This window comes from Streptomyces sp. NPDC001852, from assembly GCF_042891825.1.
In the GTDB taxonomy this organism is placed as follows: domain Bacteria; phylum Actinomycetota; class Actinomycetes; order Streptomycetales; family Streptomycetaceae; genus Streptomyces.
Genome location: NZ_JBIATN010000021.1, coordinates 1 through 57,156, shown reverse-complemented (window position 1 = coordinate 57,156; position 57,156 = coordinate 1). Strand labels below are relative to the sequence as shown.

Annotated in this window: 48 protein-coding genes and 3 tRNA genes (1 of these 51 only partly in view); 22 read left to right on the top strand and 29 right to left on the bottom strand. The window is 71.2% G+C overall.

Annotation, left to right across the window (positions count from 1 at the left end):
• A protein-coding gene (cydD, locus tag ACFYZB_RS30935; RefSeq protein ID WP_388764217.1) for a thiol reductant ABC exporter subunit CydD crosses the window boundary here: on the top strand, positions 1-1,022 show its final stretch. Its footprint begins 2,671 nt before the window's first position; the window shows 1,022 of its 3,693 coding nt (coding positions 2,672-3,693); the start codon falls outside the window, past its left edge; its stop codon occupies positions 1,020-1,022.
• A 94-nt stretch (positions 1,023-1,116) separates the two neighbouring features.
• Here the strand turns inward: cydD and ACFYZB_RS30930 are convergent, their stop codons facing one another.
• The 6 genes from ACFYZB_RS30930 to ACFYZB_RS30905 all read right to left on the bottom strand — a co-directional run bounded on the left by ACFYZB_RS30930 (position 1,117) and on the right by ACFYZB_RS30905 (position 7,427).
• Positions 1,117-2,004: an HAD-IIB family hydrolase gene (locus ACFYZB_RS30930; protein ID WP_388764215.1), complete on the bottom strand. Its 888-nt coding sequence runs from the start codon at positions 2,002-2,004 to the stop codon at positions 1,117-1,119.
• A 72-nt stretch (positions 2,005-2,076) separates the two neighbouring features.
• Positions 2,077-2,979 carry an LLM class flavin-dependent oxidoreductase gene (locus ACFYZB_RS30925; protein ID WP_388764213.1) on the bottom strand — a complete coding sequence of 301 codons (903 nt, stop codon included), beginning with the start codon at positions 2,977-2,979 and terminating at the stop codon, positions 2,077-2,079.
• 113 nt (positions 2,980-3,092) lie between these two features.
• A complete protein-coding gene (locus tag ACFYZB_RS30920) occupies positions 3,093-3,641 on the bottom strand; it encodes an RNA 2'-phosphotransferase (protein ID WP_388764211.1) in 549 nt (182 codons plus the stop codon).
• A 120-nt stretch (positions 3,642-3,761) separates the two neighbouring features.
• Entirely contained in the window at positions 3,762-4,709 is a 948-nt protein-coding gene (locus ACFYZB_RS30915) for a MerR family transcriptional regulator (protein ID WP_388764210.1), read from the bottom strand.
• Between the two features lie 88 nt (positions 4,710-4,797).
• On the bottom strand, positions 4,798-6,552 hold the full coding sequence (locus ACFYZB_RS30910) for an SDR family oxidoreductase (RefSeq protein ID WP_388764317.1): 1,755 nt from the start codon (positions 6,550-6,552) through the stop codon (positions 4,798-4,800).
• Positions 6,553-6,584: 32 nt separating this feature from the next.
• On the bottom strand, positions 6,585-7,427 hold the full coding sequence (locus ACFYZB_RS30905) for a M24 family metallopeptidase (protein WP_388764208.1): 843 nt from the start codon (positions 7,425-7,427) through the stop codon (positions 6,585-6,587).
• Between the two features lie 245 nt (positions 7,428-7,672).
• Between ACFYZB_RS30905 and ACFYZB_RS30900 the strand changes: the two genes are divergently transcribed.
• The 5 genes from ACFYZB_RS30900 to ACFYZB_RS30880 all read left to right on the top strand — a co-directional run bounded on the left by ACFYZB_RS30900 (position 7,673) and on the right by ACFYZB_RS30880 (position 11,519).
• Positions 7,673-8,653, top strand: coding sequence for an ABC transporter ATP-binding protein (locus tag ACFYZB_RS30900; RefSeq protein ID WP_351208736.1), 981 nt, complete (start codon positions 7,673-7,675; stop codon positions 8,651-8,653).
• Positions 8,643-9,560 (top strand): ABC transporter permease, encoded by a 918-nt coding sequence (locus ACFYZB_RS30895; protein ID WP_388764207.1) that lies wholly within the window; start codon positions 8,643-8,645, stop codon positions 9,558-9,560. The genes ACFYZB_RS30900 and ACFYZB_RS30895 overlap by 11 nt, the downstream gene beginning before the upstream one ends.
• A complete protein-coding gene (locus ACFYZB_RS30890; RefSeq protein ID WP_351208622.1) occupies positions 9,557-10,468 on the top strand; it encodes an ABC transporter ATP-binding protein in 912 nt (303 codons plus the stop codon). Before ACFYZB_RS30895 ends, ACFYZB_RS30890 begins: the two co-directional genes overlap by 4 nt.
• 10 nt (positions 10,469-10,478) lie before the next feature.
• A complete protein-coding gene (locus tag ACFYZB_RS30885; protein ID WP_351208623.1) occupies positions 10,479-11,198 on the top strand; it encodes an ABC transporter permease in 720 nt (239 codons plus the stop codon).
• A gap of 78 nt (positions 11,199-11,276) precedes the next feature.
• Complete coding sequence (locus ACFYZB_RS30880) at positions 11,277-11,519, top strand: hypothetical protein (protein WP_388764205.1); 243 nt, start codon at positions 11,277-11,279, stop codon at positions 11,517-11,519.
• A gap of 383 nt (positions 11,520-11,902) precedes the next feature.
• Here ACFYZB_RS30880 and ACFYZB_RS30875 read toward each other — a convergent pair whose 3' ends face one another.
• The 9 genes from ACFYZB_RS30875 to ACFYZB_RS30835 all read right to left on the bottom strand — a co-directional run bounded on the left by ACFYZB_RS30875 (position 11,903) and on the right by ACFYZB_RS30835 (position 21,811).
• A complete protein-coding gene (locus ACFYZB_RS30875) occupies positions 11,903-12,703 on the bottom strand; it encodes an HAD family hydrolase (protein WP_388764203.1) in 801 nt (266 codons plus the stop codon).
• The gene (gene serS / locus ACFYZB_RS30870) at positions 12,700-13,977 is read right to left on the bottom strand and encodes a serine--tRNA ligase (protein ID WP_351208626.1); all 1,278 of its coding nucleotides are present in this window, start codon (positions 13,975-13,977) and stop codon (positions 12,700-12,702) included. The genes ACFYZB_RS30875 and serS overlap by 4 nt, the downstream gene beginning before the upstream one ends.
• A 582-nt stretch (positions 13,978-14,559) precedes the next feature.
• A complete protein-coding gene (gene pheA / locus ACFYZB_RS30865; protein ID WP_388764201.1) occupies positions 14,560-15,495 on the bottom strand; it encodes a prephenate dehydratase in 936 nt (311 codons plus the stop codon).
• A 99-nt stretch (positions 15,496-15,594) separates the two neighbouring features.
• Entirely contained in the window at positions 15,595-16,878 is a 1,284-nt protein-coding gene (gene efeB, locus ACFYZB_RS30860) for an iron uptake transporter deferrochelatase/peroxidase subunit (RefSeq protein WP_388764199.1), read from the bottom strand.
• A gap of 8 nt (positions 16,879-16,886) precedes the next feature.
• A complete protein-coding gene (locus ACFYZB_RS30855) occupies positions 16,887-18,815 on the bottom strand; it encodes a copper resistance CopC/CopD family protein (protein WP_388764198.1) in 1,929 nt (642 codons plus the stop codon).
• A 17-nt stretch (positions 18,816-18,832) separates the two neighbouring features.
• A complete protein-coding gene (locus ACFYZB_RS30850) occupies positions 18,833-19,333 on the bottom strand; it encodes a copper chaperone PCu(A)C (RefSeq protein WP_388764197.1) in 501 nt (166 codons plus the stop codon).
• On the bottom strand, positions 19,330-19,983 hold the full coding sequence (locus tag ACFYZB_RS30845) for an SCO family protein (RefSeq protein ID WP_388764196.1): 654 nt from the start codon (positions 19,981-19,983) through the stop codon (positions 19,330-19,332). Before ACFYZB_RS30845 ends, ACFYZB_RS30850 begins: the two co-directional genes overlap by 4 nt.
• A 104-nt stretch (positions 19,984-20,087) precedes the next feature.
• Positions 20,088-20,822: a YcnI family protein gene (locus tag ACFYZB_RS30840; protein ID WP_388764194.1), complete on the bottom strand. Its 735-nt coding sequence runs from the start codon at positions 20,820-20,822 to the stop codon at positions 20,088-20,090.
• Between the two features lie 116 nt (positions 20,823-20,938).
• Positions 20,939-21,811 carry a hypothetical protein gene (locus tag ACFYZB_RS30835; protein WP_388764192.1) on the bottom strand — a complete coding sequence of 291 codons (873 nt, stop codon included), beginning with the start codon at positions 21,809-21,811 and terminating at the stop codon, positions 20,939-20,941.
• A 186-nt stretch (positions 21,812-21,997) separates the two neighbouring features.
• Between ACFYZB_RS30835 and ACFYZB_RS30830 the strand changes: the two genes are divergently transcribed.
• Both ACFYZB_RS30830 and ACFYZB_RS30825 read left to right on the top strand, forming a co-directional pair.
• Entirely contained in the window at positions 21,998-22,444 is a 447-nt protein-coding gene (locus tag ACFYZB_RS30830) for an ATP-binding protein (RefSeq protein ID WP_351208634.1), read from the top strand.
• Between the two features lie 7 nt (positions 22,445-22,451).
• Entirely contained in the window at positions 22,452-23,015 is a 564-nt protein-coding gene (locus tag ACFYZB_RS30825) for a GNAT family N-acetyltransferase (protein ID WP_388764190.1), read from the top strand.
• Positions 23,016-23,025: 10 nt separating this feature from the next.
• On the opposite strand, the gene ACFYZB_RS30820 is transcribed toward ACFYZB_RS30825, so the two are convergent.
• The 3 genes from ACFYZB_RS30820 to ACFYZB_RS30810 form a co-directional block, all read right to left on the bottom strand.
• Positions 23,026-24,393: a PLP-dependent aminotransferase family protein gene (locus ACFYZB_RS30820; protein WP_388764189.1), complete on the bottom strand. Its 1,368-nt coding sequence runs from the start codon at positions 24,391-24,393 to the stop codon at positions 23,026-23,028.
• 65 nt (positions 24,394-24,458) lie between these two features.
• The gene (locus ACFYZB_RS30815) at positions 24,459-25,943 is read right to left on the bottom strand and encodes an aminopeptidase P family protein (protein ID WP_388764187.1); all 1,485 of its coding nucleotides are present in this window, start codon (positions 25,941-25,943) and stop codon (positions 24,459-24,461) included.
• 157 nt (positions 25,944-26,100) lie between these two features.
• On the bottom strand, positions 26,101-27,498 hold the full coding sequence (locus ACFYZB_RS30810; RefSeq protein WP_388764185.1) for a PP2C family protein-serine/threonine phosphatase: 1,398 nt from the start codon (positions 27,496-27,498) through the stop codon (positions 26,101-26,103).
• A 611-nt stretch (positions 27,499-28,109) separates the two neighbouring features.
• Here ACFYZB_RS30810 and ACFYZB_RS30805 point away from each other — a divergent pair.
• Both ACFYZB_RS30805 and ACFYZB_RS30800 read left to right on the top strand, forming a co-directional pair.
• A complete protein-coding gene (locus ACFYZB_RS30805) occupies positions 28,110-28,796 on the top strand; it encodes a bifunctional DNA primase/polymerase (RefSeq protein WP_388764184.1) in 687 nt (228 codons plus the stop codon).
• Between the two features lie 174 nt (positions 28,797-28,970).
• The gene (locus ACFYZB_RS30800) at positions 28,971-29,642 is read left to right on the top strand and encodes a hypothetical protein (RefSeq protein ID WP_388764183.1); all 672 of its coding nucleotides are present in this window, start codon (positions 28,971-28,973) and stop codon (positions 29,640-29,642) included.
• Between the two features lie 247 nt (positions 29,643-29,889).
• On the opposite strand, the gene ACFYZB_RS30795 is transcribed toward ACFYZB_RS30800, so the two are convergent.
• The 3 genes from ACFYZB_RS30795 to ACFYZB_RS30785 form a co-directional block, all read right to left on the bottom strand.
• Positions 29,890-30,855, bottom strand: coding sequence for a DUF5926 family protein (locus ACFYZB_RS30795; protein ID WP_351208641.1), 966 nt, complete (start codon positions 30,853-30,855; stop codon positions 29,890-29,892).
• A 423-nt stretch (positions 30,856-31,278) separates the two neighbouring features.
• Positions 31,279-31,917 carry an ATP-binding protein gene (locus ACFYZB_RS30790; RefSeq protein ID WP_388764315.1) on the bottom strand — a complete coding sequence of 213 codons (639 nt, stop codon included), beginning with the start codon at positions 31,915-31,917 and terminating at the stop codon, positions 31,279-31,281.
• A 169-nt stretch (positions 31,918-32,086) separates the two neighbouring features.
• Entirely contained in the window at positions 32,087-32,917 is an 831-nt protein-coding gene (locus ACFYZB_RS30785; RefSeq protein ID WP_388764181.1) for a glycerophosphodiester phosphodiesterase, read from the bottom strand.
• A gap of 260 nt (positions 32,918-33,177) precedes the next feature.
• Here ACFYZB_RS30785 and ACFYZB_RS30780 point away from each other — a divergent pair, with 260 nt between their 5' ends.
• Together ACFYZB_RS30780 and ACFYZB_RS30775 are read left to right on the top strand one after the other, a co-directional pair.
• The gene (locus ACFYZB_RS30780) at positions 33,178-34,752 is read left to right on the top strand and encodes a trypsin-like peptidase domain-containing protein (RefSeq protein ID WP_388764179.1); all 1,575 of its coding nucleotides are present in this window, start codon (positions 33,178-33,180) and stop codon (positions 34,750-34,752) included.
• 203 nt (positions 34,753-34,955) lie between these two features.
• Positions 34,956-35,040, top strand: a tRNA-Ser gene (locus ACFYZB_RS30775).
• A gap of 460 nt (positions 35,041-35,500) precedes the next feature.
• Here ACFYZB_RS30775 and ACFYZB_RS30770 read toward each other — a convergent pair.
• Positions 35,501-36,841, bottom strand: a complete 1,341-nt coding sequence (locus tag ACFYZB_RS30770; protein ID WP_388764178.1) for a low temperature requirement protein A — start codon at positions 36,839-36,841, stop codon at positions 35,501-35,503.
• Positions 36,842-37,602: 761 nt separating this feature from the next.
• Here ACFYZB_RS30770 and ACFYZB_RS30765 point away from each other — a divergent pair.
• Positions 37,603-38,058, top strand: coding sequence for a hypothetical protein (locus ACFYZB_RS30765; RefSeq protein WP_388764176.1), 456 nt, complete (start codon positions 37,603-37,605; stop codon positions 38,056-38,058).
• Between the two features lie 124 nt (positions 38,059-38,182).
• Here ACFYZB_RS30765 and ACFYZB_RS30760 read toward each other — a convergent pair whose 3' ends face one another.
• Complete coding sequence (locus ACFYZB_RS30760) at positions 38,183-39,055, bottom strand: bifunctional DNA primase/polymerase (RefSeq protein WP_388764174.1); 873 nt, start codon at positions 39,053-39,055, stop codon at positions 38,183-38,185.
• Positions 39,056-39,424: 369 nt separating this feature from the next.
• Here ACFYZB_RS30760 and ACFYZB_RS30755 point away from each other — a divergent pair, with 369 nt between their 5' ends.
• From ACFYZB_RS30755 to ACFYZB_RS30725, 7 genes are all read left to right on the top strand, one after another.
• Positions 39,425-39,742, top strand: coding sequence for a hypothetical protein (locus ACFYZB_RS30755; protein WP_351208646.1), 318 nt, complete (start codon positions 39,425-39,427; stop codon positions 39,740-39,742).
• A gap of 203 nt (positions 39,743-39,945) precedes the next feature.
• Positions 39,946-40,440 (top strand): hypothetical protein, encoded by a 495-nt coding sequence (locus ACFYZB_RS30750; protein WP_388764172.1) that lies wholly within the window; start codon positions 39,946-39,948, stop codon positions 40,438-40,440.
• Positions 40,437-41,393: a bifunctional MaoC family dehydratase N-terminal/OB-fold nucleic acid binding domain-containing protein gene (locus ACFYZB_RS30745; RefSeq protein ID WP_388764170.1), complete on the top strand. Its 957-nt coding sequence runs from the start codon at positions 40,437-40,439 to the stop codon at positions 41,391-41,393. The genes ACFYZB_RS30750 and ACFYZB_RS30745 overlap by 4 nt, the downstream gene beginning before the upstream one ends.
• 49 nt (positions 41,394-41,442) lie before the next feature.
• Positions 41,443-41,886, top strand: coding sequence for a MaoC family dehydratase (locus ACFYZB_RS30740; protein WP_388764168.1), 444 nt, complete (start codon positions 41,443-41,445; stop codon positions 41,884-41,886).
• Positions 41,883-43,049, top strand: coding sequence for a lipid-transfer protein (locus ACFYZB_RS30735; RefSeq protein ID WP_388764166.1), 1,167 nt, complete (start codon positions 41,883-41,885; stop codon positions 43,047-43,049). Before ACFYZB_RS30740 ends, ACFYZB_RS30735 begins: the two co-directional genes overlap by 4 nt.
• 345 nt (positions 43,050-43,394) lie before the next feature.
• Positions 43,395-43,988 carry a SigE family RNA polymerase sigma factor gene (locus ACFYZB_RS30730; protein ID WP_351208650.1) on the top strand — a complete coding sequence of 198 codons (594 nt, stop codon included), beginning with the start codon at positions 43,395-43,397 and terminating at the stop codon, positions 43,986-43,988.
• Between the two features lie 98 nt (positions 43,989-44,086).
• Positions 44,087-45,763, top strand: coding sequence for a long-chain fatty acid--CoA ligase (locus ACFYZB_RS30725; protein WP_388764164.1), 1,677 nt, complete (start codon positions 44,087-44,089; stop codon positions 45,761-45,763).
• A 100-nt stretch (positions 45,764-45,863) separates the two neighbouring features.
• Here ACFYZB_RS30725 and ACFYZB_RS30720 read toward each other — a convergent pair whose 3' ends face one another.
• Together ACFYZB_RS30720 and ACFYZB_RS30715 are read right to left on the bottom strand one after the other, a co-directional pair.
• Complete coding sequence (locus ACFYZB_RS30720) at positions 45,864-50,471, bottom strand: PAS domain-containing protein (RefSeq protein WP_388764162.1); 4,608 nt, start codon at positions 50,469-50,471, stop codon at positions 45,864-45,866.
• A gap of 256 nt (positions 50,472-50,727) precedes the next feature.
• A complete protein-coding gene (locus ACFYZB_RS30715; protein WP_388764314.1) occupies positions 50,728-51,153 on the bottom strand; it encodes an SSI family serine proteinase inhibitor in 426 nt (141 codons plus the stop codon).
• Between the two features lie 299 nt (positions 51,154-51,452).
• On the opposite strand from ACFYZB_RS30715, the gene ACFYZB_RS30710 reads away from it, so the two are divergent.
• Positions 51,453-51,543, top strand: a tRNA-Ser gene (locus ACFYZB_RS30710).
• 203 nt (positions 51,544-51,746) lie between these two features.
• A tRNA-Arg gene (locus tag ACFYZB_RS30705) sits at positions 51,747-51,819 on the top strand.
• 812 nt (positions 51,820-52,631) lie between these two features.
• Here ACFYZB_RS30705 and ACFYZB_RS30700 read toward each other — a convergent pair.
• The 4 genes from ACFYZB_RS30700 to ACFYZB_RS30685 all read right to left on the bottom strand — a co-directional run bounded on the left by ACFYZB_RS30700 (position 52,632) and on the right by ACFYZB_RS30685 (position 56,795).
• On the bottom strand, positions 52,632-53,828 hold the full coding sequence (locus ACFYZB_RS30700) for a glycosyltransferase 87 family protein (protein ID WP_388764160.1): 1,197 nt from the start codon (positions 53,826-53,828) through the stop codon (positions 52,632-52,634).
• 521 nt (positions 53,829-54,349) lie between these two features.
• A complete protein-coding gene (locus ACFYZB_RS30695) occupies positions 54,350-54,625 on the bottom strand; it encodes a hypothetical protein (RefSeq protein ID WP_388764158.1) in 276 nt (91 codons plus the stop codon).
• A gap of 34 nt (positions 54,626-54,659) precedes the next feature.
• Positions 54,660-55,646 (bottom strand): hypothetical protein, encoded by a 987-nt coding sequence (locus tag ACFYZB_RS30690; RefSeq protein ID WP_388764156.1) that lies wholly within the window; start codon positions 55,644-55,646, stop codon positions 54,660-54,662.
• 600 nt (positions 55,647-56,246) lie between these two features.
• Positions 56,247-56,795, bottom strand: a complete 549-nt coding sequence (locus tag ACFYZB_RS30685) for an SMI1/KNR4 family protein (RefSeq protein WP_388764154.1) — start codon at positions 56,793-56,795, stop codon at positions 56,247-56,249.
• Between the last annotated feature and the right edge of the window lie 361 nt (positions 56,796-57,156).

Here is a 57,156-nt window from a genome sequence, read left to right as displayed (position 1 = left end):
GCGACGGACTCACCGCGCTGATCTCCGGCCTGACCGTCACGGCGGCCGCGCTGTGCGGGGCCCAGGCGGTGGCCGCGGGCCGGCTCGGCGGCGTGGCGATGGCCGTGGTCGTCCTCACTCCCCTGGCCGCCTTCGAGGCCGTACTCGGGCTGCCGCTCGCCGTGCGCCAGCGGCAGCGGGTGCGGCGGAGCGCGGAGCGCGTCTACGAGGTGCTGGACGCTCCGGAGCCCGTGTGCGAGCCCGTGCGGCCCCGGCAGGCGCCCGCCTCGCCGTTCCCGGTGGTGGTCAAGGGGCTGGCCGCGCGGCACGAGGAGCAGCGGCGAGAGGCGCTGGCCGGCTTCGATCTCACCCTGGAAGAGGGGCGGCGGACCGCGGTGGTCGGGGCGTCCGGTGCCGGCAAGACGACCCTCGCCCAGGTGCTGCTGCGCTTCCTCGATCCGCAGGAGGGCTCGTACACGCTCGCCGGTGTGGACGCGTACGCGCTGGCCGGTGACGACGTGCGGCGTCTCGTCGGACTGTGTGCGCAGGACGCGCACATCTTCGACAGCTCGGTGCGCGAGAACCTGCTGCTGGCCAGGAAGGACGCCACCGAAGCCGAGCTGCGCCGGGCGCTGGACCGGGCCCGGTTGCTGAGCTGGGTGGACGGGTTGCCCGACGGGCTGGACACGCTGGTGGGCGAGCACGGGGCCCGGCTGTCCGGCGGTCAGCGGCAGCGGCTGGCGCTCGCCCGCGCCCTGCTGGCCGACTTCCCCGTCCTGGTGCTCGACGAGCCCGCCGAGCATCTGGACCTGCCGACCGCCGATGCGCTGACCGCCGATCTGCTGGCCGCCACTCAGGGACGTACGACCGTGCTGATCACGCACCGGCTGGCGGGGCTGGAGGCGGTGGACGAGGTGATCGTGCTCGACGCGGGCCGGGTGGTGCAGCGGGGCACCTACGCGGAGCTTCTCGCGGTGGACGGGCCGCTGCGGACACTCGCTCGGCGGGAGGCGGAGGTGGAGTCGCTGGTCGGAGCGCGGTGACCGCGTGCCGCGCACGCGTCCGCACCGGTGCGGTGACCGCCACCCCGGTCACCGGCTCCGGTTCCGGCTTCGGCGACGAACGGCCAAAGGCGCTTCAGAAGCGGCGGGTGAGGAGTTGTTCGATCACGACCGCGACTCCGTCCTCGTTGTTGGCGACCGTACGGCCCGACGCGGCGGCGATGACATCGGGGTGGGCGTTGCCCATCGCGTACGACTGGCCGGCCCAGGTCAGCATCTCGACGTCGTTGGGCATGTCGCCGAACGCGACGACCTCCTCGTGCGAGATACCGCGCTCGGCGCAACACAGGGCGAGGGTGCTGGCCTTGGAGACGTCCGGGCCGCTCAGTTCCAGCAGGGCGCTGGGGCTGGAGCGGGTGACGTTGGCGCGGTCGCCGATCGAGAGCCGGGCGAGGGTGAGGAAGGCGTCCGGGTCGAGGTCCGGGTGGTAGGCCAGGATCTTGAGCACGGGCTGGTCGGCGTCCGGGCCGTCGGGGGCGAGGAGGTGCTCGGCGGGCAGCAGGTTGTCCGGTATCTCCATGTGCAGCTTGGGATAGTCCGGCTCCTGGTGGAAGCCGTACGTCTGCTCCACTGCGAACACTGTGCCGGGTGCCGCCGCACGCAGCAGCCGTACGGCGTCCAGGGCGTTCTTGCGGGCCAGCTCGCGCACCTTCACGAAGCGGTGGGCGCCGGGGCCGCCGTGCAGGTCGACCACGGCGGCGCCGTTGCCGCAGATCGCCAGGCCGTGGCCGTGGACGTGGTCGCTGACGACGTCCATCCAGCGGGCCGGGCGGCCGGTGACGAAGAAGACCTCGATGCCCGCGTCCTCGGCGGCGGCCAGTGCGGCCACGGTGCGCGGGGAGACCGACTTGTCGTCGCGCAGCAGGGTGCCGTCGAGGTCGGTGGCGATCAGCCGCGGACGTACGGCGGCGGACGGGGTCCCGGGCTGTCTGGTCGCTGAGGTCACCCGGTCATTCTCGCGCATATGCCCGCACGGCCGTGCGGAACTGCGCACAGATGAGACGCAGATGACGCCCAGCTCCTGCCGCGGTACCGGTCAGTCCAGCTGGGCGGCGGCCTCCATGGCGATCTGCTCGAAGACCTTCTCGTCGGCGGCGAAGTCGGAGTCCGGGATGGGCCAGTGGATCACGATCTCGGTGAAGCCCAGTTCCCGGTGCCTGCCGGCGAAGTCCACGAAGGCGTCCAGGGAGCACAGCGGCCGGGCGCGGTCCGGGGTGAAGCCGGTGAGCAGGATCTTGTCCAGGCCGGCCACGTCCCGCCCGGCGTCCGCGCAGGCCTCGGACAGCTTGGCGATCTGCCCGCGCAGTGCCTCGACGGACTGCTCCGGGGTGCCGTTCTCGTACAGCTTCGGGTCGCCGGTGGTCACCCACGCCTGGCCGTGCCGTGCGGCGAGCCTGAGGCCGCGCGGTCCGGTGGCCGCCACCGCGAACGGCAGCCGGGGCCGCTGCAGGCAGCCCGGGATGTTCCGGGCCTCGTGCGCCGAGTAGAAGCGGCCCTCGTGCGACACCGCGTCCTCGGTGAGGAGCCGGTCCAGCAGCGGCACGAACTCGGCGAGCCGGTCGGCGCGCTCGCGCGGGCTCCACGGCTCCTGGCCCAGGGCGGTGGCGTCGAAGCCGGTGCCGCCGGCGCCGATGCCGAGGGTGATCCGGCCGCCGGAGATGTCGTCGAGGGAGATCAGCTCCTTGGCGAGGGTCACCGGGTGCCGGAAGTTCGGGGAGGTCACGAGCGTGCCGAGGCGCAGCTGCTCGGTGGCGGCAGCGGCGGCCGTCAGGGTCGGGACCGCGCCGAACCACGGGCCGTCACGGAAGCTGCGCCAGGACAGGTGGTCGTAGGTGTACGCGGTGTGGAAGCCCAGCTGCTCGGCCCGCACCCAGGCCGAACGGCCGCCCTCGCTCCAGCGGCGGTACGGCAGGATCACGGTGCTCAGACGCAGACTCATGCGTCCGAGAGTAAGGGGCCGCACCGACAATGGGTCAAAACGGTCACCGTATGCGGCTGCTCGGCCACGGACCGAGCAGGACCACCGGGACGCGCCCCTTGTGTGCGAGGCTTTCAGCGCGGCCCGGGAAACCGCAGGTAGCGCGGGGGTACGGCCTGTGTCAGCCAGACGCCGTTGGCGCTGATGTGGAAGACGTGGCCGTCGCGGTGCATGGCTCCGGCGTCGACGGTGAGCACCACGGGCCGCCCGCGCCGGGCGCCGACCCGGGTGGCGGTCTCGCGGTCGGCGGAGAGGTGGACGTCGTGCCGGTTCATGGGCCTGAGGCCGTCCGCCCTGATCGCGTCCAGGTTGCGGGCGACGGTCCCGTGGTAGAGGTACGGCGGCGGGGTCGCCGGGGGCAGGCCGAGGTCGACCTCGATGCTGTGGCCCTGGCTGGCGCGGATCCGTTCGCCCTCGACCGCGAAGCGCTGTTTGTCGTTGGCGGCCACCACGTGGTCCAGTTCCTCGCGGGTGAACCGGAATCCGTGGGCGGCGGCCGCCGCGATCAGCGTGTCGATCTCCACCCAGCCGCCGGGGTCCAGCGTGATCCCGATGCGCTCCGGCTGGTGGCGCAGGTGTTTCGAGAGGTACTTCGACACCTTCACGGTGCGTCTTTCGTCCATGCCTCCAGCGTGTGGCAGAGATGCGGATCACGCAGGTTTTTTTCTTCGTAGGTTTGATCCACAACCAACTGAGGTTATCCACAGGGGAATTGACGAATCTGTGGACAAGAGACGTGCGAATTAGGGTGATTTGCGAAGTTCCTTGTAGATCAAGGCACCTGACGTCAGATGGTCCAAGGCCCGTGCTCTCACCTCGCGTTCCGCCGCCAGTGCGATGAACTCGGAAGCGTGCTCCTGCCCAACAAGCCTCTCCACGGCCTGGATCGTCCCGGTGGGAAGAGAGACCGAACGCTCGCCCGCGAGCTCTTCACCGGGGCTCTGCGCAACAAGGTGAGTACGCAGCTGCCGGGTCGCCAACGCGCGCATCGCGCGGGCCAGTTCGGCGTCCACCGTCTGCTGGGACAGAGGGCGAAGCCTGCGCACCAGTGAGGCGGCTTCCGCCGCGTGCGCGTCCGTACGGCGATCCGGATCGTCCAGGTAGCGTGCGAAGACGTACTCGGTGGTGAACTGGAGGAAACGGGCGGCGATGTGCTCCACCTGTCCCCTCAACTCCCGCAAATGGCCGGCGATCGCGGGTAGCGGGACACCGGCCTCGTGCAGTTCCACGGCCACGGACAGCTCTTGGGGGCTCGGCACGAGGAAGACGTCCGGATCGCCGTCGGTCCGTTCCAGCACGCCGAGTTCGACGGCCTCGGCCACGGCGTCCTCGTCGGGCGTGCCGCCGAAACGGGCGTCGAGTTCGGCGCGGGTGATGCGATCGGGGCGCTCGTCCGTCCACGGCCCGTCCACCTCGGTGACCAGGCCGAGGACGCCGCCCAGGCCACGGCCGGTGTCCCAGGCGTCCAGCAACTCCTTGATGGAGGCCAGGGTGTAGCCGCGGTCGAGGAGGTGGGCGATCTGGTGGAGCCGGGTGACGTGCGCCTCGGAGTAGAGATTCACGCGGCCCTGGCGTTCGGGGCGGGGGAGGAGGCCGCGGTCCAGATAGGCGCGGACGGTCCGCACGGTGGTGCGGGTCTGGTGGGCCAAGTCCTCGATGCGGTAGGTCTTTTGAACCGGTGCGTCGGTCATCTTCGGGTCCCTTGGCTGGTGACCGTTGCTGTGGCGGGCCGCCGGGGGGCTTGCCGGCGTCGGCAGGTCCCCCCCGGCAGCCGGCGGCTCACAACTTCGGCTCCACCCGCGCGAGTCGCCGCAGTGCCCCCGGCAGCACGCGTGACAGCAGGTGCGCGCCCCGCGCCTCCGGCGTCACCGGCACCACCGCCCTGTTGCGGGCCACGGCGTCCAGGATCGCCTCGGCGACCTTCTCCGGTGGGTAGTTGCGCAGGCCGTACAGGCGGGCCGAGTTCTTCCGGCGGCGCCGCTCCTCCGCCTCGTCCACACCGGCGAAGCGTGCCGTGGAGGTGATGTTCGTGTTGACGATGCCGGGGCAGATCGCGCTCACCCCGATGCCCTGTCCGGCGAGTTCGGCGCGCAGGCACTCGGAGAGCATCAGCACCGCGGCCTTGGAGGTGCTGTAGGCGGGCAGGGCCCGGGAGGGCTGGAACGCCGCGGCCGAGGCGATGTTGACGATGTGGCCGCCCTGGCCGCGCTCGGCCATCCGCGCGCCGAAGAGCCGGCAACCGTGGATCACGCCCCAGAGATTGACGTCCAGGACCTTCCGCCAGTCCTCGGACGTGGTGGCGAAGAAGGACCCCGACAGTCCGATGCCCGCGTTGTTGACCAGCACGTCCAGCACGCCGTACTCGCGGTGCACCTTTTCCGCGAGCTTCTCCATCGCCGGCTCGTCGGAGACGTCGGCGGTCTCCGCCCAGGCCTCCGGCGCGCCGATCAGCCGGGACAGTTCGGCGGTGCGGGCGGCGGCCTCGGCATCGCGGTCGACGGCCACCACGCGCGCGCCGGCCTCCGCGAACGCGAACGCCGTGGCCCGGCCGATGCCGCTGCCTGCCCCGGTGATCAGCACCAGTTGCCCGCCGAACCGTTCGGCGTGGTGGCCGGTGGCCTTCGGTTCGGGGCGGCCGCCGTCCACGGACATGATGAATTCCTCGATCCAGGAGGCGAGTCGGTCGGGGCGGGTGCGGGGGACCCAGTGCTTGGCCGGTAGTGTGCGGCGGGTCAGCTGCGGCACCCACTGCTCGAGGTCGTCGTACAGGCGCTCCGAGAGGAACGCGTCTCCCTGGGGCGTGATGAGCTGCACGGGCGCGTGCGCGTACGCGTCCGGCCGCGGCCTGAGCAGCCGGGTGCGGACGTTGTCCCGGTACAGCCAGGCGCCGTGTGCCGCGTCGGAGGTCAGGGACGAGGTCGGGTAGTCGCCCCCCGGTACCTTCTCCACCCGCTGGAGGATCTTCGGCCAGCGCCTGCCGAGCGGGCCGCGCCAGGCCAGCTCGGGCAGGACCGGTGTGTGCAGCAGGTACACGTACCAGGACTTGGCGCCCTGGCCGAGGAGCTGGCCCACGCGGCGGGGCGTCGGGCGCTGCACGCGCGCGTTGATCCAGTGCCCGAAGTGGTCCAGGGACGGTCCGGAGATCGAGGTGAAGGAGGCGATACGGCCCTCGGTGCGGCCGACCGTGACGAACTCCCAGGACTGCACCGAGCCCCAGTCGTGCCCGACCAGGTGCACCGGGCGGTCGGGGCTCACCGCGTCCACGACGGCCAGGAAGTCGTCGGTGAGCTTGGCCAGCGTGAAACCGCCGCGCAGGGGCTTGGGTGCCGTGGAGCGGCCATGGCCCCGGACGTCGTACAGGACCACGTGGAAGCGGTCGGCCAGGCGGACGGCGACCTCCGACCAGACCTCCTTGCTGTCCGGGTAGCCGTGCACCAGCACCACCGTGGGCTGCTCCGGATCGCCCAGCTCGGCCACGCACAGCTCGACCCCGCCGGTCGCCACCCGGCGCTCCCGCGCACCCTCCAGCGTCACGACCGCCGTCACCTCTCCCGCGCCGTCCGCCGTCACTTCTCCTCCGCCCAGCGCCGCACGTGCGGCAGATCGTCGTCCAGCCAGAAGGCGCTCTGCTCGGGGTCCGTCGAGTCGGTGACCACGAGGATCTCCTCGAACTTCGCGCCCGTACCCCGGAAGCCGAGGTGGGGTTCGACCGCCCACAGGCCCGGCTGCGGCGGATGGTCGGAGAAGCGGTACGGCGACCACAGCGGGGACCAGCCCTCGCGGTGGCCGTGCAGCGCGTCGGCGGCCAGGCCCTTGAGGGACTGTGTACCGAACCCGAAGAGATGAGGGGAGAAGCGGCGCTGCTTCACCCGGTCCACCTTGTGGGCGATCACGCCGAAGGGATAGGCGCGGTGCCGGTTGGCATAGCCCTGGCGGACCATGAGCCGGTCCACGTCCTCGTAGATCTCGCGCAGCGGGCGCCGCTCGCGCACCTCGCGCAGGATCAGCTCGCGGTGCGCCTCCAGGTCGGCCATCAGCCGGTCCTGCACCGGATTGACGCCGAGCGAGCCCGAATAGCCGATGTCCGCCGTGTATCCCTCGTAGACCGGCGCCATGTCCAGGATGAACGGCATCCCCGGCTCCAGGGCGCGGTCCGTGGGGAAGAACTGCAGGGGTATGCGGAAGTTCACGAACGCCGTGCGGTCGCCGAACCAGGCGAAGGGAAGGTGGAACCAGTCCCGCACCCCGTGCTCGCGCAGCCACTCCCGCTGCATGCGCGCCGCCTCGCGCTCGGTCACGCCCGGCTCCAGCCGTGCCGCGACCGCCTCCGCGCACTCGTAGGCGAGGCGCTGCACCCGCCTGAACCCCCGCAACTCCACGGAGAGTTCGCTGCTCACTGCCGTCGTCATGCCGCCCCGTCCCGTCGTGCCGCCGACTCGCGTCGACTGCGGTACGCGTCCGTAACTTGACACTGGTGAATGTGACAGTTGTTAGAGGCGGCGTCAATAGCGGGGCCGGCAGGCTGTGGAAAACCCTCGGTAACCCTTAGGTGGGGGCATCCCTTAGGGCCCCGTAATACTTGGGTCTGACGCGAAGACGGCTCTGAGGTCTGACGACCGGCGTGGTCCGGATCACTACCGTCGAGGACGTGACTGTGATCGCGACCGAAAGCCTGAGCAAGCGGTTCCCCCGGGTGACCGCGCTCGACCGGCTGTCCGTGGACATCGGACCCGGTGTGACCGGACTCGTCGGAGCCAACGGCGCCGGCAAGTCCACCCTGATCAAGATCCTTCTGGGTCTGTCCCCCGCCACGGAGGGCCGCGCCGAGGTGCTCGGCCTCGACGTCGCCACCAAGGGCGGCGCCATCCGCGAGCGCGTCGGCTACATGCCGGAGCACGACTGCCTGCCGCCCGACGTCTCGGCCACCGAGTTCGTCGTCCACATGGCGCGCATGTCCGGCCTGCCGCCCACCGCCGCGCGTGAGCGCACCGCGGACACCCTGCGCCACGTCGGGCTGTACGAGGAGCGCTACCGCCCCATCGGCGGCTACTCGACCGGCATGAAGCAGCGGGTCAAGCTCGCCCAGGCGCTGGTGCACGACCCGAAGCTGGTGTTCCTGGACGAGCCGACCAACGGCCTCGACCCGGTCGGCCGCGACGAGATGCTCGGCCTGATCCGCCGCATCCACACCGACTTCGGCATCTCGGTCCTGGTCACCTCCCACCTCCTCGGCGAACTGGAGCGCACCTGCGACCACGTCGTCGTCATCGACGGCGGCAAGCTGCTGCGCTCGAGCTCCACCACCGACTTCACCCAGACCACGACCACCCTCGCGATCGAGGTCACCGACAGCGACGCCCACCCCGACGGCACCCGCGCGGTCCGTGACGCGCTCCACGCGCGCGGGGTGGAGACCGAGAACGAGGGCGCCGGACTGCCCGGCGCCGGACACGTCCTGCTGCTGACCGCCCAGGGCGAGGAGACGTACGACCTGGTCCGGGACGTCGTCGCCGACCTCGGCCTCGGCCTGGTGCGCATGGAGCAGCGCCGGCACCACATCTCCGAGGTGTTCACCAGCAACGCCGAACACAGCGGCGACGAGCAGCGGAAGGAGGCCGTCCGCCATGGCGGTTGAGCGCCCCTTGCAGCCCCTGACCTCACCCGCGGGTGACCAGACCCGCATCCACGACATCGGCTACCGCGGCTACGACGGCCCGCGCCTCGGCCGTGCCTACGCCCGCCGCTCGCTGTACGCGCAGTCCCTGCGCGGCGCCTACGGCCTCGGCCGCTCGGCCAAGACCAAGGTGCTGCCGATGCTGCTGTTCGCGGTGATGTGCGTGCCCGCGGCCATCATGGTGGCCGTCGTGGTCTTCACCAAGGGGCACGACCTGCCGGTGACCTACACGCGGTACGCGATCATGCTGCAGGCCGTGATCAGCCTGTACGTCGCCTCGCAGGCACCCCAGGCCGTCTCGCGCGACCTGCGCTTCAAAACGGTACCGCTGTACTTCTCGCGGCCCATCGAGACCGCCGACTACGTACGCGCCAAGTTCGCCGCGCTCGCCTCGGCGATCTTCGTTCTGACCGCCGCTCCCCTGCTCGTGATGTACGTGGGCGCGCTGCTGTCCAAGCTGGGCTTCGCCCACCAGACGAAGGAATTCGCCGAGGGACTGGTCTCCGTGGCCCTGCTCTCCCTGCTCTTCGCCGGCATCGGCCTGGTCATCGCCGCCGTCACCCCGCGCCGCGGCTTCGGCATCGCCGCGGTGATCGCGGTGATGATCATCTCCTACGGCGCGGTCAGCACGCTCCAGGCCATCGCGAACGTGCAGAACCATTCCTCCGTCATCCCGTGGATCGGCCTGTTCTCGCCCATCACGCTCATCGACGGCGTCCAGTCCGCCTTCCTGGGCGCGACCGCCCGCAATCCCGGCGCCGTGAACCCGTCGACCGGGCAGGGACTGGTCTACGTCCTGGTCGTGCTCGCCCTGATCGCCGGCAGCTACGGTCTGCTGATGCGCCGCTACAAGAAGGTGGGACTGTGACGACCCTCAGCATCGACCACGTCTCCCGCTGGTTCGGCAACGTGGTCGCCGTCAACGACATCACCATGACCATCGGCCCCGGCGTCACCGGCCTCCTCGGTCCCAACGGCGCCGGGAAGTCCACCCTGATCAACATGATGGGCGGCTTCCTCGCCCCCTCCACCGGCACGGTCACCCTCGACGGACAGCCGGTGTGGCGCAACGAGCAGATCTACCGGCACATCGGCATCGTCCCCGAGCGCGAGGCGATGTACGACTTCCTCACCGGCCGCGAATTCGTCGTCGCCAACGCCGAGTTGCACGGGCTCGGCGACAAGGCGGCCCAAAAGGCCCTCGCCACGGTCGAGATGGAGTACGCGCAGGACCGGAGGATCTCCACGTACTCCAAGGGCATGCGGCAGCGTGTGAAGATGGCGAGCGCGCTGGTCCACGACCCCTCCCTGCTCCTGCTGGACGAGCCGTTCAACGGCATGGACCCGCGCCAGCGCATGCAACTGATGGACCTGCTGCGGAAGATGGGCGACGAGGGCCGCACCGTGCTGTTCTCCTCGCACATCCTCGAAGAGGTCGAACAGCTCGCCCGGCACATCGAGGTCGTCGTCGCGGGAAGGCACGCCGCCAGCGGTGACTTCCGCAGGATCCGCCGGCTGATGACCGACCGCCCGCACCGCTACCTGGTCCGCTCCAGCGACGACCGTGCCCTCGCGGCCGCGCTGATCGCCGACCCCTCGACGGCCGGCATCGAGGTCGACGTCACCGAGGGTGCGCTGCGCATCCAGGCCGTCGACTTCGGCCGCTTCACCGCCCTGCTGCCCAAGGTCGCCCGCGACCACGGCATCCGGCTGCTCACGGTCTCGCCGTCCGACGAGTCCCTCGAGTCCGTCTTCTCGTATCTGGTCGCGGCGTAGGAGGCCGAAGATGTACGACCCCACCGTCGCCCGGCTCACCTACCGGGCCCTGCTCGGCCGCCGCCGGGCCCTCATCCTCGGCGTGCTGCCGCTGCTGCTGATCGTGATCTCCGTGGCCGTGCGCGGCCTGACCGGAGCCGACGACCAGACCGCCTCCAACGTCCTCGGCGGCTTCGCGATCGCCACGATGGTGCCGATCATCGGCGTCATCGCGGGCACGGGCGCGATCGGACCGGAGATCGACGACGGCTCCGTCGTCTACCTGCTGTCCAAGCCGCTGAAGCGGCCCACGATCATCTTCACCAAACTGATCGTGGCCATCGCCGTGACCATGGTCTTCTCGGCGGTGCCGACCCTGATCGCGGGCCTGATCCTCAACGGCAACGGCCAGCAGGTCGCCGTCGCCTACACGGTCGCCGCGCTGGTGTCCTCCATCGCCTACTCGGCGCTGTTCCTGCTGCTCGGCACGGTCTCCCGGCACGCGGTGGTCTTCGGGCTCGTCTACGCGCTGGTCTGGGAGGCGCTGTTCGGCTCACTGGTGCCCGGCGCGCGCACGCTCAGCGTCCAGCAGTGGTCGCTGGCCGTCGCCCACAAGGTCGTCGGCGGTGACCTGGTGACCTCGGACGTGGGCCTGCCGACGGCGACAGTGCTGCTGGTGGCGGTGACCGTGCTGGCCACCTGGTACGCCGGGCAGAAGCTGCGGACGCTGAAGCTGGCGGGCGAGGAATAGGCCCACGGCGACTTGACGGCGGCTTCACCTCGTCCCCGGCACACTGGGCACAACAGATGTACGGCTAGGAGGCCGGTGATGGCAGAGGAGATGCCGCAGAACGACGGGCGTGGGCAGTCCGACGGTGATGTCTGGGGCGAGCTCGTCCTCGACGAGGCCTTCGTGCGCGCCGCCGAGACCTCCGAGCCGTCCGCCCGAGCCCGCATGCTCGCCGCCCGCTGGCGTGCCGAGGAGCCCGAGCCGCAGCCGTGGCGCTCCGAGGAGCCGCCGGCGGGCTGGTTCTTCAGCAAGGCCCGCCGCCGCAGATGGCGCCGCCGGTAGCCGCGCCTTTTATTCGGTGGCGTTCAACTCGGCGGCGGGGCAGAGTGGTTGTGCCCCATCCGCCGGGAACGTCCCGGCGTCACGGTCTGGGAGAGGAGCCGGGCGATGTCCATGCACGGCAGTACGCCCAGCTCCCGACAGGGCAGCCCGAGGCCGGCTCCGGTGTAGTTACCCCACCGTGAAGCTCCAGGAGCTGCCCGGGGCGGCCGCTTCGAGCACGCGATGTCGCTCTCGCGTGGGCCGCCTTCCCCGTGGCCCCCTGTTCCAGGGGGCACCTTGCGCTGGGGCGGGCGGGTAGGTCGCGCAACTCGGTGCTGCGAAGTGCCGCCGCGCCCACCCGTGCCGCCCCAGCGGCACGACTGCCCGCAGGGGCGGCGCAACCCCTACGCCAGCAACCTCTCCAGCACCACCGCGATCCCGTCCTCCTCGTTGGAGGCGGTCACCTCGTCGGCGACCGCCTTCAGCTCCTCGTGGGCGTTGGCCATGGCCACCCCGCGGGAGGCCCAGGCGAACATCGGGATGTCGTTGGGCATGTCGCCGAAGGCGATCGTGTCCGCGGCCTTCAGACCGAGGCGCCGGGCGGCGAGAGACAGCCCCGTGGCCTTGGACAGGCCGAGCGGGAGGAGTTCCACGATGCCCTCGCCCGCCATGGCCACGGTGACGAAACCGCCGGCGGCCTGCCGGGCGGCGTCCGCCAGGTCGTCGTCGCCCATCGTCGGGTGCTGTATGTAGATCTTGTTCAGCGGGGCGGTCCACAGATCGGCCGCGTCCGTGAACGGGGTGGCGGGCAGCTTGCCCGTGACCGCGTAACCGGGGCCGACCAGCACCTCCCCGTCGAGTCCGTCCCGGCTGGCCGCCAGGTACAGCGGACCCACCTCGGCCTCGATCTTGGCCAGGGCCACGCCCGCCAGCTGCCGGTCCAGGGTGACCGAGGTCAGCAGGCGGTGCGCCCCGGCGTCGTAGACCTGCGCGCCCTGACCGCAGACGGCGAGGCCGCCGTAGCCGAGGTCGTCCAGGATGTGCCGGGTCCACGGGACCGCGCGGCCGGTGACGACGATATGGGCCGCGCCCGCCACGGTGGCCGCGGCGAGCGCGTCACGGGTGCGCTGCGAGACCGACTCGTCGGAGCGCAGGAGCGTTCCGTCGAGGTCGGTCGCGATCAGCCGGTAGGGGAAGCCGGTCACTTGGCGACCGGCTCCAGGACCTCCCGGCCGCCCAGGTACGGGCGCAGCACCTCGGGGACCCGGACGGACCCGTCGGCCTGCTGGTGGTTCTCCAGGATCGCCACGATCGTGCGCGGTACGGCGCACAGCGTGCCGTTGAGGGTGGCGAGCGGCTTGACCTGCTTGCCGTCGCGGACGCGGATCGACAGGCGGCGGGACTGGAACTCGGTGCAGTCCGAGGTCGAGGTCAGCTCGCGGTACTTGCCCTGGGTCGGGATCCACGCCTCGCAGTCGAACTTGCGGGCGGCCGAGGAGCCGAGGTCGGCGGAGGCGACGTCGATGACGCGGAACGGCAGCTCCAGCGAGGTCAGCCACTGCTTCTCCCACTCCAGCAGCCGCTGGTGCTCGGCCTGGGAGTCCTCCGGCGCGACGTACGAGAACATCTCGACCTTGTCGAACTGGTGCACACGGAAGATGCCCCGCGTGTCCTTGCCGTGCGAGCCGGCCTCGCGGCGGAAGCAGGGCGAGAAGCCCGCGTACCGCAGCGGCAGCTTGTCGGCGTCGAGGATCTCGTCCATGTGGTAGGCGGCCAGCGGCACCTCGGACGTGCCGACCAGGTACAGGTCGTCCTTGTCGAGGTGGTAGACGTCCTGGGCCGCCTGGCCGAGGAAGCCGGTGCCGGCCATGGACTGCGGGCGGACCAGCGCCGGGGTCAGCATCGGCGTGAAGCCGGCCGCGGTGGCCTGGGCCAGTGCGGCGTTCACCAGGGCCAGCTCCAGCAGGGCGCCGACGCCGGTGAGGAAGTAGAAGCGGGAGCCGGAGACCTTGGCGCCGCGCTCGACGTCGATGGCGCCGAGCAGCTGGCCGAGCTCCAGGTGGTCCTTGGGCTCGAAGCCCTCGGCACCGAAGTCGCGGATCGTGCCGTGCGTCTCCAGCGTGACGAAGTCCTCCTCACCGCCGACGGGCACGTCGGGGTGGACGAGGTTGCCGAGCTGGAGCAGCAGCTCCTGGGTCTCGGCGTCGGCCGCGTCGCGCTCGGCGTCGGCGGCCTTGACGTCGGCGGCGAGCTGGCTCGCGCGCTTCAGCAGCTCGGCCTTCTCGTCGCCGGTGGCCTTGGGGATCAGCTTGCCGAGCTGCTTCTGCTCGGCGCGCAGCTCGTCGAAGCGGACGCCGGAGGACCTGCGCCGCTCGTCGGCAGACAGGAGGGAGTCGACGAGCGCGACGTCCTCTCCACGGGCGCGCTGGGACGCGCGCACACGGTCGGGGTCCTCACGGAGCAGGCGAAGGTCAATCACGAGGCCAAGGCTACCGGTGCGGGCTTGCCGCTCACGAATCCCTATTACGGGGAGTTCTGATTCGCCACTCTTTGTCGCTTACGTTCCGCTATGGGCGAATTGCGTAACGTGTCGGAACCTATCGAAACGCGTCAAGAAAAAGTGTCTCACTCCCTGGGACGGGGCAGCGTTCCGGCGATCGGTTGACCGGACTCCCTTGTGGAGAAGGGGACTTCGTGAGCCCGCTGTCCACAGGAATCCACACCCTCCGAAGAGTTATCCACAGGCTGTGTGGAAGGTCTGTGGATTTCGGAATTGATCACTCCGGAACGGCGCGGCGGACTGAAGAATTCCCAGGGCAAACCCGGTTCACACCCACTTTTGAGTGGAAAGCGGTCGCTCCAAAAGATGAATCAATGGAAACGAGTGGACGAAGGGTGAGCTGCGGGGCAGTGGCCGCATCGGGGGCATGAGGGGCGATTTGTCGACCGACTCACGCTCTCTTGTCGACTTGTCCCCAGGTCGAGAAGCGGACCTGTGGATAACTTCTGTGGATAACGAAGATATGCAGGTAGTACTGGCGCGACGCAGTCTACGGCCGCTTCAGAACCGGCCGTCCTGGCAGCGCGCCACCCAGTCCGCCGCCGCCAGGAACTCCTCGTCCGACGTCCCCGGCCGGGTCGCCGGAGCCTCGGCAGGCGCGATGTCCGCGCGCGGATAGGAGCCGAGGAAACGCACCTGCAGACAGATCCGCTTCAGGCCCATCAGCGCCTCCGCCATCCGCCGGTCGGAGATGTGGCCCTCGGCGTCGATGCAGAAGCAGTAGTTGCCGATGCCGGCGCCGGTCGGCCGGGACTGCAGCAGCATGAGGTTGATGCCGCGGGAGGCGAACTCGCCGAGCAGGTCGCGCAGCGCGCCGGGATGGTCGTCGCGCTGCCACAGCACCACCGAGGTCTTGTCGGCGCCCGTCGGCGCGGCGGGCCGGGCCGGGCGGCCGACCAGTACGAACCGGGTCTGCGCGGTCTCCGGGAAGTCGTGGATCCCGGTTTCCAGCGCATCGAGGCCGTACCGCGAGGCGGCGAACTCGCCGGCGAAGGCGGCGTCGTAGCGGCCCTCCTGGACCAGACGGGCGGCGTCCGCGTTGGAGGCGGCCGACTCCCAGGCGGCGTCGGGAAGGTTCTTCCGCAGCCAGTTCCGCACCTGCGACTGGGCGGCGGGGTGGGCGGAGACCGTCTTGATGTCCGACAGCTTGGTGCCGGGCCGGACCAGCAGCGCGAAGGTGATCGACAGCAGCACCTCACGGTAGATCGTCAGCGGTTCGCCCGCGACCAGTTCGTCCAGCGTGGTGGTGATGCCGCCCTCGACGGAGTTCTCGATCGGCACGAACGCGGCCTCGGCCTCGCCGGCCCGCACCGCGTCCAGCGCGGACTGCACCGACACATACGGGACGAGCTCCCGGGTTGCCGCTTCCGGGAGCGTCCGCAGGGCGACTTCGGTGAAGGTGCCCTCGGGGCCGAGATACGCATAGCTCGCTGGCATGTCCTCACCCTAATGGCCGCGGCGGAAAGCGGCTTCCGTGTCCCATGAACACCACTCGACCGGGTGGTTTGAAACCCCGATCGCCTCTTAAAAGGGAGGTCAGCCCTCCAGCAGTCGCTGCCCCACGTACTCGCCCGCGGCGGCACCGCCCGGCACCGCGAACAGCCCGCTCGCCTCGTGGCGGATGTACTGCGACAGCGCGTCGCCCCGGTCGAGCTTGCGCTGCACCGGTACGAAGCCGCGCAGCGGGTCGGCCTGCCAGCAGACGAAGAGCAGACCGGCGTCCGGTGTGCCGTCCGCGTCGAAGCCGTCGTGGTAGGAGAAGGGGCGCCGCAGCATGGCGGCGCCACCGTTCTTGTCGGGCCGGGTGATCCGGGCGTGGGCGTTGAGGGGGACGACGTACTCGCCCTTGGCGTCGGTCTTCTCCAGGTCCATCGGGGTCGTCTCGTCACCTCCGGACAGCGGCGCCCCGTTGGACTTGCGGCGCCCGATGACCGCCTCCTGGGCCGACAGCGACAGCTTCTCCCAGTCGTCCAGGAGCATGCGGATGCGGCGTACGACGGCGTAGGAACCGTTCGCCATCCAGGCCGGCTCGCCCGAGGCGGGCACGAAGATCCGTTGGTCGAAGTCGGGGTCGTCCGGCTTCGGATTGCGGGTGCCGTCCAGCTGGCCCATGAGGTTGCGGGCGGTCATGGGCTGCGCGGTGGCACCCGGGGTGCGGTTGAAGCCGTTCATCTGCCAGCGCAGGCGGGCCGCGCCACCCGCGTCCTTCTGGAGGGCACGCAGGGCGTGGAAGGCGACCAAGGCGTCGTTCGCGCCGATCTGCACCCACAGATCGCCGTCGCTGCGCGCCTTGTCGAGATGGTCGGAGGAGAAGTCCGGCAGCGGGTCCAGCGCGCTCGGCCGTTGCTTCTCCAGACCGGTCCTCCCGAAGAAGGAGTACCCGAAGCCGAAGGTGATCGTCAGCGAGGAGGGTCCGGCGTCGCGGGCCACGTCGGTGTCGTCGTGCGGCGCGGCCTCGCCCGCCATCAGCCGCTCGGCCGTCGTCGACCAGCGGCGCAGCAGGGCCGCGGCCTCCTTGCGGCCGGCACCCGCCGCCAGGTCGAAGGCGACGAGATGACCGCGCGCCTGGAGGCCCTCGGTGATGCCGGGCTGATGTTTCCCGTGAAACATCGCCCGATCGGAGCCCACCGAGGTCAGCGGGGTGGCCGGGGCCGGCGCGGCGGAATAGCCCACGGCGCCGCCGGCCGCGCCGAGCACGAGCCCGGTGGCCCCCGCGGTGCCGAGCAGGGCGCGCCGCGAGATGCCGTGGCCGCCCGAGGGCTCGGACGTCTCGGGCACCTCGGCGGAGGCACGGGCCTGAGGGATGGACTGGTCGGGCATGGTGTCGTTCAGCCGATCTGCGCGTTCTTGGAGACGGTCACCTGGTCGATGTCGGAGGTCCGCACGGTGACGGCGATCTTCCAGTCGCCGGCCATGGGAATCTGCACTCTCCCCGCCGACCAGTGGCCGGTCGTGATGTGGTCGGGGGTCACGGGCAGCGGGCCGATCTTCTTCGCCTCGAGGGTGAATTCGAGCTTCACCTCGGGGATGTCGAAGGCCCGGCCGTTCGGACGCTGGACGTACACATGCATCTCGTTGCTGCCCACGCGCGCCGGGTCGAGGTCGACGCTGACGACGCCCTTGCCGTCGGTGCCGCCGGTGTCGAAGGGCATGTCCAGGGTCAGCGCGCCGTTCGAGGGCGTCGTGGCGGAGCCGGCGGAGGACGAGGAGGAGGCCTTGGCGTCCAGTTCGGTGCGGCCCGGCTCGGTCTGGGTCAGCCAGGTGGTGACAGCGAGCAGCACGACCGCGACACAGGCCTCGGCGAGCACCGTGCGGCGCAGCCCGAAGCGGTTCGCGTCGCCGTCCCGCAGCCGCTTCTGCCGGGCGGCGTCCATCGCGGCCCGCTGCCGGGCGAGCTGGGCGGCGCGCTGGGAGTCCCCGGAGCCGGCGTTCTTCCCGGCCGCCTTCGCGGCGGTGACGCGCTCCTTCTCGCTCTCCCCGGCGTCGGCGCCCTTGGCGGCCTGGTCGGTGTCGTCGCCGAGCCGTCGCGTCCACCGCCGCGACACGGAGGCGATCCCGATCAGCAGCGCCACCAGCCCGATCTTGACCAGCAGCAACTGCCCGTAGCGGGTGTCGGTGAACGCCGACCAGGCGCCCAGCTGCCGCCAGGACTGGTAGACACCGGTGGCGACGAGCGCGACGACGGAGCCGAAGGCAAGGCGGGAGAAGCGGCGGACGGCGGCGGCCTCCACCGGTGTCTCGGCGGGCGCCCGGTACAGGGCGACCAGCAGGGCGGTCAGTCCGCCCAGCCAGGCGGCGACGGCGAGCAGGTGGACGACGTCGACGGGCATGGCGATGCCCGGCTGGAGCCCGACCGAGGCGTGCTCGGCCATGGCCCAGCTGCTCGCGAGCCCCGCCGCGACGACCACACCGCCGATGGCGAGCCCGAAGGTCAGATCGCGCTTCTCCTGGCCCTCCTCGCGTTTGGTGTAGGCGCCGAAGAGGACGGCGATGAACAGCGCGGCGGCGGCGAGCAGCAGCAGCCGGGAGACCAGCGCGGCGCCGGTCTTGGTCTGCAGCACCTGGCCCAGCAGACCGAGGTCGAAGACGTCGGCGAACTTCCCGGAGGTGGTGTAGGAGCCGCGCAGGAGCAGCAGCCAGAGGGTGGCCGCGGTGAGCATGAGCCAGCCGCCGACCACGAGCCGCTGCAGGGCCCGTACGCCCGCGCCGCGCCGCCAGCAGGCGAGCACGAAGGCCGCGCCGCCGGCGAGCACGATGAACCCGGCGTACGACGCGTACCGCCCGACCGCGTAGAGCGCGCCCACGACTCCGCCGCCCGCGACCGGCCCGGTGCCGGAGACCACGGTCTGCGAGGGCGCCCCGATGGAGAAGGTGTAGGCACCGGAGACCGGATGGCTGTCGGCCGAGACGACCTGGTAGGTCACCGTGTAGGTGCCGTTGCCCAGGCCGCTCCTCAGCTTCACGGCGTACGTCGTCCCGCTCAGGTTGGCCGGGCCGCCGGTCTGGACGGCCTTGCCCCTGGGGTCGAGGACGCGCAGGGAGTCGTCGTTCATCGCCACCTTCTCGGAGAAGGTGAGCGCGACCTGGCTGGGTGCCTGCTTGACCACCACCCCCTGTGCGGGGTCGCTGCCGGTCAGCGCCGCGTGTGCGGAGGCCGGTCCGGCACCCGCGAACAGTGCGCCGGTGACGGCGAGGAGCAGCAGCACCAGGGTACGCAGGCTGCCGCGGTGTCCCGTGGGGGTGATGGTCCGCGTCACGGTAGTGGGTCCCTCCCTCAGTGGCCGGTCGACGGGTTGTACGTGGCTGACTTCACCGGCATCTCGACGGTGAGGGGTCCGGACTTGGTGAAGGTGAGCTTCAGGGCGACCGTCTGGCCCTGCTTCGGCTTGCGCTTCAGCTTGTCGAACATCAGATGGTTGCCACCGCTTTTGAACACGAGTTGACCGTGGGCGGGTATGGAGAAGGAGCTCTTCTCCTGCATGGCGCCGCCCATGGTGCTGTGCATGGTGACCTGGCCGGCGACGTCACTGGTCACCGCGGTCAGCTCGTCCTCGGCGCCGCCCCTGTTGGTGATCGTCAGAAAGCCGGCTGCCATGTCGGCGGAGACCGGCTGCGGCATGTACGGCCCGCTCACCGACAGTTCGGCCTTCGAGGACCCGGAGTCCGGGCCGGAGTCCGAGCAGCCCGCGAGGGCGAGGGCGCCGGCGAGGGCGAGGGCGCCGGCGAGGGCGGCGGCCGCGGTCACAAGGGTCCGGCGCGGCAGGGGTCGCCTCACGGGTTCGCCCCCTTGACGAGCTTGGGCAGGTCCTTGGTGTAGTCGTCGACCGTGGCGTCCTCGCCGTAGAGGACGTAACCGCCGTTCGTCTTCGGGGAGAAGGCGATCACCTGGGTGCCGTGGACGGAGACGAGCTTGCCGTTCTTGTCCTTCGTGGTCGGCTCCACGGAGATGCCGACGGAGCGGGCACCGGCCTGGATGGTGGCGAAGTCCCCGGTCAGGCCGATGAACTGCGGGTCGATGCCCTTGAGCCACTTGCCCAGCTCGGCCGGCGTGTCCCGGCCGGGGTCGGTGGTGACGAACACGACCCGCAGGTCGTTCTGCTCGGCCCTGGGCAGCGCCTTCTTGGCGACGGCGATGTTGCTCATCGTCGTCGGGCAGATGTCCGGGCAGTGGGTGTAGCCGAAGTACAGCAGGGTCGGGCGGCCCTTGGTCTCCTGGCGGAGGTCGTACTTCTTGCCGTGCGTGTCGGTGAGGACGAGGTCCGGCTTGTCGAAGGGCTGGTCGAGGACCGTGGCGGCCTTGCCCGAGTCGGACTCCTCCGAGACCGCGGAGACCGGCGACTTGCCGTCGTCTCCGCTGCCGCACGCGGAGAGGGCCAGGGTGGCGGCTGCGAGGAACGCGGCCGCGGCGAACGTCTTCTTGCGCATAGAAAAATGTCCCAGATGTGAGTAATCCGGCGCGCACCGGGGTCGTACGACGGCCAGGAAAGCGTCGCACGCCTCGCACGACCCCGTGCGCGGCCCGGAAGGGCTTAGGCGGTCCGGCGGCGGCCCGCGAGGACGCCGTAGGCGACGCCCGCGGCGCCGGCCACGATGCCGACCACGGCGAGCACCCGCGCGGTGATGTCGGTGTCGTGGGAGCCGGATCCGGAGTCGGCGGCGCTCGCGCTCTTGTCGGAGGCGTCCTCGGCGCCCGCCGTGCCGTGGTGGTCGTCGGTCGCGGCGGACAGCTCAAGCACCGGAGCCGGGTTCTCCGGCTCGTCCTGGCCGGCCTGCGGCGCCTCGATCCAGCGCACGACCTCCTTGTTGGAGTACGTCTGGATCGCCTTGAACACGAGCTGGTCGGTGTTCTCGGGCAGGGCGCCGAGGGACAGCGGGAACTTCTGGAAGTAGCCGGGCTGGATGCCCTTGCCGTCGGCGGCGGTCCACGTGACCTTGGTGACCGCCTCGTCGATCGTCTCGTTGTGCACGGTCAGCGGCTTGGCCAGCCTGGACTTGGTGACCTGCGCGTTCCAGCCGGGTACGGCCTGCGGCATGACCGAGGCGATCGGGTGGTCGGCCGGGAGGTTGACCTCGACCTTGGTCGTCGAAGCCTTGTCGCGCTCGTTGGGGACCTTGAAGTCGACGACCGTGTACCCACCCTTGGCCGCGGGCGTCTCCGGCTGCACGGTGACGTGCGCGAACGCGGGGACGGACAGTGCAAGGACGGCCGTGCCCGCGACGGCGCCGGCGGCGGTGACACGAGAAGCGATACGGGAAGCCTGCATGGCAGGAGCACTCCACTCTGAGAGTTCTGATGACGAAGAGAGGTACGCGCACACGCGCGTGCCGCGCGACGGCGGCAGTCCTCTCCCCGCGTCGGTGGAGTGGTGCGCGCGTCGCGTCAGGCGGCGAGACGGAAGGCGGCGGCGGGCGGGCCGCGCCGGATCACCGTGTGCTGGAGTGCGGTGGTGTGCGGGCCGGGTGCCTCGTCCCGGGGGGTACGGCGGCCGCGCGGGAGGGGCTCGGAGGCGGGCAGGAGCCCGGCGCACAGGAAGCGCGCCAGCGCGAGCGCAGCGCGCAGGGACCGTACGAGCGCCCCCTCCGCGACTCCGTGCGCCGACAGCTCGATCAGCCGCAGCAGCGCCAGGTCGCCGCGGCGCAGCAGCCAGCCCGCGGCGACGGCCGCGAGGACGTGACCGAGCAGCATGGGCAGTGAGGGCAGCAGCGCGGCGGAGGAGCCGGTGGCGTCGTACGCGTGGTGCATGCCGTCCATGGCCGCCGCGGGCCGGCCCGAGCGGTCGACGAGATGGGCGGCGAGCAGCAGGTGGAAGGCGCGCCCCGGAGTGAGGGCGGCCGGGCTCGCCCCGCACAGCAGCCGCGCGGCCTGCTCCACCAGCGCGGTGTCGCTGAGCGAGGAGACCGTGGAGCCGGTGGAGTTCATCGACCCCATCGACCCCGTCGGCCCACTCGCCATCCCGGCGCCGGCCATGACGGCCCCGTGCTGGCCGAGCCCGAACAGCGTGTGCAGCGCGGTCTGGCCGAGCGCGAGGAGCGCGGCGATGCCCGGCAGCGAGCGGGCCCGCCCGGCGAGCGGCACCACGAGCAGCAGACAGCCGAGGAAGCCCGCGCCCAGCGTCCACAGGGGCACGCTCGCGCAGGAGGCGAGGGTGTGCCCGCACGCGGCCAGCGCGACGCAGACCGCGGCGAACACCGCGGCCCGCAGGATCCGGAGCCCGGCTCCGGGACGCGCCGTGCGCGGGTGGGGGGCAGTCATGGCGGCCTCATCATCGCACTGCGCTTACGGGCGCCCTACGGCAGGGCCGCGGGAACGTCCCTCATACACCGATTCCTCCCCCGGCGCATCGGCCGTATGGGCGGAGTCACGTCAACGGTGTGCTTACGTCCCCCTACGGGCGGCAATACGTATCGGTATGTCGAGCCGCGGCCAGGAGGCTGGAGCATGAGCATCTGGTGGTCACTCCATCTGCGCCGCGAGGCCGCGAGCGTGCCGCTCGCCCGGCGGCTGTTGATCGGCACCATGGAGACGGCGGGCGTCGACCCCGAGATCTCCTACGACCTGTCCGTCGCCCTGACCGAGGCCTGCGCCAACGCCGTCGAGCACGGCGGGAACACGCCGTACGGGAGCGCCTCGGAGGCGTACCGGGTGACCGCGTATCTCGACGGTGAGAAGTGCCGTATCGAAGTGGCCGATTCCGGACCGGGGTTCTCCCGTGCCCAGGAGATCCGGCCCGCCCGCGCGGACGCCGAGCACGGCCGCGGGCTCTGTCTCATCCGCGAACTCGCCGACCATGTCCACATCGGCGCCAAACCAGGCCGGGGCGGCACGGTGGTCAGCTTCGACAAGATCCTCAAATGGACGAAGGATCCCTCGCTGCTGACGGCATAGTGAGGGCATGGAGATCGAGAGCGCCGACATAGCATCCGGTGTGACGATGCGGCTTCTGGCGCGGGCCGACGCGGGCGCGCTGTGCGCGGCCTATGTGGACAACCGTGACCACCTGCGGCCCTGGGAGCCGCGCCGGCCCGAGTCCTTCTTCACCGAGGCGGGGCAGCGGGAGCGCATCGACGGGCAGCTGCGGCTGTTCTCCGAGGGCGGTCTGGTGCCGTTCGTGTTCCAGGCGGCGGACGGGCGGATCGTCGGGACCATCACCCTGAACGGGATCATCCGGGGGGCCCTCTCCAGTTCCCCCGTCGGTTACTGGGTGGCCGCCGGCCAACAGAGCCGCGGCCTGGCCACCGCCGCCGTGCGGCGGGTCTGCCGGATCGCGCGAGAGGTGGTGGGGCTGCACCGGATCGAGGCCTCCACGCTGCTCGGGAACACCGGCTCGCAGCGCGTGCTGGCGAAGTGCGGGTTCGAGCCGATCGGCCTGGCCCCGAAGTACCTGCACATCGACGGGGCGTGGCGGGACTGCCGGCTCTTCCAGCGGATCCTGCACGACGACGATCCCGCCTTGTGACGGGCCCCGCTCAGCCCTCGAGCACCTTCGCCAGTACCTCCAGCGCCTCGGGATACGCCCGCTCCCGAGGCGTGCCGTAGCCGACGACCAGGCCCTGCGGGCGGCCGCCGGGGCCGGGGTCGTGCCAGTGGTCGCCGAGGGCGCCGAGGGCGAGGCCCTCCGACTGCGCGCGGGCCAGCACCTCCGCCTCGTCGGGCACGTCGATCAGGGCGTGCAGCCCCGCCGCGATGCCGTGCACGCTCCGGCCCGCGCCCAGCCGGTCCAGCAACTGGTCCCGGCGGCGCCGGTAGCGCAGCCGGCACGCGCGCACGTGCCGGTCGTACGCGTGGCTGTCGATCAGCTCGGCGAGGGCGAGCTGGCCGATGGTCTCGGTGTGGTGGTCGCTGTGCAGCTTGGCGTCGGCGACCGCGTCGACCAGGTGCGGCGGCAGCACCATCCAGCCGAGGCGGAGCGCGGGGCCCAGCGTCTTGGAGGCGGTGCCGAGGTACACCACCTGGCCGGGTGCCATGCCCTGGAGCGCGCCGACCGGCTGGCGGTCGTAGCGGAACTCGCCGTCGTAGTCGTCCTCGACGATCAGCCCGCCACGCGCGCGTGCCCAGTCGCCGAGCGCCCGCCGCCGCTCCGGGCGCAGGGTCACCCCGGTCGGGTACTGGTGCGCCGGTGTGACCACCACGGCGGCGGCCTCGCCCAGCTCCTCGGGGCGCACCCCGTGCGCGTCGACCGGCGCCGGCAGGACCGTTCCGCCATTGCGCCGCACGACCTCCCGGTGGAACGGCAGCCCGGGGTCCTCCATGGCGACGGCGGCGCCGTCCAGCACGCGCGTGAGCAGCGCGAGGCCCTGGACGTACCCGGAGGTGATGACGATCCGCTCCGGCGGCGCGAGCACCCCGCGTGCCCGGCCGAGATAGCCGGAGAGGGCCGTGCGCAGCTCGATCCGGCCGCGCGGGTCGCCGTAGTCGTACGCCAGTGAGGGCGCCGTCGCTATGGCCCGGCGCAGCGCGCGCAGCCAGGCCGCCGCCGGGAACGCGCCGACGTCCGGGCTGCCGGGGCGCAGATCGAAGCGCGGGGCACGCGTGCGTGCCGTGGTGCCGGGTTCCGCCGAGGCGACGGGCGGCAGTTCGGCGACCCGGGTGCCCGAGCCCTGGCGCGCCGTCAGGTACCCCTCGGCGACGAGCTGGTCGTAGGCGGCCTTGGCGGTGCCGCGGGAGATGCCGAGCTCGGTGGCGAGCCGCCGGGTGGCCGGCAGCCGGGTCCCGGGCACGAGCCGCCCGTCCCGTACGGCGTCCCTCAGGGCCCGCTCCAGCCCGGTCCGGCGGCCGTCCGCCGCGTCGGGCTCCAGATGCAGATCGACACCGACACCGGACCAGAAGTCGTCCACGAGAACCTTCCCCCAGGCACGCGAATGGCCGGGCACTCCCCGGTACCCGGCCATTCAAACGCAGATCAGTTCTTCAGGGCGGCCATCCAGGCCTCGACCTCGTCGGAGCGGCGCGGCAGACCGGCCGAAAGGTTTCGGTTGCCGTCCTCGGTGACGAGGATGTCGTCCTCGATGCGGACGCCGATGCCCCGGTACTCCTCCGGCACGGTCAGGTCGTCGGCCTGGAAGTACAGCCCCGGCTCGACCGTCAGCACCATGCCCGGCTCCAGCGTGCCGTCGACGTACGTCTCGGTCCGCGCGGCCGCGCAGTCGTGGACGTCCATGCCCAGCATGTGACCGGTGCCGTGCAGGGTCCAGCGGCGCTGCAGTCCCAGCTCCAGGACGCGCTCCACGGGGCCCTCGACCAGGCCCCACTCGACCAGCTTCTCGGCGAGCACACGCTGGGCGGCGTCGTGGAAGTCGCGGTACTTGGCGCCCGGCTTGACGGCCGCGATACCGGCCTCCTGGGCCTCGTACACGGCGTCGTAGATCTTCTTCTGGATCTCGCTGTACGTGCCGCCCACCGGCAGCGTGCGCGTGACGTCGGCGGTGTAGAGCGTGTGGGTCTCCACGCCCGCGTCCAGCAGGAGCAGGTCGCCGGAGCGGACCGGGCCGTCGTTGCGGACCCAGTGCAGGGTGCAGGCGTGCGGGCCGGCCGCGCAGATCGAGCCGTAGCCGACGTCGTTGCCCTCCACGCGCGCGCGGAGGAAGAAGGTGCCCTCGATGTAGCGCTCGGACGTGGCCTCGGCCTTGTCGAGGACCTTCACCACGTCCTCGAAGCCGCGGACCGTCGAGTCCACGGCCTTCTGCAGCTCGCCGATCTCGAACTCGTCCTTGATCAGCCGGGCCTCGGAGAGGAAGACGCGCAGCTCCTCGTCGCGCTCGGCGGTGACCTTGTCGGTCAGCGCGGCCTCGATGCCGGCGTCGTGGCCGCGCACGACCCGCACCGGGCCGGTGGCCTCGCGCAGCTTGTCGGCCAGCTCGCGCACGTCGGCGGCCGGGATGCCGTACAGCGCCTCGGACTCGGTGAGGGAGTGGCGGCGGCCGACCCACAGCTCGCCCTGGCCGGAGAGCCAGAACTCGCCGTTCTCGCGGTCCGAGCGGGGCAGCAGGTAGATCGTCGCCTCGTGGCCGTCGGCCGCGGGCTCCAGGACCAGGACGCCGTCCTCGGTCTGGTTGCCGGTGAGGTACGCGTACTCGACCGAGGAGCGGAAGGGGTACTCGGTGTCGTTCGAGCGGGTCTTCAGGTTGCCCGCCGGGATCACCAGGCGCTCGCCCGGGAAGCGGGCGGAGAGCGCGGCGCGGCGGCGCGCGGTCTCGGCGGCCTGCGGGATCGGCTCCAGGTCACGCAGTTCCGTGTCGGCCCAGCCGGACTTCATGTTCTCGGCCAGCTCGTCGGAGACGCCCGGGTACAGGCCGTTCTTCCGCTGCTTGATGGGCTCCTCGGACTCGGTCTCGGGGCCCTCCGCGGTAGCGGAGTCGGGCACAGCCGGGTTGAGCTCGTCGGACACGTGATCCTCCTCGATACGCCTTGTGATCTCCCCCGGGGCCCGCAACGCTCCTGCTTGTGGCCGAGCGGGGACCTCCATCATCGTACGGTCGTACCGGGAGCGGGCCGGGCCGGATGACCTGTTATGCCCGGTCATCACAGGTGGGCTCGGTCGAGGCTCAGTCGAAGCGGGCCGCCAGCAGCACCACGTCCTCCTCGCTGTCGGCCTCGCCCAGACCGCCCGGCAGGACGGTGCGCAGGACGTGGTCGGCGACGGCGCCGGGGTCGCGGCGCAGGGCGCGCGGGATGCTCGCGGCGGCCGTGTGCAGGCGGGCGAAGGCGCGGTCCGTCGGGTCGCCGGTACGGTGCAGCAGCCCGTCGGTGTAGAGCAGGACCGTCTCCCCCGCCTCGGCCTGGATCTCGACACTCGGCGCCTCCCAGCAGGCGAGCATGCCGAGCGGGGCGGAGACGGAGGTCTCGGCGAACTCGGTGCGCCGCTCGCCGATCAACAGCGGCGGGCTGTGTCCGGCGCCGGCCAGGGTGATCTTGCGCAGGGCGGGCTCGCAGTAGGCGAACAGCGCAGTGGCCGAGCGGGCGGGCTCGGTCAGCCGCAGCAGCAGCTCCAGGTCGGACAGGACGGCGACCGGGTCCTCGCCCTCCATCACGGCGTACGCGCGCAGGCTGGCGCGCAGCCGGCCCATCGCGGCCACGGCGCTCGGCCCGGAGCCGGTGACCGAGCCGACCGAGAGGCCGAGCGCGGCGTCCGGCAGGGGCAGCGCGTCGTACCAGTCGCCGCCGCCGCACGGGCCGGTGCGGTGCCGGGCGGCGAGCTGGACGCCGGGCACGCGGGGCAGCCGGGTGGGCAGCAGTTCCTCGGTGATGGTCGCCATGTGCGCGCGGGTGCGTTCCACCTCCACCAGCCGGGCCAGGTGCTCGGTGGCGTGCCGGACGTAGAGGCCGGCGAGGTGGCGCTGCCGCTCGTGGGGTTCGGCCGGTTCGTCGTAGAGCCAGACGGCGGCGCCGAGGCGGCCGGCGGAGTCGGTGGCGAGGGGCAGGGCGTAGCTGGCGGCGTAACCGAGACGGGCGGCGACCTCGCGGTGCCGGGGGTCGAGGCCGTCCTCGGCGAGCAGATCGGGGTGGATGATCTCGGCGGCGGTGCCGGTGTCGTACGGCAGCGCGCCGCGCGGGACGGTCTCGATGTGGCCGAGGTCGGCCCGGCCGAGACCCAGGCCGAGGGTGGTGCGGGGGCCGAGCCCGTCGCCGGGTTCCAGGGCGACCAGGCCGCGGCGGGCGCCGACGAGGGCGGCTCCGGCGCGCAGGAGTTCGTGGAGGGCCGGTTCCAGGGCGCTCGTGCGGGACAGGCGCTCGGTGAGTTCGTGGAGGGTCGTGAGATCCGAGACCCAGCCGGCCAGCCGGTCCTGGAGCAGGGCGCCGGGTGCGGGGGTGTTGGGGGCCGGGACGGCAGGGGTGCCGGGGGAGGGATCGGCGTCGGCGGCGGGGGGAGTGGGCGCAGTGTGTGCGGGCGTCGGAACCGTTGGATCGATTCCGGCCACTTTCGGAGGGTGCGGGGCGTTCATGGCGTCCGGCCTTCAGACCGGTGCGTATTGCTGAAAAGCATCGCAAACCCCCATGTCATTCTGCGCCGCTAGCAGTGTCTCCACATGTACACGCACTCGTGAGGGGATGTCCAGCATTGTCCTGCGGGGATTCCTGGTGTCCATGAGTCTGGCGAGGTTTCCCTCGAACCCCTTGCCTTACTGCCAAGTTGGCTGAAAACTGCACCAGGTATCGGTCCATTGCGGTCGACTGGCCTTGCTCCACGGAGCGTCACAGCGGTCGTGATGGGTACGTACTCGGTGAAGGCCAGGGGTGGTTGGGGACCACCCGGAACCTGGCGACGGACCCGGGCGTCATAGCCACCGACGGCCGAGCCCCATCCTCCCTGGCGGAGGCGGAGAGAAACACGCGCGACGGCAAAACGCCATACTTCGCCACCCCCGTGCCGCAACCGTGCTTTGTGATGGACGCACTATGGACGCGGACGCGGCCCATGCTCGACCCCTTGGGGATCCCCCTGTCATGCGCAGGGGTGTGATGCGCCAACAGGTACGCACAGTGAAGTGATCGACACATGGTGTGATGTGGACCACGGTGTTGCCAGCGGTGCAACGGAAAGGAACGAGCGCTCATGCGCGAGATCCTCGGAAGGCGACGCAGGCTCCTGTCCAGGCGGAACGACGGGAGGCCCAGGCGGAACGACGAGGGGCCCGACCTGATCGGCGCGGCCCTGACCTTCGCGACCGAATGGCAGTGGCCGGTACTCCCGGGCGTGGCCCCGGACCCGCAGGGGCGGGCCCGCTGCGCCTGCCCCGACCCGGAGTGCACCGTGCCCGGTGCGCACCCCTTCGATCCCGGCCTGCTCGCCGCCACGACCGACGCCCGCATGGTGCGCTGGTGGTGGACCAACCGGCCGAGCGCACCGATCGTCCTGGCCACCGGCGGCAAGGCGCCCTGCGCGGTCAGCCTGCCGGCGCTCGCCGCCTCCCGCGCCCTCACCCTGCTCGACCGGCGGGGCCTGCGCGTCGGCCCGGTGCTCGCCGCCCCGACCCGATGGGCGCTGCTGGTGAAGCCGTACTCCATGGAGCAGTTGGGCGAACTGCTCTACGCCAAGGACTTCGTACCCGGCTCCCTGCGCTTCCACGGCGAGGGCGGCTACCTCGCCCTGCCCCCGTCCGAGACCGGCCAGGGCGCCGTCCGCTGGGAGCGCGCCCCGCTGCCCGGCTCGGCCTCGCCCTGGGTGCCCGACGTGGAGGCCGTGGTGGACGCCGTGATCGACGCCCTCACTCGTACGGGTGTGAGCGCGCCCGAGTTGTAGGGGTCTCCGGCGCGGGCGGGGCCGCGAGCCCCGCGGCCTCGTTATCTTCCGCACATGCTGCATATGTCTGGGGGACATGGCCCTCGGTTCTCCGGGAGGCCTTCTGGGCGGCACGGCCGCCGATCTTCGCGGGGGGCGGCACGACGGTCGAGGGCCTGGCCGAGATGGGTGCGCGTGCCGGACTCCAAGAAGGTACGGCTGCTCGCGCTGATCGGTGCCGTGGTGGCCGCCGTCGTGCTGCCGCTCGCCGTGGCGTCCGCCGGGCAGGTGGGCGAGGCGGCCCGGCACGCGATGGCCGGGAAGGCACGGGACGCCCTACGGGTCCCTGGGCGGGAGGGCGCTTCGGGGCGCGCTTCGCAGAGCGCTCCGGGGCACGCCTCCGAGGGGGGCTCCGGGCGGGATGACGAGGGTTCCGGGCGGGGCGACGACAAGCTGCCCTCGCTCGACGGGTCCCCTCGGCTGCTCGGGCTGGGCCTGGCCACCGCCGCGCGGTGCGGCCTCCAGCTCACCTCCCCCGACGGCATCGAGGCGCAGACCTGTGTCCTGGCTCAGGGCACCGACACCTGGGCCCGCACCTACTACCGCAACTCCACCGGCAAGTCGCTGGATGCCGTGCTCAGCCTGATGGGTCCGGGCGGCCGCAGTGTGCAGACGCACTGTGTGACGGGCGGCGACGATGAGCCCGCCACCTGCGAGACACCCCGTGAGCGCAGCCGGGGCGGCATGGACGCCTACACGGCCGTCACCGAGTTCGCCGCGCGCGGGGCCGACGGGGCGCTGCTGCTGCGCTCGACCAGCAACACGGCGAACGGCTACGGCAACTCCGCGACCGACAACGGGAGTTGATGCCCCGCAGCAGCGCTGTACGCGTCGTACGCGGGCATGGAAAGACCCGGTTGCTGGCGACGGGGGATGCACCAGCAACCGGGCTACTGGAACGGTAACAAGAGATCGGCGGTTCGCAAATTCCGGCCGGGTCATTCGGCCACCGATTTCCCTGTCATTCAGGGGGAGTTGTGACAGGAGTCACCCGTTTCCGTGAGCCGTGCGCGCGCCTCACCGACCGTTCAGTCGTCCAGCGCGCGCGGCCGCGTCAGCTGAGCGTGACCTGCCGGTTGGTCAGTCCGCCACGCGCCCGGCGCTCGTCCGGGGTGAGCGGCTCGGTGGCGGCCAGGGCGGCGGCGAGGCGCTCGGCGAACTCGGCGGCCGGCTTCTCCACGTCGTCCGCCGTGACCCCGCTCGGCAGGTCCCAGACCGGCACGGTGAGGCCGTGAGCACGGAAGGAGCCCACGAGCCGGGTGCCCTCGCCCAGGCTGGAACGGCCCGCCGCGTGCAGCCGCGCGAGAGCGTCCAGAAGCTGCTCCTCCGGATGCGGCATCACCCAGCGCAGATGGTTCTTCTCCGGGGTCTGGCACCAGTACGCGGCGTCCACACCGCTCAGCCTCGCCGTAGGGATGGCGGCCGCGTTGGCCCGCTCCAGGGAAGCCGTCACCTCGGGCGTGGCGTTCTCCGCGTCCGGCACCCAGAACTCGAAGCCGCTGTGCACGACCGGCTCGAACGGTGCCTGGGGGTCGAGCACGTCCTGCAGTCGCGGACCGCCGGCCGGGGCGCGGCGGCCCTGCACCGGGGTGCCGGGCTCGGCCTGGAGGGCGCGCTGCAGGGTGTCGGCGAGGTCGCGGCTGAGGTCGCCGGACGACGTGTCGTTCTGCAGGCCGAGCAGGACCGAGCCGTCGTCGCGGCGCAGCGCGGGCCAGGCCATCGGCAGCACCGTGGCCAGCGTGACGGACGGGACGCCCTCGGGCAGGGCGTCCTTGAGGGTCAGCTCGACCGTCGCGGCCGGCACCAGTTCGCGCAGCGCCACCCAGTCGCACTCGCCGGGCAGCCCCTCGAACGGGCGGTGCACCAGCTCGGTCGCCGCGTGTGCCGCGGCCCGGCCGTGGCACGCCTTGTAGCGCCGGCCGCTGCCACAGGGGCAGGGCTCGCGGGCGCCGACAACCGGGACCTCTGCATCGCTGAGCTGCGGCCGCTCGGCCTTCGTCTGGGGTCGCTTCTTGGCCATCGTGGGTGTCTCCCGGTTACGGCTCTTCTCGTACGGGCGCGAGCCTAGCCGTTCAGGCCATGACCGGCGGGAACCTGTGGACAACGCACGCCCGCACGACGCCAACGGTGTGAACCTGTGGACAACTTCGGAGTATCCCGCGACCCGGCCCAGCCCCGGCCGCCGAGGGCCCTCGACCACCGGTACCGGGCCCTCCGCTGTCGTCCGGTGCTCGACTGCTGGTGCGGCCCTCGACTGCTGGTCCTGGTCCTGGTCCTGGTCCTCGTCCGCCGGTCCCGGAGCCGGGTCTTCGTCCGCCGGGGTTGCTCGGCCGTGTCAGTCGGCCGGTGTTCGTCATCGCACGGCTCGGCCGAGGTCCTCGATCACGATCGTCGGTTCAACTCCTCGATGACGCCCGTCGGCCCAACTCCTCGGCCGCGTGCGTCAGTCCAGGTCGTCGAACGCGTCCACGAGGTCCAGGCCGGACATGTCCGGGAGCGCGGGTGAGGTGACGCGCGTAGCGAAACCGTCCCGGCGGCACCCGGCATCGGGATCGTGGACGTCTGCGTGGACCACCACCCAGACCGTCACCTCGCCGTGGACGTCGTCCCGGACGCCCCAGTCGTCGGCGAGCGCCGTGATGATGTTCAGCCCGCGGCCGCCGTGCGCGGTCACCGACGGGGTGGCCGGGGCCGGTCGGGTCGGACCGCCGCCGTCCGTCACTTCCACGATGAGCCGGCCCCGCGCGTCGACCCGCCACGCGGCGCGCACGTCACCGTCGCCGGCCAGCGCGTCGCCCAGGGGCCGCCCGTGTTTGCAGGCATTGCTCAGCAGTTCGGAAAGGATGAGTACGGCATCGTCGATGACCGATTCGGACACGCCACCGCTGCGCAACTGCGAACGCATCCGGTGTCTCGCCTTCCCCACGCCCGCAGGGCCATGGGGTACGGCCATGCTCGACGACGTGGGCACCTCCTGTGCCACCACCAACGCCACCCCCGAGACCTCCTTTGCCCCACGCCACGGTGTGGATGCCCCATTGGCCTGTACCGGAAACCGGCCAATCCTCTTCCGGTGACGCATTCGCAACGGCCCTGCACGGAGCGAACGCGCCGGAGCACTCCCTGTGACGAAGGCCCTTCCTCTGGTCGTCGTATGGCTGGATTTCAGTGGTGTGGCCGAGAGTGGAGGATTCAGCAGCCGCACAGCGGGGTCAAGGGGACGGACGCGGCTCCTTACCGGCCTCTTGAGGTCACAGCCGCCCCAGCTGCCGCAGGACCGCGCGCGGGCGGTTGGTGATGATGGCGTCGATGCCCAGCTCGACGCAGAGATCGACGTCCTCGGGCTCGTTCACGGTCCACACGTGCACCTGGTGACCGGCGCGTTGCAGCCGCTCCACATAGGCGGGGTTGTTGCGCACGATGCGGATCGAGGGCCCCGCGATCCGCACGCCCGCGGGCAGCCGCCCGTCGCGCAGCCGGGGTGTGAGGAACTGCACCAGATACACCGTCGGCAGCGTCGGCGCGGCGGCACGCACGCGGTGCAGCGAGCGCGCCGAGAAACTCATGACCCGGACCTGGGACTCGGCGGCGGAGGCCGGCGCGTCCAGGCCGAACCGCTTCAGCAGCGTCAGCAGCCGCTCCTCGACCTGGCCGGCCCAGCGCGTGGGGTGTTTGGTCTCGATGGCGAGCTCCACTCGCCGCCCGGCGTCGGCGACCAGCTCCAGCAGTCGCTCCAGGGTGAGCACGGAGGTCTCCTCGCGGTCCTCCGGCCGGTGCTCCCAGTCGGGCTCCTCGTCCCGACCGCGCCAGCTCTCACGCGTCTTCCAGGAGCCGAAGTCGAGCGCGGCGAGATCGGCCAGTTCCAGCGCGGAGACGGCGCCGCGGCCGTTGGAGGTACGGTTCACGCGCCGGTCGTGCACGCAGACCAGATGGCCGTCGGCGGTCAGTCGTACGTCGCACTCGAGGGCGTCGGCGCCGTCCTCGATCGCCTTCTTGTAGGCGGCCAGGGTGTGCTCGGGCGCGTCTTCGGAGGCGCCCCGATGGGCGACGACCTGGACGGAGCGCTGTCGTGCGTGGGTCACCGCGTCATGGTGCCACCGTCCGGAGGTGCATGGGGCGGCCGGGGCGCACCCGGTGCCCATTTATGTAACTTTTGCCGGTAAGGCCCTGTGTAAGGGCTGGGCGCGGACCCACAGCCACCGCTTATGGTGCTCTGACGGCTCGTGGGAAAAGCTGACTGCATACAAACGGAACAGTGGAGACTGACCACAGCACCATGCACAGCTGCCGAGCGTGAGCAAGTGCGACCGAACACAACAGCCGTGGACCGAGGAGAAGAGCTGTGAGCACCGAGAACGAGGGCAACGAGGTACCCCAGGCCCCGTCAGCACCTCCTGTGCCGGTGGCCTCTCCCACCACCTCCCCCGAGGGTTCCGCCCCCGGGGGGAACGAGCCGACGGCGCCCCTTCCGCCCGTCCCCCAGGACGCTCCGGCGGCGGCCGAAACCGAGCCCCGCCGGCCCGCCACCGACCCGAACACCGCCGCCCCGCACGCATCCGGCCCGGCCCCCTCGGGTCCGGCCCCCGACGGCTCCTGGCCGCCTCCGCCGCCGGCCGACCCGCCGTACGGCGAGAGCGCGTCCCATGGCGCCGGCGCGCCCTACGGCGACGGGGCGTCCCACGGCGGCGGTGCGCCCTACGGCGACGGTGGTGCCGGTGCCGCCGGCTTCGGACCGGGTGGCGCGGGCGGCGCCGGCGGCTGGGGAGCGTCGTACCAGCAGCCCGCCCCCAAGCCGCGCAGCGGCCGCGGCGGTCTCGTCGCCGCGGTCCTGGTGGCCGCGCTGGTCGCGGGCGGCCTGGGCGGCGGCCTCGGCTACACCCTGGCCAAGGACAACGACAGCAGCGGCTCCACCACCGTCTCCGCCTCCGACAACGGGGCCACCCAGGTCAGGCGCGCGCCCGGCACGGTCGCCAACGTGGCCGCCAGGGCGCTGCCCAGCACGGTCACCATCGAGGCCGAGAGCACGAATGGCGAGGGCGGCACGGGCACCGGGTTCGTCTTCGACAAACAAGGTCACATCGTCACCAACAACCACGTGGTGGCGGACGCGCTCGGCGGCGGCAAGCTGACGGCCACGTTCCCGAACGGCAGGAAGTACGACGCCGAGGTCGTCGGCCACGCCCAGGGCTACGACGTGGCGGTCATCAAACTCAAGAACCCCCCGTCGGACCTCAATCCGCTGGCCCTCGGCGACTCCGACAAGGTGGCCGTCGGCGACGAGACGATCGCCATCGGCGCGCCCTTCGGCCTGTCCAACACGGTGACCACCGGCATCATCAGCGCCAAGAACCGCCCCGTGGCCTCCAGCGACGGCAGCTCCGGCAGCAAGGCGTCGTACATGAGCGCGCTGCAGACCGACGCGTCGATCAACCCGGGCAACTCCGGCGGCCCGCTGCTGGACGCCTCCGGCGCGGTCATCGGCATCAACTCCGCGATCCAGTCGACCAACAGCGGCGGGTTCGGTTCCGGCCAGTCCGGCTCGATCGGCCTGGGCTTCGCCATCCCGATCAACCAGGCCAAGTACGTCGCCCAGCAGCTGATCGGCACCGGCAAGCCGGTGTACGCCAAGATCGGCGCCTCCGTCTCGCTGGAGGACTCCACCGGCGGCGCGAAGATCACCGATCAGGGCGCGGGCGGCTCCGCCGCGGTCGAGTCGGGCGGGCCGGCCGACAAGGCGGGCCTCAAGCCCGGTGACGTGATCACCAAGCTCGACGACATGGTGGTCGACAGCGGCCCGACCCTGATCGGCGAGATCTGGACCCACAAGCCCGGCGACAAGGTCACGATCACCTACAAGCGCGGCGGCCAGGAACACACGGTCCAGCTGACCCTCGGCTCCCGAGTCGGCGACAACTGACCGGACCGACCGCCACGCACGCGTAGGGGCGCTTCTCGGCAGGGGCGCCCCTCGGCGGCCGGCACCGCCCGCCCCTGACCTGTCATCATGCGGCCGACCCGGGTCCCCTACCGGCTCCCGGGACCCCGCTACGGACCACACCGCCCGCCGGACTGTGGATCCCGGTACGCTGTACCCGCTCCGCCCCAGGTGGGCGGGAGCGAGGTGGGTTGCCCGAGCGGCCTAAGGGAACGGTCTTGAAAACCGTCGTGGCGCAAGTCACCGTGGGTTCAAATCCCACACCCACCGCACAGATTGACGGCCCCCGACCAGGCGATACGGTCGGGGGCCGTTGCGTTGTGCTGTGCCCGCTCGTCCCCGTGGTTCCCCGTGGTTTCCCGCTCGATCGGGCACGGGTGGGGCACGGGCACCCTTGGCGGCCTGCCTGGGTAGCGGTGATCAGGAGCCGGTCTTCTGATGTTCCTCAACTGACGTTCGGGGTTGGGCGCCTGCGGTAATGCCCAACCCGCCGTCTCCGACCTGGGGGAGAGCTGTCCTCAACTGTCGTCGTCTGTAGCGGCTGAAACCGTCGTTGACCTGCACCCTAGCGGCTGGCGGCACGTCTGGGCCGCGCCCGGAATCAGAGCACCAGCCAACGGGTCTTACAAGATTTTCGTAACCGGTGTCGCGGGCATCAGGTGAGCAGGATGCGTTGGCGCAGGAGTGGGAGGCCGGCGCGACCGTACATCTGCTGCTTGATCATTCGGCGTCATGGCCTGGCCGTGTCGTTGTCCAGGGCCGCGCGGCGTGCCACGGCAACGACCCAGGGGATGCCGAGAAGGACGACGAGTACGACGGCGAGAACCAGCGGTGTCGGGCGTGCCGGGCCGAGTGCCACGGCGGCCAGTGCCATGACGAGGCAGGTGCGGACGACGGGCAGGTACCGCCCGCGGTCCCGGTGCCAGACCTCCAGGCCTGTCACCAGGAGCATGGTCAGCGACAGCACGATCGCGACGCCCGCGCACAGCACCCAGGCCGTCGCGGCGGGGGTGCGGAGGTCGTGTGCATGCTCGACCAGGCTGACCATCGCGGCTCCCATGGCGGCCACCGTCCCGGTGAGCGGCAGATGGGTGAACATCCACTGGACGGTCACCACGCGGGTACGTCGGGGCCGGTAGTGCCCGGCGAAGTCGAAATACGTCCACCACGCGCCGAATCCGACCAGGACGGCCACCAGCGCGACCGACAGGTTCAGGGCGCTGATCGGCTCGTCGGACAGGCCGGTCACCACACCAGCGACCACCTCGCCGAGCACGATGATGACGAGCAGCGCGAACCGTTCCCTGAGCGCGTCGGTGAACCACAGGATCTCCGGCTGACTCTGCGGGAACAGGGCGATCACGACTGCGACCTCGACCAGGGACGAAGCCGCCAGCAGCCCCCAGACCAGCAGGCGGGCGCCGGGCGAAAGGAAGGCGCTCGCGAGGAGGACCACCGCGCACCCGGCCGTCATGGTCACGTACAACCGGTTGGGCACGCGCCACCCCGGGGGGTAGCGGCGTCCCGCCAGCATCCAGATGATGGCCAGCACGGCGAACAGGATCCCGGCGTCGATGGCGAACCTGGCTCCGTTCGCCCCGCCCACCTTGGGGATGAACGCCCCCAGCGGGACCAGGACGAAGATCTGCACCAGGACCAGGACACGGGTCCGCGCGTCCTCCCGGCCGTGCAGTTCATGGTGGACGGTGCCGTTGAGCCAGGCGATCCACACCAGCGCGAACACCGCGGCGAACTCGCCCACCCCCGACCAGCTGAGATGCTCGGTCAGGTGGTGGGCGGCCTGTCCCACCAGCACGACGACCACCAGGTCGTAGAAGAGCTCCAGCGGGCCGACCACACGCCGCTGCCGCTGCTCCCCGGGGCCGCGCGGCGGCTGCCACAGTCGACGGCCCTTGCGCTCGGTCATGTCAGCCGGCCGGGCGCTGCCGTGCGAGGCCCCGGAGCCCGCCCACAGCCCGGCGGCGCGTGCCCGTCCGAGCGCGTACCGGGCCGCTCCGGCGTTGCCGGCCAGGAGGTGCGGCAGCTCGGTACGGGCGCCGGCGGACGCCACGGCCGCGCACCGGCCGACCGAGCTGCGGACTCGGGGCGTAGCTGCTGTTCCATGACTTCTCCCCGCGTGAGGAGCCAGGGGAGGATCCCGTCAGGCGATTTTCTCGAATCAGGACATTATTGGCGAATTTCCTTCGAGCGCGGCCTCGTCGTCTGTCGGCGTTGGTCGCCTTCGGACGGCCCACAGACAGCCCGGCTCGGGGCCCGGAAGCGCCTTCAGCGATAGCGTGAGGGGCCGCTGACGCCAGCGCCCTCGATAGCGGCCGAAACCCTTGATGACCAGCATGTCAGCCGTTGGATGGACGTCCGTGTGGAGCCCTGGGCAAGGGCCACTGCACGTCTTCGGCGGGGCGCCGACGAGCCGCTGTCGAGCCGGGCGCTGTGCCGGGCTGTCGGCTCGTTGGCCGGAGAAGAGAGAGTGCGTCCGCGTTGTTGGACGCGGGCGAGAACGTCAAGGCCGTCAGCGAGTACATGGGACATGCTGATCCGGCGCTGACGCTGCGGGTGTACGCCCACCTGATGCCCGACAGCAGAGAACGCGCCCGCTGCGCGATCGACTCCGTGTTCCAGCACAAGCCTGAGGGAGGGGCACGACCCACAGACCACCCAGTGAGCCACAGGCGGCCCCTGAACTGCTGTGTGCCCTTCGCGACACCTGCGGGAATCCCCTTGCCGGCGACGCGGGTTGCAGTCGCGGTGCCGGAGGATTGCGGCCATCCTGTTGGAAGAGCGTGGCTGGCTTCGCGTGGGCGGTGTGCTGTGGTGACCGCGCTGCACAGGAAGGCTGCTGGCATGACAACGGTGCCGAACAGGAGACAGCAAGGGCTTGGGGGACTCGGCGAAACGATCGACGACGCCTCCAAGTTTGCCGGGATGATGCTGATGGTCAGCGGGCCCCTCAGCATCCTGATGGGCGCAGCCGGAATCGCGCACGACACCCTGTTCGCCGCGTCGCGGTACGCCTACCGGTTCGACCTGACGTCCTGGGGCTGGATCCACCTCGTGATGGGAGTGGCCCTCGTCATTGCCGGCCTGGGAGTCCTGGCAGGCCGGAGCTGGGGTCGTGGGGCCGGTGCATCAGTGGCAGCGATCAGCCTGATCACCCAGTTCATGTTCGTTCCCTACTACCCGTTGTGGGCCATCCCCGTGATGACACTCGACCTCCTGATCCTGTTCGCGCTGACGAGGGTCCATATCGAGACCCGCGGCGGTCGATGAACCTCGCCGCCTCGCAGCGTGCCCGAGAGGAAGATCACGGCCAACAGACGGCCCAGTGAAGGTAGAGCACGACGTTGGGGCCGTGATCTTCGTGGCTCGACGTGCTCCGTCTGCCTCCCCGCGGTCACGGCCGGTGCCCCGTCATCCGCGCCGCCGAGGCGATCGTCGCGCGGGCCTCGCGTTCGGACAGGCCGGTGCCCAGGGCGGCCTCGGTCAGGGGGTCGGCCAGGGCGGGGCCGATGCCGTTCTCGTAGGCACGGCAGGCGGCCCAGAAGAGGCGGGTGTTGCGCTGGCCCTCGTGCGCGGAGAGGACGAACTGGACCAGGCCGCGGCCGTGGTCGCCGGGGACCGGAGGGTTCGGATGCGGGGGCCGGGGCGGCGGCACGAGCAGGCGCAGCAGGGACGGCGGACAGGGGGCGGGGGTGAGGTGCGCGGTGCCGGGCGTGGTTGTGTACACGCCGTGGTCGGTGCGGGAGCCGGGGCCCACGAGGTAGCCGCCGGCGCCGCGGATGTCGATGCCGGGGGCGAGGCGCCCGGCGGAGTTCGGTACGACGACGTCCGGCGGGCCGGTGAGCCACAGGTGGCGCCCGCCGCTCGGGGTGCGGACGACGACCGTCTCCGGGATGGTGAACAGATGGCGCAGGGCCAGTTCGCGCAGCGCGGTCGAGGAGTTCGTACCGGACTTGGTGTCCAGGTCGACGCCGATCAGGTGGTACGGCGCCAGCCCGCAGGCGATGCCGTAGCCGGTGGCCCAGGGCGCGGCGGCGAACAGCTCGCGGATGCGGACGGGGTCGGCCGAGGCGTCGTACACGCCGTGGCCGAAGCGGCCGCACTGGCCGTGGCAGCGGGGTCCGGCCGGGTCGGGGTCGTCGCGGTGGGGGGAGCGCAGGGCCGGGAGCTTCGTCCGGGACAGGGGGATGACGGCCAGGCCGCGTTCGGCGGCTGACAGGGCATGTGCGAGGGCCAGCGTCGTGGCCTGCCGGTCGGTGTAGGCCATGCCTCCATGTTCGTACGTACGTTCGAAAAAAGGAAGAGGCGGCCGGTGGTGACGCGCCGGGGCGGGGAAATTGGCCGGATGTGTGACGGAACGGTTCATCCCTTGTGCGGCTTGGTGAGCGGAAGTGCGATCTCACCCGTTCTGGGCGGTGAAGGTGCGAAAGATGGCGATAAGGGTTTATCGACTTGTCATCACGCTTGCGTGCGAATCGGGTCTTCCGGGGTGGTTCGCCGGGGATTCGGTGGGCAACTCTGATCTCGCGACGTCGTCCACGACAGTCAGAGCGGTCGGCCAACTGCCCTGACACAAGCCGTACTTCATGTACGTCCGGCCCTAGTGCCGCAGAGTTCTCGGTTCTGGAGGAACAACATGGCAAGCATCCGTACCGCCCGCGTACTCGCCGCCGTCGCCGCACTTCCGCTCGCAGCCGCCCTCTTCGGTGGCGTCGCGGCCGCCGACAACGGCTCCCTCGCGGACAACGGATCGAGCGCCAACACCGGTGTGGCGGGCATCATCGGCAGCGGAGTCGGCCACAACAACAACGGAAACTCGTCCACCACGCAGCAGAACGCGGTCGGCAACGGTGCCTCGAACCAGAGCAACACCGCCCAGGTCAACGGCTCCGCGTGGACGGCGATCCAGCAGGGCAACGAGAACGTCGCCGTCCACTTCACCCAGCTGTGGTGACCCGGGGGCGAGGCCCCTCTCGGTGAGGGTCCTCGTGGGGTGTGCTTCAGGGTCGTAAGGCGTCTGCGCGGCGGTGCTTCGGTGCCGCCGCGCAGGCGTGTTCCCGCGCGCGGTCCTGCGCCGGCCGAGCTTGACACCCATCGGTATCTGACGGACAGTCAGAAACTGTCCTGTCAGGTACGCGAGGCCGGGAGGGACCCGCCGTGCACCTCGCCCCCACGGAGCGGCAGCAGCACCTGCGCGCCGAACTCCGCGCCCGTTTCAGGGCTGTGCTCCCGCCGTACGGCGAACCTGCCGACTTCCGCGCCCGGTTGCGCCGCATCGGTGTCGAAGGCGGGATGGGCCTCGACCGGCCGGTCGAATACGACGGCTGGTCGCCCATCACCGGCCGGCTCAACCGCGAGAGGGCCGCGCTCGCTGCCGCGCCCATCGCCGCCCGTACACCCGATCCAGTGAATCCGGGGCGCCGGATCGATGAGCCGTGGGGGCGTCTCCGGGCGGTCGGAAATCATGCCCGAATGGACGCAAAGCGCCTGATCAACCGGTGTTCGGCGGCAGACGTGGGGGCCGGTCGAACGGCTCCCGGCGAGGCCGGCGGCGTGAAATCGGCGGGAACGCAATCGACTGTCGCGACGTATCGCATGTGTGAGGAGATCGTCGCGACGAGGCGGCTCGGGGTGGCAAGGGGGCGGCGGTGAGTGGGAAGACGGAGGAGGGGGCGGCGGTGGGCGGAGAGGCGGACGAGGTGGGCGCGCGACTCAAGGCCTACGAGGGGCGGTCGGCCGCCGTCGCCGGGGTGGGCAAGGACCCGGTGAACGCGCCGATGATCCGGCACTGGTGCGAGGCCATGGGCGACACCAACCCGGCCTACTCCGGCCCGGACGCCATCGCCCCGCCCACCATGCTCCAGGCGTGGACGATGGGCGGCCTGTCCGGACACGAGGGCCGCACGGGTGCCTACGACGACCTGCTGTCCCTCCTCGACACCTCGGGCTGTACGGCCGTGGTGGCCACCGACTGCGAGCAGGAGTACCTACGGCCCCTGCGCCCGGGTGACCGGGTCACGTTCGACTCGGTGATCGAGTCGGTCTCCGGCCGCAAGACGACCAAGCTGGGCACCGGGTACTTCGTCACGACCCGCACGGACGTCCGGGTCGACGGCGACCTCGTGGGCACCCACCGCTTCCGCATCCTCAAGTACGCCCCGGCCCGCCGGAAACCCCCGGCCCCGCGCCCCCGCCCGGTGGTGGGCTGGGACAACGCAGGCTTCTGGCAGGGCGTGGCCGAACACAGACTCCTCATCCAGCGCTGCACGGACTGCGGCACCCTGCGCCACCCCTGGCTGCCGGGCTGCAACGCGTGCGGCTGCCCGGACTGGGACACGGTCGAGTCGAGCGGCGAGGGAACGGTCTACTCGTACGTGGTGATGCACCACCCGTCCTTCCCGGCATTCGACCCTCCCTACGCGGTCGGCCTCGTCGAACTCACCGAGGGCGTACGGATGGTGAGCAACGTGACCGGGGTGCCGTACGACAAGGTGCGCATCGGGTTGCCCGTCCAGGTGGAGTTCCGGACCTACGAGGACGCGGAGGGCGCGCTGGTCCTGCCCGTCTTCCGGGTCGTCGAGGGCCACGGCGAGGGCGAGGCCTGACATGGACGTCACGCACAGGCGAGGGAGTTGACCGCGTGGGGAGTGAGACGTGAAGACGGCACCGACGACGGCTCTCACGGCGGGCGCCGCGCTGCCCCCGCTGGAGATCCCGGTCACGCGGACGCTGATCGTGGCGGGGGCGATCGCGTCGCGGGACTACCAGGACGTGCACCACGACGCCGAGTCGGCCAGGCAGAAGGGCTCACCGGACGTTTTCATGAACATCCTGACGACGAACGGCCTGGTCGGCAGATACATCACGGACCACTTCGGCCCGACGGCCATCCTCCGCAAGGTCGCCATCAGGCTCGGGGCACCCAACTACCCGGGAGACACGATGGTGTTGACGGGCACGATCGAGGCGGTCGACGGCGACACCGCCACCGTACGGGTCGTCGGCGCCAACGCCCTCGGCAGACATGTGACGGGCACGGTGACGGTCACGGTCCCGGCGGCCCCCGCCACGACCCCGGACACGGAGGCCCGCTCATGAGCATCCCGGCGCGCGACACCCTGGCCGGGCGCGCCGCGATCGCCGGGATCGGGGCCACCGAGTTCTCCAAGGACTCCGGGCGCAGCGAACTGCGGCTGGCCGTGGAGGCGGTGCGGACCGCGCTGGACGACGCGGGGCTGGCGCCGGCGGACGTGGACGGGTTGGTGACCTTCACGATGGACACCAACCCGGAGATCACGGTGGCCCAGGCCTGTGGGATGGGCGAGCTGTCCTTCTTCTCCCGGGTGCACTACGGCGGCGGTGCGGCCTGCGCCACCGTGCTCCAGGCGGCGCTCGCGGTGGTGACGGGCATGGCGGAGGTCGTGGTCTGCTACCGCGCCTTCAACGAACGCTCGGGCCGGAGGTTCGGCGCCGGCGTGCAGCACCGGGAGCCGTCGGCGGAGGGCGTGGCGCTCGGCTGGGTGCTGCCGTTCGGGCTGCTCACCCCGGCCTCCTGGGTGGCGATGGCGGCCCAGCGGTACCTGCACGCGTACGGGCTGGCGCCGGAGGTGTTCGGGCATGTGGCCGTGGTGGACCGCAAGTACGCGGCGACGAACCCGGCGGCCTACTTCCACGGCCGCCCGATCACGCTCGCCGAGCACGCCGCGTCCCGCTGGGTCGTGGAGCCGCTGCGGCTGCTGGACTGCTGCCAGGAGACCGACGGCGGGCAGGCGATCGTCGTCACCTCGGTGGAGCGGGCCCGGGACCTGGCGCATCCCCCGGCCGTCATCGCGGCGGCCGCCCAGGGCGCCGGCCGGGCGCAGGAGCAGATGACCAGCTTCTACCGGGACGATCTGACCGGCCTGCCGGAGATGGGCGCGGTGGCCCGTCGGCTGTGGCGCACCTCCGGTCTGGCGCCCGCCGACATCGACGTGGGGATCCTGTACGACCACTTCACCCCGTTCGTGCTGATGCAACTGGAGGAGTTCGGGTTCTGCGGGAAGGGGGAGGCGGCGGATTTCGTGGCCGAGGAGCGGCTGCCGCTCAACACACACGGGGGCCAGCTCGGTGAGGCCTATCTGCACGGGATGAACGGCATAGCGGAGGCGGTGCGCCAGCTGCGGGGCACGGCGGTGAACCAGATACCGGGCGCTGCCCGGACCCTGGTGACGGCCGGCACCGGGGTGCCGACCTCGGGGCTGGTCCTGGCGGCTGACGGCTGACGATCCACGGCTCACGCCGGACGCCCCACGGCCCACGCCGGACGCCCCACGGCGGACGGCTTACGGCTCACGGGGTTCACGGCCGGCCGGCGGACGGAGCGACGGGCCGCCTCCCCGCCCCCTGTGTCCGTGAGCGGTGCCGGGTCCGCCCCCGGCCTCAGGGTCGGGCCGGCAGGCGGAACCGGGACCGACCGGGGTGGAGTCAGGGTCGTACCCGCAGACCGGGTGGAGTCGCCGTCCACCTTCAGGAGGTGGAGCCTGCCCCACCCCTACAACCTGAGGGGGACGCCGCTTCAGGACCTGGGGGCGATCCGATCCAGGGGAGTCCGCTCCTAGCGTGGAGCCATGACCACACCCGTCTGCACCAGCGCCTCGGCCGCCGCCGCACCAAGGCGGCAGACCCTCCCGCACCCCCGGCTCCGGCCGGGCGGGGAGGCTCCGGCATATCCGACGTTCGCGTCGTATGTGCGGGCTCGTCAGCCGGTCCTGCTGCGCACCGCGCGCTCGCTCACCGCGAACCTGAGCGACGCCGAGGACCTGTTGCAGACCGCGCTCGCCAAGACCTACGTGGCCTGGGAGCGGATCGAGGACCAGCGGGCGCTCGACGGCTATGTGCGCCGGGCGCTGTTGAATACCCGGACCTCGCAGTGGCGCAAGCGCAGGGTGGACGAGTTCACCTGTGACGAGCTGCCCGAGCCGGAGCCCGTGCCGGGCGACGACGACCCGGCCGAGCGGCAGGCACTGCACGACGCCATGTGGCGGGCGATCATGAAACTGCCGGCCCGGCAGCGCGCGATGGTCGTCCTGCGCTACTACGAGGACCTCAGCGAGGCCCAGACCGCCGAGGTGCTCGGGGTGTCGGTGGGCACGGTGAAGTCCGCCGTGTCGCGTGCGCTGGCCAAGCTGCGCGAGGATCCCGAGCTGGGCCTGGTGCGCTAGCCGACTCGCCGGTTTTTCCTCCCGAGTGACTCACCCCCTAGTGACATACCGCTCGGTATGTGAGCAGAATCAGCGCAGCCTCTACCACCGCGTAGGCAATGCCGCCCCGGGAGGACTCCGTGCTGAGCACCATGCAGGACGTACCGCTGACCATCACCCGCATCCTCGTGCACGGGACACTGGTGCACGGCCGCTCCCAGATCATCACCTGGACCGGGGAGGCCGAACCGCAGCGGCGCAGTTTCGCCGAGACCGGGGTGCGCGCGGTGCAGCTGGCGAACGCCCTGCGTGACGAACTCGGCGTCCGGGGCGACGACCGGGTGGCCACCCTGATGTGGAACAACGCCGAGCACGTCGAGGCGTACTTCGCGATCCCGTCCATGGGCGCGGTGCTGCACACGCTCAACCTGCGGCTGCCCGCAGAGCAACTGGTGTGGATCGTCAACCACGCGGCCGACAAGGTCATCATCGTCAACGGCTCCCTGATCCCGTTGCTCGCGCCGTTGCTGTCCAAGCTGCCGACGGTGGAGCACATCGTCGTGTCGGGCCCCGGTGACCGTTCCCCGCTCCAGGGCGCGCACGCCCGGATCCACGAGTACGAGGAACTGATCGCCGACCGGCCGACCAGGTACGACTGGCCCGAGATCGACGAACGCCAGGCTGCCGCGATGTGCTACACCTCGGGCACGACCGGCGACCCCAAGGGCGTGGTCTACAGCCACCGTTCGATCTACCTGCACTCCATGCAGGTCAACATGACCCAGTCGATGGGCCTGACCGACCAGGACACCTCGCTGGTCGTGGTCCCCCAGTTCCACGTCAACGCCTGGGGCCTGCCGCATGCCACCTTCATGACCGGCGTCAACATGCTGATGCCGGACCGCTTCCTGCAGCCGGCGCCGCTCGCCGAGATGATCGAACGCGAGAAGCCGACCCACGCCGCGGCCGTCCCGACCATCTGGCAGGGCCTGCTCGCCGAGCTGACCGGCCGGCCCCGCGACGTCTCCTCCCTCACCCAGGTCACCATCGGCGGCTCCGCCTGTCCGCCCTCCCTCATGGCGGCCTTCGACAGGCTCGGCATGCGCGTCTGCCATGCCTGGGGCATGACGGAGACCTCGCCGCTCGGCACGGTGGCCCGTCCGCCGGCCCACGCGGCCGGTACCGAGGAGGAGTTCGCCTACCGCCTCACCCAGGGCCGTTTCCCGGCCGGCGTCGAGGCCCGGCTCACCGGCCCCGGCGGCGAACGCCTTCCCTGGGACGGCGAGTCGGCGGGCGAGCTGGAGGTGCGCGGCCCCTGGATCGCCGGCGCCTACTACAACGGCCCCGACGCCGAACCCCTGCGCCCCGCCGACAAGTTCAGCGAGGACGGCTGGCTCAAGACGGGTGACGTCGGCACCATCTCCCCCGACGGCTTCCTCACCCTCACCGACCGCGCCAAGGACGTCATCAAGTCCGGCGGCGAGTGGATCTCCTCGGTGGAGCTGGAGAACGCACTGATGTCCCACCCGGACGTCGCCGAGGCCGCGGTGGTCGCCGTACCCGACGAGAAGTGGGGCGAACGCCCGCTGGCCACGGTCGTCCTGAAGGAGGGCGCCACCGCCGACTTCGACACCCTGCGCTCCTTCCTCGCCGAGGAGGGCCGCATCGCCAAATGGCAGCTGCCCGAGCGCTGGACGATCGTCGAGTCGGTGCCGAAGACCAGCGTGGGCAAGTTCGACAAGAAGGTACTGCGCAGGCAGTACGCGGACGGACAACTGGACGTCACCCGCCTCTGACACCCCCGGGCGCGCCGGGCAGCGGACCCTGCTGCCCGGCGCGCCCGCGCGTCAGCCGCCGGGTACGGATCCCGGAGGTGTCCCCGGGTGAGGCCGTGGGCTAGTTGGTGCCGATCCGGGCCAGCAGGTCCACGATCCGGCTCTGCACCTCGGTGCTGGTCGACCGCTCCGCGAGGAACAGGACCGTCTCGCCCGAGGCCAGCCGGGGCAGGTCGGCCTGGTCGACTGCGGCGGTGTACACGACCAGCGGGGTGCGGTTGAGCTGCCCGTTGGCGCGCAGCCAGTCGATGATCCCGGTGACCCCGGCCTGTCGCCGCTGCACCTGCATCAGGTCCATCACCACGAGGTTCGGCCGGAACTGCCCCGCCAGCGTCACCGCGTCGTCGTCGCTCGCGGCCCGCGCCACCTGCATCCCGCGCCGCTCCAGCGTCGCGGTCAGCGCCAGCGCGATCTCCGCGTGCTCCTCGATGAGCAGCACCCGCGGCGGATGCTGCTCGCTGTCCCGCGGCGCCAGCGCCTTCAGCAGTACGGCGGGATCGGCGCCGTACGCCGCTTCGCGCGTCGCCTGCCCGAGTCCGGCCGTGACCAGCACCGGCACCTCGGCCGCGACGGCGGCCTGCCGCAGCGACTGCAGGGCGGTACGCGTGATGGGCCCGGTCAGCGGATCCACGAACAGCGCGGCCGGGAACGCCGCGATCTGCGCGTCGACCTCCTCGCGGGAGTGCACGATGACCGGCCGGTAGCCGCGGTCGCTCAGCGCCTGCTGGGTCGTCGCGTCCGGCGCGGGCCACACCAGCAGCCGGCGCGGGTTGTCCAGCGGCTCCGGCGGCAGCTCGTCGTCGAGCGGCTGCGGACGCGGGGTGTCCGCGATCTCGATGGCACCGCCCGGGCCGTCCAGCGGCTCGGGGCCTTCGGCGGCGTCGGCGTCCGGCGCGCCTATGGCGTACGACCGCCCGGCGCCCTCGGTGGTGCCCGGGGCGAGCCGGGACTGCCCGGCCAGGGACGGGTGCGCCGCGGCCGGCTGTACGGCCGCCTGCTCCGGCTGCTGCTCTTCACGCTGGGCCGGGTCGGGAGGCGTGCCCAGCTTGCGCCGGCGGCCGGAACCGCCCGGCGTGTGCGGCGGCGGGGTCGCCGTCGGCTGCTGCACCTGGGCGGCCTGCCGCGAGAACGGCACGCCCTGCCCGAGCGTACGGACGCTGATCGCCCGCCCCTGCGTCGAATGCGGGTCGGGAGCGGCACCCTCGGCGGGCAACGGCTGCGCGGCCCGCGGCGCCTGTACCCCGGCCTGGTCCGCGGGGAGCGGCGTGCCGGGGGCCGGCGTGCCGGTCTGCGGTACGGGAGTGCCCGCGCCGGAGGTGTCGTCGGAGGCGGCACCAGGCCACTGCTGGGGCACGCCGGGCGCCGGAACGGCCGTCGGCACCGGTCCGTTGCCGGCCTGCGCGGGCAGCGGCTGGGCGCTCGGGGTACCACCGGGCGGTGTCGCGGTCGCTGCCGGAGCGGACTGCTGGGCCGGGACCGCCTGGCCCGGAGCCGCCGGGACCGGCCGGCCCGCGGTGTCCTGCGCGGGCGCGGCGATCTGCGGTACGGGCGCCTGCGGTACGGCGGCCTGCTGACCGGGTGCCTGCTGACCGGGCGCGGGGACGGCGGCCGGGGCGCCGGGCGCCGCGGCGGGCGTCTGCGCAGGCGTCGCCGCGGTGGCCTGGACGGGGATGCCCTGCCCGGCCGTACCCTGCGCCGGAACGCCGTGAACGGGCGTGCCCCGACCGGGAGTCGGCGTCCCCGCCGGATGCGGCCCGGCCTGCCCGGCAGCGACCGGCACACCCTGAGCGGGGTCCGCCGGCGGGGCCACGGCCCGGCGGCGCCGGCCGGTCGGCGCGCTGGTCGGATGCGGCTGCGGCGGGGTGTGGTCCCCGGACTGGTCGAGCGGTACGGCGTCGTGCCGGCCGTCGGCGCCCGGTGCCCCCGCGGCGGACAGCGGCGGCTGAGCGGGCACCTGCACCGGACCGGAGCCCTGAGGCGGAACGGGAAGCGGACCCGCGCCCTGCCCGGCACCCGGACCGGCGCCCTGCGGCTGCCCCGCGGCAACACCCGGAACGGCACCCGCACCCGGACCGACGGGCACAGCCGTACCCGGGCCCACCGGTACAGCCGTACCCGGGCCGACAGGTACGGCCGTACCACCAGGACCGACCGGCACGGTGCCCCCGGGCGCCACAGGCACACCGGCACCCGGAACGCCACCGGCCGCCGGAACCGTACCCACTCCGCTCGCCGAGTCCGGGGACTGCGGGGAGCGGTCGGCCTCGGCCGGCGGCAGGGCGAAGACCGTACGCGCACCGCCCGCCTCCTGGGCGGCGGCACGTTCCGCCGCCGCGGCCAGCGCACGCCGGCGCCGCCCGGTCGGCTGGCCGGCCTCGGCCGGAACGGCCTCGGCACCCGGCGTCGGCCCGTTGCCCGGGACTCCCGCCGCCGGCAGTGCGGGCGCGGGCGGCAGCGCGGCCTGCGGGGCGCCGGATGCGGGGCGGGCGCGCCGGCCCGTGGGTGCGGGCACGCCCCCCGGCGGCACGGCGGAGCCGAGTCCCGTACCGGAGGCGGCGGCCCCCGCGGCATGCTCGGCCGCGGTCACCACCGCGCCCTCGCTCACAGCCTCACTCGCACCTGCGCCGTCGCCCGCTGCGCCCTCGGCGGACCGGCCACGGCGTCGTCCGGTCCCGCCGGACGCGGTCTCCGCGCCCTCGGCCGGTACCGCGCCGGTCGCGTCGGCGGGCACGGCGGCGCGCCTGCGGCGGCGCCCGGTCGGCGCGGGCGCGTCGGGGTCACCGGCCTGGCCGGCGCCGGACACGTCACTCTCCAGGAAGGCGTCGGTGGAGGGCCGCCGGGCCCGCCGTCGTCCGCCACCGGCGGCCTGCTCGGCGGCACCGGCCTCGGCCACGGCCACCTCACCGGTGCCGGTGCCCGTGCCGGAGCCCTGCCCGCCCGCATCCGGCGCGGCGGCCGGAAGGGCAGCGGGGGGCACCTGCCCCGCGACCGCGCCGTCGACCGCCCCGGCACCACCGCCGAGCGGCACCTCCAGCACATAGGCGCTGCCGCTCATGCCCGGCACCTCGTGCGTCTGCAGCACGCCGCCGTGGGCCCGTACGATCCCGCGCACGATCGGCTCGTGCACCGGGTCTCCACCGACGTACGGCCCGCGCACCTCGATCCGCGCGACCTCACCGCGCTGCGCGGCCGCGACCACGACGGTGTTGTCCAGGTAACCGCCCGCGGAGACGGGCGAGTTGCCGGTGGCGTCGACACCCGCGACATCCGCCACCAGGTGGGCCAGCGCGGTCGCGAGCCGCTGCGGGTCGACCTCGGCCTCGATGGGCGGCGCGTGCACGGCGAACTGCACCCGCCCCGGCCCGATCAGCTCGACGGCCCCGTCCACACCGGCGGCGACCACGGCGTCGAGCAGCACCTTCGTACGGGTGATGTCCTCGGCGCCCGCGTCCAGTCGCTGGTACCCGAGCACGTTGTCGATGAGCGTGGTGATCCGCGAGTACCCGGCGGAAAGGTGGTGGAGCACCTGGTTGGCCTCGGGCCACAGCTGCCCGGCGTCGTCGGCGGCCAGCGCCGCCAGCTCGCGCCGCAGCTCGTCCAGCGGCCCGCGCAGCGACTGCCCGAGCAGGGTCAGCAGCTGCTCGTGCCGCCCGGCGAGGGCCTCGTACCGGTCCTTCTCCCGCTCGGCGAGCGCGGCGTACCGCTCCTCCCCGGCCGCCAGCTCCGCGGCGTGCTTCTCCCGCAGTTCCTCGACCTCGGTGACGTGCTGCTGGCGCAGCGCGGTCAGATCGGAGGCGTGCTCCTCGGTGAGCCGTTCGACCTCCTCCGCGTGCGCCTTCTCCAGCACGGACTTCTCCTCGGCGAGGGCCTCGTACGGCCGCCGGTCGGTGAAGGTCATCACGGCGCCGACGAGCTGCTCCCCGTCCCGCACGGGCGCGGTGGTCAGATCGACGGAGACCTGCTCGTCCCCCTTGGACCACAGCACCTGCCCGCGCACCCGGTGCTTGCGCCCGGAGCGCAGGGTGTCGGCGAGCGGCGACTCCTCGTACGGGAACGGCGACCCGTCGGCGCGCGAGTGCAGCACGAGGGCGTGCAGCTGCTTGCCGCCGAGCTCCCCGGCCCGGTAACCCAGTATCTGGGCGGCGGCCGGGTTGACGAGCACGATCCGCCCGTCGGTGTCGGTGCCCACGACGCCCTCGGCGGCGGCCCGCAGGATCATCTCGGTCTGCCGCTGCGACCGCGCCAGCTCCGCCTCGGTGTCGACGGTCCCGGACAGGTCCCGGACGACGATCATCAGCAGCTCGTCACCGGTGTATCCGTAACCGTCGTACGCCTGCTGCCCGTTCTCCAGGTTCGCGCTCGTGACCTCGACGGGGAACTCGGACCCGTCGGTCCGCCGCGCGACCATCCGCGTGGGCTTGGTGCGCCCCTGCGGATCCATGTGATCGGGCCGCCGCATCGACCCGGGGATCAGCCGCGAGTCGAACTCGGGCAGCAGATCGAGCAGCCCACGCCCCACGAGTGCCGTACCGGGCGCCTCGAAGGTCTCGAGCGCGATGGTGTTGGCGTTGACGACGGTTCCGTTGGCGTTGACCAGGACCAACGCGTCCGGCAGCGCGTCGAGTATGGCTGCGAGGCGAGCAGCGCCTCGGGATGGCCTGCTGCTCACGAGACGCTTCCTCCCTGTTACCGCACCTTGCCGACCGCTCGGGCCATCTTGCCAACCGGCCCGCGACGTGTCACGCGAGGGAGTCTAAGCGCACACGTTGCGCTCGCGACGCCGGATGAGAGGGAGGTCCCACGACGAAGTGACACCGAACCGGCCACCACACACCGACCACCCCCTCCGACTTCCCGAGACCTTCGCGGGACCTTTACCGGACCGTGGATTTCCGGCTGACGGACGGACTGGCGGACTGGCGGGTTTACGTCGCCTCGCCCAGCTTCGGCAGCAGCGGCACCATCCGGTCCCACCGCCCGATCTCGCATCCGTCGCTGCGGTCGTACGCGGCGTCGACGCTGCGTCCGGCCCAGGTGCCGGTCACCCGGGCGGTGGCCGGTCCGCCGTAGAGCATGGTGCAGACGGTGCCGGGCGCCACGGGAGCGAAGCGGTCCCGCCCCCACTGCGTGTGCTCGTCCAGCGCCCGGCAGGCCTCCGCCGCGTCCGGATGACTCCCGCCGGCCGGATGACAGAACAGCTCGTACGACCCGTCCCGCCCGGACCCGGCATGCCGCACGACGACGGTGAGGTGATCGGCGGGCCGGTCCTCGGGCCGTACGGGCGGCGGCACGGAGGACGAGGCGACGGCGGGTACGGCGGAGAGGGTGACCAGGGTGGATACGGCGACCAGGGCGGGCACGCCGGCGAGGACGGACCCACCGCCGCCATGCACACGCCACCGCCGAGGGGCAGCGCCCCCCTGCCCCCTCTGACCCCGCTGAAGAAGGAAAACCATGCCCTGCCCAACGTCCCGGCCCCCCGGACGTTGCGTCCGCCGTTCCACCGCCGTCCCGCCTGCGCCGCGCCGGACAGAAGCCCTTTGCCCTGTGACCCGACTGCCTAGTACCGTGGGGGGCGATTGGTGACAGGCCGCTCGGCTGTGTCATCATCTGCACGCACCACTCGCGCGCTCGCGTGAGCGGTTGTGCTGGAGGCGTCGCCTAGTCCGGTCTATGGCGCCGCACTGCTAATGCGGTTTCGGGCTAACACCCGATCGAGGGTTCAAATCCCTCCGCCTCCGCACCGATCCCGAAGCCCCGGTCCCCAGGACCGGGGCTTCGGCGTTCCCGCCCTCCGTCGCCCTCAGCCCATCTGTGGACGTTTCCGCAGGTCACAAGGGGTGTGCCAATCGGATTTCACATGTCGGCGGCAGTCATGTAATGTTCTTCCTGTCGCCGGGACGGGGCCGAAAGGGCCGAAACGGAGACAAGAACAAAAGAACAAGCACTCGTAGCTTAACGGATAGAGCATCTGACTACGGATCAGAAGGTTGCAGGTTCGAATCCTGCCGAGTGCGCACAGGTGAGGCCCCGGATTACTCCGGGGCCTCTTGCGTTTCAGGGGCGTACAGCAGCGAAGTACAGCAACTTGGTCTGGATCAGCCGGTCTCGGTTCGGGTGCCGCCCATGGCGGCGGACAGATGACCCGAAGGCCGGCGCGCCGGGCCCGCGGGGCGAACATGCGGGTGAGGTTGCCCGGCTCGATCGGCGTCCCGTACTTCGTGGTGAAGATCAGCCCGCGAGTGTCCTGCCACAGCTCACCGGCCGCCTTCCGGTCCCCGGTCTGCTGAGCACGCCGCATCCGGAGCGCCTTCAGACAGAACTCGGGGAGCGGAAGGAAGTCGTCGGACTCCTCCGTCCTGGTCTCCCGGTGAAGGATCTGTCGGCCCGCACGCTGGATCTGGTGATCCACGTACAGCTCACCGGTCTTGAAGTCGATCGACGTCCAGGTCAGGCCCAGGACCTCACCGCGCCGCAGGCCGAGGCAGAGGGCCAGGACCCAGGCGGCGAAGAGCGGATCTTCCCGAGCGAGCGAATCGGCGAGGAAGCGCCCCGCCTCGATCACGGACCAGGGCTTGATCCGGCGGCGACGAGGCTTGGGGACCTTGACCGCTGTCCAGCGATATGCCCGTACAGCCAGGCACCCGGCGGGCCGTCCTGGGGCCGTTGATCGATTACACGGCCGCAGGTCAGAGACCCGGCCCTTCACTTGACCGGCTCCTGACGCGCTCTGCAGCGTTCCTCAGAACAGGTTGATCACTGAGGTCCGTTGCGCACTCAGCGATGTCCTGGCGGAAGTGCAGTGCTCGGAGGAACGAATCTGAGGCGGTCATGATCTCCTCGAAGCAGGCGGCAGCGATCCGGCCAAGATGGTCCGGGGGCCAGCGGCCGACTGCTGTCCAAGCACCACGCCGGCCGACAGAGCAGCGGTGAAGCGCGGCCAAGCCAGCAGGACAATTGGGTAAATGGCGTAGCCGATGCGGGTGGCGGGAGACAGCACTATCGCAAGGAACAGACCGAGTGCCAGCCTGTCGGCACCTGCCACGGTGGTCCGTGGTGGGCGGATCAGTAGCGAGAGACCCACAGTCATCGCGCTCAGCGCGATGAGCGCCATCGTGAGGGATTTGCCGTGGGGGACCAGTACAGCGATCAGATGTCCCAGCAAAGGACTCTGTGCGGACGATGCCGTGGGACCGAGTCCCAACGGGTAGAGGACGACATTGCGGTAGAAGGCGCCACTGTCCACCAAGGCCACAGGCAGGACAGTGAACAGGGCGATCCCCACTGCTCCCGCCGCGCTCTTGACCGCAGCACGCCACCCTCCACGCACCGCCAGCACGGTGACGAGCACCGGGATGGCCGGCCAGGCGGTCCACTTCAGCGCGGCCGCCGCGCCCAGAGCCAGCCCAGCCCGTCCAGAATCGCCCCGCTGTGTGAAGGCCAGGGCCAGGCACATCAATCCGATGACCGGCGGGTCCACACCACCGAAGGTGAGCGGCAGCGCGACAACAGGGCAGGCGATCAGCCACAACACGCCCGTCCTGCCAGTGACCCCCTGCGGAGTGCTGATCCGGGCGGCGCCCGCGTCGCGGCCGTTGGTAAGCGCCCGTATCGCGCCCGCCACGGCCGCCAGGAAACCGACGAGAAACCACAACCGGGCGCTGGTGAACGGGATGCCGCCGCACAGCATGTGCGGTATGCCGAAGAGAGCCATACCGGGGAGGTAGGGATTGAAGTCCCGCACCGCGTGCGGTGTGGGGTGGTACGGGCTACCGGAGGCGAACAGCAAGTCGGCCGCCCGCTCCACGACGCCGACCTCCATCTGCTCCTTGCTGATCACTGTCAGGTACAGCAGGGGCACGACGGCCCCACCGAGGACCGCGACCACGGCGGGAGCCAGTGCCCACGGCGCGGACGACCTCGCCGCGACCAGTGCGGCACAGCCGTACCCCAACGCAGCGGCCAGGCCCCATGCCTCCTGCGAGGTGTCGGCGGGCGACAGCAGCCCCACCACGAGAGCGGACACGGCACAGACCACCAACAACGGCCAATCCCACCGCCGTCCGACGGACGGCAGCTTGCCGGCGGCGGCTGTGGTGGAGCCTGACTCCTGTGCGCGAACAGCAGTTGACATCAGGCACCAAGCTTTCGCGGTATCCAGACGCCGACGCCGACCGCACGGTGCCGCCGTTGACACGTGACAGATCCGCGGAAGCCGAGTGAGAGAGGACTGATAATCACGATGCAACTATCCATTCAGTGTATACACAGTGCGTATACGTGAGCGCGCGACCCGGTACCTGATCACCAGGCTCCGTCTGCCTGTGCGTTACGCGGCCGCTCCTGTGCGCCCTGCTTGTACTGACCAGGGCCGATCCCAACCGCTCCCAGACGATCTGAGGTCAAGGCAACGGCCCGTGCGCGAGCACGACGAGATGACCGGCTTACATCAACCGCGGTGACCTGCATGTTGACGATAAAAGACGCTCAGCGGTGCCCCAGCTGACATATCAAGCTGGGGCACCGGGAGACCGACAGCGGCCGACCTTAGACCGGACGACGCTTCAACTTGGCGACCTTGACGGCCTCAAGGGTCGTCAGGCCCCAGAAGACAGCGACCACCCATGCAAGGACATCGTCCCTGGCTGTGATGCGCGCGAGGCTCCACATGATGGCCATGACGACCAGTGGGAGGACCATTGCCGTACGGCTGCCTCGAATCGGCGACGTGTGCTGACGGCCGTACGTCGATCGGAGCTTGGTGCGGTACCACGTGCACACAGCCAACGCGATCGCGCCACTCCATACCAGAGCTTCAGCCATCTCGCGCCGTCCTTTCTCTAGTCAGCGTAAGGCTTTACTTGCAGTAGCCACCCTTGTACTGAGCAACAATGCCGTCACTCTTGATCTCCACGCACTTGCCGGCGTGAGAAGCAAGGGCTGCCTGTGCCACGGCGAGTCCGACGATGGGGTCGATCACGAGGTCAAAGGGACCACCGACCGCGCTGACGATGGCAACAGCCGTGGCTCCGCCCAACGCAATCTGCTCGGTCTCATGCTTGTTGAAGTATGCGGTGCCCGTGATGATCCCCCATGTGAAGTGAGGATCGGCGACCACGGGGAAGGCTGTGTCGCTCGCGGTCTCGACCGTCTGGATGAGCTGGTTGCCTTCGAGGGTGTAGTGAGTCGGCACGGGCTTGCCGTTGGCGTCCTTCGCCCAGGGCGCGGAGATGCGACCAACCTCCTGGGCCGCACCGCCTGCCAGGGCGCGCAGCAGTAGATAGCCACCGGCACCGTCCTCTACCGCCTTCGTGTCGACAGGCAGGTTGAGGGTGAAGCGCTGCGTGGTCGGCGCCTGGGCGTTCTTGAGCGTGATCAGGGTGGACGCGCCACCGTCCGTGGAGGGCTGGACCGCCAGGTCGGTGGCCTTGGCGGCGTCCGGGTAGACGACAGTGCCCTGCCCGGTCTTGACACCCTCGACATCACTGCGACCCGGCAGACCGAGGGACAGGCTGCCCTTGCCAGGTGCTGTAGCAGCAACCTGACCGCTGGCGTTCCCCGGGGCCGTGACTGTTACGCCGGCCTTCGTGGCTTGCGCCGGGCTGGCGTCCGTGGTGGTGGACGCAGCGATGGCCTGGGTGCCGGTGACCTTCTGCACGACAGCGGCCGCCTGCGTGGCGGTATTGCCGCCAGCAGCGAAGGCCGGGGCGCTGGTGACAGCAAGCGCAGCGGTCAGGGAGGAGGCAAGGACAGCAGAAATCGCCGTACGTATACGCATTACGTTAGAAATCCCCGATTGATGTACAACCGCCGTGGTCAGCGGCGGTATTAGCGGCGTGATCATGTCACATTGAGGTGTACGAGTCACGATGACCAGGTGCGATGTGCCTCACACAGGCGGCCGTTCGCGCCGAAGGGCATTCATCACCTGACGGCTGAATCTCCAGCAGCAATCACGCCACCCACTTCGCCCCCCCAACATGCCTGCTTGGCACGTCAGATAGCCCAGCGCATGACCAGACGGTGACGGCAACCTTGACGGCGACCACGGCACAGAGGCAGCGATCGGCCCGCAGCAGGCTGTCCTGTCCAACGGGCTGCCCGACTCTACGGATCAGTGACCAACAGTCGCTAACCGATCTCTGTAGAGCTACGAATCAGAAGGACACCGCACGTCCCGAGGTGGCCATCGCCGGACGCCTCGCTCAGGTCATGGTCGCGAACGATCTGAGGGAACTTGCCGTGCTGCTCGACGAAGGGGCCATGCCAGAGCCGTGCCAGGTCGTACGGGGAACCACGGGGAACACCGGGGATCAGGGCGACGGACAATCGAGCTCCGACACTGCGTCGCCACAGGTCAGCCCGGCTTCCTCCCCTAAACGCCCCTAGCTTCCCAAGCTGACACTGCCAACGGAGCAACGGAGTGGCACTCCGCCATCCAAGGTCACATTGCATCAGACCAGGGCTTGCCCTCGACCCAGTGACGGACCCAGCCGGCGAAGCCGGACTCGCCTGTGGTGAAACCGAACTCGGATCCAAACGGTCCGGCACCCTCGCCGCAGATGTTCCAGACGTGTCCACGGTGGGGGCCTGCGACGATCAAGTGCCAGTACATGCCGCAGCCGTCGGTGCCCAGTACGATCGACCCGTGGTCGAAGACGGGATCCAGCGTCGGACCCAGTTCGTCGTCCGGTATATCGTCCTTCTCCCACAGCCACATCTCCGTGAGCGGGAACGGCTTGGCCAGCTCACGGACCGGGCGGTCGTCGCCCCAGTCATCGGGCAGCTCGGCCAGCGGCACAAGACCGTAGTCGGGCGGGCCGAAGCCGCAGCCGTCGGCTATCTCAGCGACGCAGGTCCGGTAGGGCTCGGGCAACGTGATTCCATGTTCCGTCTCGAAGGCGCGGACTGCCTCCCAGCCCAGGGGCTCCCCGGTGTCGAAGGCCGCCCGGAGCATGGCCAGGTCTTCGGGGCGAGCGTGCTCGGTATCCATACGGCACATAGCTATCACCGGCCACTGTCACAACACGTGGTGAGTGGACCCAGACCCTCTATCGGCCTCGATGCGGCGAGCTTTCGTCGATTCGGTGACGGCTGCGGTACAGCAGCGAAGTACAGCAACCACAGCAACCAACCATGACCGGCAGTGCCTCTGAGGGATCTCGCGACGACCGCTATGACCGTCATTGACCAATCTCTCCAGAGCTACGCATCAGAAGGTTGCAGGTTCGAATCCTGCGCACTCGTGTCCGCCCTAGATGTGCTGTCCCGGGACGTTGGTGACACGCGTGCTGGGTGCTTGAACGGGTGAGGGCCTTCTGGGTTCGGTGTGGATTGCGACATCTACACGCCGA

What these genes read in the sequence shown, in the direction of transcription:
- ACFYZB_RS30930 (WP_388764215.1), bottom strand. Translation starts at nt 2,004, where the DNA reads ATGCGCGAGAATGACCGGGTGACCTCAGCGACCAGACAGCCCGGGACC.
- ACFYZB_RS30925 (WP_388764213.1), bottom strand. Translation starts at nt 2,979, where the DNA reads ATGAGTCTGCGTCTGAGCACCGTGATCCTGCCGTACCGCCGCTGGAGC.
- ACFYZB_RS30920 (WP_388764211.1), bottom strand. Translation starts at nt 3,641, where the DNA reads ATGGACGAAAGACGCACCGTGAAGGTGTCGAAGTACCTCTCGAAACAC.
- ACFYZB_RS30915 (WP_388764210.1), bottom strand. Translation starts at nt 4,709, where the DNA reads ATGACCGACGCACCGGTTCAAAAGACCTACCGCATCGAGGACTTGGCC.
- ACFYZB_RS30905 (WP_388764208.1), bottom strand. Translation starts at nt 7,427, where the DNA reads ATGACGACGGCAGTGAGCAGCGAACTCTCCGTGGAGTTGCGGGGGTTC.
- ACFYZB_RS30895 (WP_388764207.1), top strand. Translation starts at nt 8,643, where the DNA reads ATGGCGGTTGAGCGCCCCTTGCAGCCCCTGACCTCACCCGCGGGTGAC.
- ACFYZB_RS30885 (WP_351208623.1), top strand. Translation starts at nt 10,479, where the DNA reads ATGTACGACCCCACCGTCGCCCGGCTCACCTACCGGGCCCTGCTCGGC.
- ACFYZB_RS30880 (WP_388764205.1), top strand. Translation starts at nt 11,277, where the DNA reads ATGGCAGAGGAGATGCCGCAGAACGACGGGCGTGGGCAGTCCGACGGT.
- pheA (WP_388764201.1), bottom strand. Translation starts at nt 15,495, where the DNA reads ATGCCAGCGAGCTATGCGTATCTCGGCCCCGAGGGCACCTTCACCGAA.
- efeB (WP_388764199.1), bottom strand. Translation starts at nt 16,878, where the DNA reads ATGCCCGACCAGTCCATCCCTCAGGCCCGTGCCTCCGCCGAGGTGCCC.
- ACFYZB_RS30845 (WP_388764196.1), bottom strand. Translation starts at nt 19,983, where the DNA reads ATGCGCAAGAAGACGTTCGCCGCGGCCGCGTTCCTCGCAGCCGCCACC.
- ACFYZB_RS30840 (WP_388764194.1), bottom strand. Translation starts at nt 20,822, where the DNA reads ATGCAGGCTTCCCGTATCGCTTCTCGTGTCACCGCCGCCGGCGCCGTC.
- ACFYZB_RS30835 (WP_388764192.1), bottom strand. Translation starts at nt 21,811, where the DNA reads ATGACTGCCCCCCACCCGCGCACGGCGCGTCCCGGAGCCGGGCTCCGG.
- ACFYZB_RS30830 (WP_351208634.1), top strand. Translation starts at nt 21,998, where the DNA reads ATGAGCATCTGGTGGTCACTCCATCTGCGCCGCGAGGCCGCGAGCGTG.
- ACFYZB_RS30825 (WP_388764190.1), top strand. Translation starts at nt 22,452, where the DNA reads ATGGAGATCGAGAGCGCCGACATAGCATCCGGTGTGACGATGCGGCTT.
- ACFYZB_RS30810 (WP_388764185.1), bottom strand. Translation starts at nt 27,498, where the DNA reads ATGAACGCCCCGCACCCTCCGAAAGTGGCCGGAATCGATCCAACGGTT.
- ACFYZB_RS30805 (WP_388764184.1), top strand. Translation starts at nt 28,110, where the DNA reads ATGCGCGAGATCCTCGGAAGGCGACGCAGGCTCCTGTCCAGGCGGAAC.
- ACFYZB_RS30795 (WP_351208641.1), bottom strand. Translation starts at nt 30,855, where the DNA reads ATGGCCAAGAAGCGACCCCAGACGAAGGCCGAGCGGCCGCAGCTCAGC.
- ACFYZB_RS30790 (WP_388764315.1), bottom strand. Translation starts at nt 31,917, where the DNA reads ATGCGTCACCGGAAGAGGATTGGCCGGTTTCCGGTACAGGCCAATGGG.
- ACFYZB_RS30760 (WP_388764174.1), bottom strand. Translation starts at nt 39,055, where the DNA reads ATGGCCTACACCGACCGGCAGGCCACGACGCTGGCCCTCGCACATGCC.
- ACFYZB_RS30755 (WP_351208646.1), top strand. Translation starts at nt 39,425, where the DNA reads ATGGCAAGCATCCGTACCGCCCGCGTACTCGCCGCCGTCGCCGCACTT.
- ACFYZB_RS30735 (WP_388764166.1), top strand. Translation starts at nt 41,883, where the DNA reads ATGAGCATCCCGGCGCGCGACACCCTGGCCGGGCGCGCCGCGATCGCC.
- ACFYZB_RS30730 (WP_351208650.1), top strand. Translation starts at nt 43,395, where the DNA reads ATGACCACACCCGTCTGCACCAGCGCCTCGGCCGCCGCCGCACCAAGG.
- ACFYZB_RS30725 (WP_388764164.1), top strand. Translation starts at nt 44,087, where the DNA reads ATGCCGCCCCGGGAGGACTCCGTGCTGAGCACCATGCAGGACGTACCG.
- ACFYZB_RS30695 (WP_388764158.1), bottom strand. Translation starts at nt 54,625, where the DNA reads ATGGCTGAAGCTCTGGTATGGAGTGGCGCGATCGCGTTGGCTGTGTGC.
- ACFYZB_RS30690 (WP_388764156.1), bottom strand. Translation starts at nt 55,646, where the DNA reads ATGATCACGCCGCTAATACCGCCGCTGACCACGGCGGTTGTACATCAA.
- ACFYZB_RS30685 (WP_388764154.1), bottom strand. Translation starts at nt 56,795, where the DNA reads ATGGATACCGAGCACGCTCGCCCCGAAGACCTGGCCATGCTCCGGGCG.